The following is a 57,671-nucleotide window of genomic DNA, read 5'->3' as shown; positions in this document are numbered from 1 at the left end:
GTCGCCGATACCCAGGCGCTCGTCGTCACCTATTTCATCAACAACGGCGGCAGCGACTCGACCGACGAGCAGGCCTGTCAGAAGGCGCGCACGGCGGCCGAGTTCGCGATGCAGACCCTGATCCGACAAGCAGGTGGATGACATGATCGACATCGGCTACTACCTCTACGAGAACATCCCGTTGCAGGAGAAGGCGAGCTGGACGACGACCGCTGTCGGCAGCGCGGCGGTGGATCCGACCCGGGCGATGTTGGGGAACATGGGCATCTCCTACGTCGATTCCGACCAGGCCGTGGACACCGTGATGACCGAGATGGGCGTCACATGGGCCGGCGACGCCGCGGTCGCCGCGGGGCAGGTTCTGCACACCGCCGCGAACCGTGGCGGCACGGTCGGGGCGGCCGGGCAGGGTGGGAGTGGGTCCGTCGACGGCTACGGGCGCTCGTTCGACGACATGCGGGGCAAGGTCTTCTGGAAGGACCCGGGGGCCTACGACTGGTTGGACCTGGCCATCGACGTGTACGGGACCAGCCTCAACTCGGTGGGGTTGTTCGAGATCCAGTCCGACTTCATGGCCACCGTCGATGAGAACCGCACGTCGGAGGCAGCTGCGAACCGGGCCCTCTACGACCACGAAGCGCAGAGCCGGGCGGCGGTGGGCGCGTTCCCCACGATCGAGACCGCCTCCGTCGCCCCGAACGGCGGGCCGACCGGTCCCGGCCCCGCGCTGCCCCCGCAGACACCGCTGGGCGCCGGCCCGGTCCCAGCAGCGACCACGTTCACCCCGGTCACCGGTGTGCTGCCGAACGGGCCGCAGCCGGCACCGGTCGGGCTGCCCGCCGGCCCGACGCTCACGGCACTGCCGAACGGCGTGCCGCCGCCGACCGCCAACATCCCTCCGGGCCCCGCGGTCCCGCCGCTCCCGGGCACCCCGCTCGACCGGCTCGGGCCTGCCCTCCCCACGACGGCGTCGAACACGAGCGCCTATCCGCCGCCGTTCCAGGCGTTCGACCAGAACAAACCGACAGCAGGTAGCCGTCCACCCGCTCCCGGTTGGCGCAACCCGGCGAGCAGCGGCATCCCGAACCGCACGACCGGCCACGATTTCGGGACGAAGCTCTCGTCCGGCAACGAGCCGCACGGGCAGCGGCCCGGTTCACCCGGCGGTCCCGGTCCGCAAGGCGCCCGGCCGCTCGGGCACGGCACGCCGTTCATGGGCACGGCCGGCGCAGGCGGCGGGGACCAGCCGACGGAACGCAAGACCCGCTACTGGATCCCGTCGACGGAGGCGTTCGACGTCCCGCTCCCGCCGCACACCGAGGGCGTCATCGAAGGGCGGGACGAATGACCCCCGACTGGGCGCACGCGATCGTGCTGAGCACCACCGAGTTCGAGGTCACGTGGGAGATGCTCGATCTCGGCGAGACCCCGTGGCAGCTCGACCCGCCGCGATCGGGCCGCACCTGGGAGGCCCGCCGCGCGATCGTGCAGGGCGCGTTGCACGCCATGCAGCAGCGCGGGCTCGGCAACGGCAGCCATCCCCGCGGCGACGTCGCCCAGCTGATGGCGACGCTCGCCTACCCCGAGTGGGCGGCCGACATCCGCTACCTCGCCGACACGCTCGTCGCCGGGGTTGCCTCCTGCAGAGCAGGACGGTGCGCGCTCGCCGTCCGCCGCGCGAAGGAGATCGCGCTGCTCTGGGTGCCGCCGGAGGACTTCGGCCGGTCGCTCATCGGGCTGCTGGGGCCGATCGTGCCGGGTCAGGGGCGCGACGTGCGGCTGCCGGCCGGGGTGCTCGACGCCGCCGCATCGGCCGGGACGGTCGAGTCCGACGCGTTCGCGGACGAGCTGGTCCGCCTCGGCACGGACCGTGCCGATGTCCGCGCGCTCGTCGGCTCCTGCCGCGGCGCGGGCCTGCGCGGCCAGCTCGGCGCATCGGCCCGCCTCGGCGACGGCACGCGCGTGCGGCGGGCGTCCGGGGTGGTGGGCTTCCACCGCACCCCGGCCGGCCACTTCCGGCAGCTGCGGCGGCCGACCGACGCAGGCGACGTCGTCACGATCGGTCCGACGAACGAGGCCCGCATGGTCTCCGACCTGGACGAGCTACTTGCTGGCATCCGCTAGCCGGCCGTAGCCCGGCTCACATCGGTGCGGCCGGCCTCGGCTCCACCCGGCCCGCCGCGGCGGGGGGCAGGGGGTCGGCGATGGGTGCGAGCACGCGGTGCGTCTCGGGCGCGGTGACCAGGTTCTCCTCCGCGTCGCGGTACTCGAGCTCGCCGTCGGGGCCCAGGTCGGCGTGGAAGCCCGCGGCGGCGAGCTGTTCCTCGTCGAGGTCGACGAGCAGCTCCCAGCGGCTCGGCACGACGCGGTAGTCGGGCCACGACATGTGCGCGTACGCGTCGTGCAGATCGGCCATGAGCCCGACGAACACCTGCTGCCAGCGCAGCGGCATCGACTGCGCGAGCGAGCGCGGCACGACGAGGTGGTCGGCGGTGGCGCCGGGCGCCTGGCGGTCGAGGTAGTCCTGCACCGGTGTCGTGGAGGCCGGGGTGGGTGCATCGGGGGGCATTGCGAACTCCTGCTCGTACCCGTTCTCAGGCGCGGTTCGGGGTCGTACCAGGCCGGGTGGCCAGCGGCACGAGCTCGTGATAGTCCCACGGAACGGGCTGCACCCTGACCTCCTCGCCGGTGTAGGGGGCCTCGACCATTTGATCATTTCCCAGGTACATGGTCACATGGTGGATCGTGGCGGGATCACTGGGATCGGTCGCGTAGAACAGCAGGTCACCGGGTTGCGCCTGGGCGACGGGCACGTGGCCGCCGGCGTAGAACTGCTGGCGCGACACCCGCGGCAGGTTGATCCCGGCCGACTGGAACGCGCGCATGATCAGGCCGGAGCAGTCGTAGGTGTTCGGCCCGGTCGCGCCCCAGACGTACGGCTTGCCCAGCTCGCCGAGCGCGAACCCGATCGCCGCGCGGGCGACGCCTTCGGCGAGCACTGCAGGCCCGCACGCCGCAGCCGGGTTGGCGACGTCCGCCAGCTGCTGCACCAGCTCCGACGCGAGCGGCTCCCACTTCGCGTAGGCCTCGGGGAACGCCGAGCGCTGCACGGTCTGTGCCGCGACGGTGACCGGCAGCCCCTCCCAGTTCGGCACCTCGAGCAGGCGCTCGATGAAGATCGTCGTGCTGTAGACGGGATCGGTGACCTGCGACGGTGATCCCCAGCCCTGCGAGGGACGCTGTTGGAAGAGCCCGAGCGAGTCGCGGTCGCCGTAGTTGATGTTGCGCAGCGTCGATTCCTGCATGGCGGTGGCGAGTGCCACCAGCCAGGCCCGCGGCGGCGCGCCCAGGTCCCGGGCGACGCCGATGATCGTCGTGGCGTTCTGCCGCTGCTCGTCGCTGAGCGTGCTCGCGGTGACGCCCGCCCGGCCCCCGGCCAGCGCGCCGGAGGAGCGCAGCGCCGCGTCGCAGCTGCCGTAGGTGCCGTACACGCCGCCACCCGTCCCGACGGTGTAGGCGACGAACGCGATGCCGAGGAACACGGCCAGCGCGGCGGCGATCGCCACCACCGGGACCAGCAGCCGCCACAGCTTCACGGCACGCTCAGACCTTGTCGTAGCCGGCGACCCGCCAGCCGGCTCCCGTGTCGACCACCAGCACGAGCAGCGTCAACGCGTCGGTCGGCACCTCGATGCGCACCGAGCTGCCGGCGACGCGGACGGGCTTCGGCGGGCCCGTCACGCGGGTGGCGGGGATATTCGCGGGGTCGACGCCGCTGAGCACGCCGAGGTACTCGTCGGTCGTCAGCGGGCGGAGGCCGTCGAGCCACTGCTGCACGGGGGTGCCGTCGGGCGGCCGCAGCCACGCCGTCGTCCAGCGCGCCGCGACGTCCAGCGCGACGGGCGAGGCCTGGCTGGTCGCCAGGGTCGTCGGCTCCAGGTCCTGCACAGGCGGCAGCACGGTCGGGGTGGGTGACGAGGGTGTGCGCTGGCGCGGCGGCTGCGCCGTGCTCGTCGCGCCCGCGGACGGCAGCGGCGGCAGGCCGCTGCGGTTCGGGCCGCTCAGCGCGGCGACGCCGAACCCGACGCCGGCGGCCACCGCGACGAGCACCACCAGCGTCACGACGAGCCGGGCGGGCGAGCGCAGCGGCCACTGCCACAGCCCGCGGTACGCGGCCGACCGGCCGCGGGGGGATCGGATCGGCATCAGCCCGACCCGCTGCTCGGGCCGTACGCCGACTGCGTCGGGCGCGGCCGGTAGATCCGGTAGACGGGCACGCCGTCGACCAGCTCGGCCTGCACGGGCCGTGCGCTGCCCGGCCGCAGCGGCACGGCGTCGGGCCTGCGGTAGATGGTCCGGTCGTCGACCTCACCGGGATCCGACCAGCTCGGCCGCGCCGACTGGCTGACGCGGCCGCCCTCCGGCCCGCTCGGCAGCGCCTGCCGGCGTGCGGCGGGGATGAGCGTGGGGGTGGGCACGTCGGCCTCCGTGCGCTGCCGCGGCACCCGGGTGGCCCGCACGCTGACGCGGCCGACGGCCTCCGACTCCGGACGTGCGCCGTCGATGCCGCCGGCGCCCTCCGCCGCGCCGCGGCGCTCGTCCCACCAGCGCGACTGGCGATCCTCGGTGGGCCCGCCGCGCACGCGCTGCCACACGCGCGACATCGGGCCGGTGCCGGCGCCCGGCACGATGCCGCCGAACTGCTCGCGGGTGAGCGAGACCATCGACACCAGCCTGCGGAACGGCCGCGCGACGGCCCACAGGACCACCGTCACAACACCCGTGACGAGCAGCGCGAGCCAGAGGTCGATGCCCGACCCCGGCCGGAAGAGCGAGATCACGAGCAGCGCGTGCAACCCGGCGAGCGCCCCGACGACCAGCGTGTTGACGATCGCTGCGCCCGCGACCCGCAGCAGCGCCGGCAGGATGTCCGGTTTGAGGATGGCGACGACGGCGATCGCGGGCGCTGTCATCACGAGCAGCCGCAGCAGCAGCATCGCGACGAGCACGAGCACCTTCGAGAGCAGCTGGAACAGCGCGATGCACATCGCCTGCACCACCGCCAGGATCCCGACGCCGACCCGGTTGCCCGCCTTGCCCTGGAAGTAGGGGTAGCGGTCGCCCATCCGGTCGGCGAGCGCGGCGAAGTCGGCCTTCTTCTGCTCGGCCAGCTCCAGCGTGTCCTTGCGCTCCGCGATCTCCGGCTTCGTGAACGTCTGCGCGCGCAGCAGGTCCCGGCCGAGCTCCTGCGCCTGCGGCACTTCGGGCGCGCCGAACTCGCCGCGCAGCCAGTTCTGGTAGACGACCTGCTCGACCAGCACGGTCGGCAACGTGTCGCGGTCGCCGAGCCCGATCTGGCCGAGGAAACCCTCCTGCATCTGCGTGATGCCGTCGAGCAGCAGCCCGTCGGCCGCCTTCGACCAGTCCACCGGCGCGAGGTAGGCGGCCGAGCCGACGACGAGCGCGGCGACGGCGAACGCGGCGCGCTGGGCCTGCCGCGCGAGATCGCCGCGCAGCGCGAGGAAGAGCAGGATCACCGCGAGGATCGCCAGCACCGGGCCGATCCACGTGGTGAACACCGCGTCGTACATCGCGCGGGTGCCGTCGCTCACCAGCTTGTCGAGCGGTTCGAGCAGCTCACCGCCGTCGGCGATCAGGTAGTGCGCCCAGTTGACGCCGCCGACGGTGAACTTGGCCGCGTTCAAGCCCTGGTTGCCCAGCCAGGTGTCGGTGGTGCTCGCCGGGTTGAACACCGCGGACCCGGCGCAGCCGAGGTCGTAGTTGTGCCAGACGAGCCCGGCGTAGCCGACCTCGTTGTAGACGCTGCCCGGCTCACCGGCGCTCAGCGTCGGCGGGTCCAGGGACCCGACGAGCCCGGTCCCGGGCCGGTCGGGTTCCGGCGACTGCTTGCAGTCGAACGGCTGCGCGATCGCGGGCGACCCGAGCAGCACCGATCCGCCGACGAGCGCGACGACCACCAGCAGCGCCGCATGGCGGGGGGATCGGGGTCCGGGAGGCTCGGTCCGGCGGCTCCTGCGCCGGGCGACAAGGATCGCGGCCAGCAGGACGAGGGCTGCCGGCAACCAGCCGGGGATCACCTCACGGCCTCCCCGGACGACCGGTCGCGCCCGTCGCCGGGCGCGCCCTCGACGATCTCGATGCCGTCGTCCACGTCGACGTCGCCGAGCAGGTCGAGCGCCTCGTCGTCGAGCAGTGCGGCGCCGCCGGGGAGGACCGTCGAGCTGCTCCGGTGCCCGTTGCCGTCGCGCAGCAGCCCGTCGGGGTCGTCGAGCTCGGCGAACTCGTCGTCGTCGAGGTCGTCGGCGAGGACCATGCGCTGGTCGATGCGCTGGTCGACGATGCGGTGGGCGCGTCGGTCGTCGATCGTGGGGCCGCCGAGCACGGGCCCGCTGATCGGTTCCGGCCCGCGCGGCGGCGGTTCGTCGGGAGCCCTGACCGCCGGGTAGGCCGTCGCGGCCGGGACGCCCCTGGCGGCCACCCGGCTGGCGTCCGGGTTGGTGTCGAGCGCCTCGCGGACGTGTTCGAGGTGCGGGGCCTCGAGGTCGATGCGGATCTTCTCGACCCCGCCGTGCCCGTCGGCGAAGATGAACTGCCGCGGGGTGTCGTCCGGCCGGTCGTCGTGCCGCGGGCGGGGGGAGAGCGTGCCGAGCATCTGCTCGTAGCCGACCCCGGTGGGCACACGCAGCAGCCGCAGCGCCTCGCCCTGCGCCTCGTCGTCGTCGGTCCGGCCCACGAACACGGCGTTGACCAGCGACGCGAAGCCCGACACCCGCAGGAGGTCGCCGGCGAGCTGCGACGCGAAGAGCGCCCGCACGTTGAACTTTCGGGAGTCACGGGCCAGCCGGTCGATGAGCACCTTGCCGGTCGGCACCTGCGAGAGGAAGTGCGTCTCGTCGAGCGCGACCCCCTTGCGCAGGTTGCGGTCGGCGTCGTAGATCGTCCGCTGGGTGAGCCACGACGCCAGGTTCAGCAGCTCGACGGCGAGCGCCTCGTTGTCGGTCCACTCCTCGCGCGGGCTGCCGGGACGCGGCAGCGTCATTCCTTGCATCGTGAGCACGGTCAGCCGGTAGTCCCGGTCGGCCTGCCACGGGTCGTCGCGCGAGGCGTCCGGGAAGAGCAGCGCGGCCTGCGGCAGCTCGCGGCGCTCCTCGAGGAAGTCGGCGACCACCCCCGCGTGCTCCTCGCCCTCCCGCGCGTGGCGCCGCAGCGCGTCGATCACCTGGCCGGGGTGGCGGTCGGCTGCACCGCCGACCTCGCGGACGGCCCGCAGCAGCACGATCCGGCTGTGCGGCAGCTTCGCGACCTCGAACGGCAGCAACCCGGTGAGGACGTCGAGCACGAGCCTGCGGCGGGTGGCCGCGGCGAGCGAGCGCTCGCGCCGCCACGCTCGTTCCGGGTCCTCCTCGTCGAGGAAGTGGTCGCGGCGCGGCTCGGCGACCACCCGGTACGGGTTGAGGATGCCGGGGTCGGCGCGCAGCAGGTTGATGTGGCGGGAGAACGGCGCCAGCTCCGGGAGCCGGGTCAGCTCGGCGAGCGGCCCCGACGGGTCGAGCACGGTCCAGTGCGCGCCGGAGCGCAGCGTCTTGTAGACGATCACGCCGGTCAGGAACGACTTCCCGGATCCGAGGCCGCCGACGACCGCGGTGAGGCCGGACGCCCTGCGCACCTCCTGCGCGAGCCACGGGTCCCACGCCACCGGCCTGCGGGTCGCGGTGCAGGTCTCGCCGATCATGATGCCGCGCCGGTCGCCGACAGAGGCGGTGGCCGCCGGCACCGCGGCCGCCGCCCACGTGACGGACCCGCGCCTGCGGTAGGCCGTCGACGCGAGCGGTTCACCCGGGATGAACTCGCGCGCGTAGCGGTACTGCGCCTCGGGGTGCTCGATCTGCACCTTGGGCCGGTAGATGTCGAGGACCTGCTGCGCCCGGCCGATCGCCTCCGACTCGTCCTTGCCCGCGACGGCGATCCGCCACCACCCGTAGAGGCGGGTGTTGAGCTGGGTGAGCCCGCTGGTCAGCTCGTCCTCGACCTCCAGCACCCGGTCGGCCTGGCGGGCGAGCGACATCGGCGGGTCGAGGTCGTGGTCGTGGGTGTAGTGCCTGATCTGGCTGCGCACCTTGCCCATCTGGCGCTGCAGCTCGCCGGCCACCTCCTCCGGCCTGCGGACGTAGATCCGCGCGGACCACTCCACGGGGAACGGGAGCCGGTCGGAGTGCTGCATCCACGGGTCGTCGACCTCGGGGATCCGCAGCCCTTCCATCAGCCCGACGCTCAGCACGGCGACGTTGCGCGACATGGTCTGCGACCGGATCCGGCCGACCACACGAACGGTGGGCGCGTACGGCTCCTGGTGCATGTCGACGCCGTCGGTGAACGCGGCGAGGTCCTCGGTCTCCCAGCGGGTGACGGTGCCGGGGATCATCGACATCGTCCGCGGCGCCGGCAGCCCGAGCGCGCAGGAGCGGTGCATGAGCCACGCGATGTCGTCGCTGGTGGCCGGCATGGCGTCGAGCCCGCTGCCGGCGACGAGCGAGTCGAGGTGGCGCACCTCGGACTCGAGGGCCGCGATCTCGGCGCGCACCGCCGCGGGGGCGACCTTGCCGAGCACCGGAGCCGCCTTCTCCACCCAGCGGTCGAGCATGCTGCGCCCGGAGACCTCGATGCCGAGGAAGACCTCCTTGTCCGACATCGACAAGCCCATGAGGTGGCGCTGCTCGCCCTCGAGGAAACCGTCCCAGCCGAGCGCGCCGGCGACGTCGGGCATGCGGCCGAGCGCGTTGTTGTCGAACGACTCCGCCCACATGTGGACGGGATAGGGCCGGGTCGTCACCCGCAGGTGCAGCCAGCGCCCCTGCAGCTCGCCGAGCTGCGCGGCGATCTGCCGGATCAGCACCTCGCGCTGGGAGTCGCTGCGGAAGCTCCACGCCTGCGCCGCGAGCCGGTACCAGGCCATCACCTGGGTGCCGGTCCGCGTCAGGTGGCCTTCTATCGAGCGGAGCGCGATCTCGGGGACGTACTTGGGCAGCCCGGCCTCGCCCGCGAGCGCACGGCCGCGGCGACCGCTCTGCGGTTCGGCGGCGGCGTTCTTCCTGGACCTCCCGGAGTCGCGCGCGGCGTCACGACGTCGCACGCGAACGCCCCTTCCCGTGCTTGCGCGCCTTGCGGGGACGCACGGCCGGCCCGACGCGCACGTGGCCGGAACGGACCGGACCGCCCCCGGCCGCGGTGCGCACCCGCGGCCCGGTGATCTCGTGCCGGAACAGCTCCAGCACCTGCCCGAGCGGGCGCTCGTAGTCGATCCGCTGCCCGATGAAGCGGGTGATGGCCACCGTCAGCAGCAGCGCCCACGCGACGGAGAAGAAGTCCAGACCGATGCCCACCCGCCGTTGGATGAACATGATCAAGATCATGGTGAGTAGTCCTACCCCATAGCTCACGTACCGGGCACGCCAGGGGAAGGTTGCTCTCGGTGGACCGAGCCATACGGAGTCGACGCGGTAGACCTCGTCGTCGGTGCGGACGAGCACTCGATCACCCAGTGAGGAGGCCGGCCAGGAAATTGCCGATCTCCGGGCCGTTCCCGGACACGGCGATGCCGAGCGCCACGAGTCCGATGACGAGCCCGACGCTGCGCCGTGCCACACCGGCGTTGTCACCACGGCCGCCGATCCACAGCAGGATGATCGCGATGCCGAGCAGGACGAGCGGTACGACGTTGTCCTGGATCCAGCCCTGAAGACCAGTGGTGGTCAGGCCCTGCGCAGCAAGCGCAAGGGCCTCGGGTCCGGTCATGACGGCTCCTCCTCGTGGTGCCGACCACGCCCGAGGCTGCCGATACCGACCCCCTCGGGCAGGTGGCACCCGACCTGGTCTGCTTCCGGATCGGCGCGCCGATCCGCATCGAGTAGACCATGCTGACCAGCGCGAGCATAGAGGTTCGCTCGCACGGCGGCACCGCGGCCGCACGGACAGCAACATGCCTGCTCAGACGGCCCACTGCGCCATTCCAACGAATTGCTGAACCGATCGAGTGACGGCAGCCGGTCAGCGGCTGCGACCAAGCGGGTACGCAGAGTTGGGGCAACGTCACATGGAAGCCATGGGTTACCCATGAGTAGGTTGTCTCTGATCTGCCGGAACGCCTCCGGCATCTGACGGGAGCAGCGGATTAGTCTGCTGCGCAACGGCGGCGGTCCACCACCCGCTCGCCTGTGCGGTCCTGGGAGGAACCCGTGGTTGTGAGACTGGTCATCGGCATTCTGATGACGGTGGTCGCCCTGGCGATCTCCGGCCGTCGGGCGTTCTGGATCTACAAGCTGATCAAATCGGGGCAACCCGCGAACGACCGCACCGACGGGCTGGGCCAGCGGGTCCGCGCGCAGTTCGTCGAGGTGTTCGGGCAGCGCAAGCTGCTGAAGTGGTCGGTGCCGGGGCTCGCGCACTTCTTCACCTTCTGGGCGTTCGTGATCCTGGCGTCGGTCTACCTCGAGGCCTACGGCGCGCTGTTCGACCACGACTTCCACATCCCGCTGATCGGCCGCTGGCCGGTGCTCGGGTTCCTCCAGGACACGATCGCTGTGCTCGCGCTGATCTCGCTCGGTGTGTTCTCGGTGATCCGGCTGCGCAACAACCCGGAGCGCGAGGCCCGCAAGTCGCGCTTCTACGGCTCGCACACCGGCGGTGCGTGGCTGATCCTCTTCATGATCTTCAACGTGCTGTGGACGATGTTCCTGTTCCGCGGCGCGTCCGCGGCCGTGGGTGTGTTCCCGTACGAGTCGGGTGCATGGGCGTCGATCGCTGTCGGCCAGCTCTTCCGCGGCGTGCCGGAGAGCACCTTGTACGTGCTGGAGAGCGTCGGGCTGCTGCTGCACATCGGCGTGATGCTGGCGTTCACGATCATCATCGCCTACAGCAAGCACCTGCACATCTTCACGGCGCCGATCAACGTCTCGGCCAAGCGCTTCCCGAAGGCGCTGGGCCCGCTCCCGGTCATGGAGTCGGGCGGCGAGCCGATCGACTTCGAGGATCCGGGCGAGGACGACGTCTTCGGGCGCGGCAAGATCGAGGACTTCACCTGGAAGGGGATGCTGGACTTCGCGACCTGCACCGAGTGCGGGCGCTGCCAGAGCCAGTGCCCCGCCTGGAACACGGGCAAGCCGCTTTCACCCAAATTGGTGATCATGGACTTGCGCGACCACCTGCTCGCGAAGGCGCCCTACATCATCGGCGGCAAGGACGCGCCCGAGGAAGGCGCGATCGACTTCTCCGCCGGGCTCAAGGACCACGAGAACGTGCACGGGGTGCCCGAGTCGGGCTTCGAGCGCGTCCGCGGCTCCGGCCCCGAGCAGGCCGCCCGCCCGCTCGTCGGCACCCTCGAGCAGGGCGGGGTGATCGACCCCGACGTGCTGTGGTCGTGCACCACCTGCGGCGCGTGCGTCGAGCAGTGCCCCGTCGACATCGAGCACGTCGACCACATCGTCGACATGCGCCGCCACCAGGTGCTGATCGAGTCGGAGTTCCCCTCGGAGCTCGGGGTGCTCTTCAAGAACCTGGAGAACAAGGGCAACCCGTGGGGCCAGAACCAGCGTGAGCGCCTCGACTGGACCAAGAAGCTCGGATTCACCGTCAACGTCTTCGACGGCGAGCTGGCGCCGGAGGTCGAGTACCTGTTCTGGATCGGCTGCGCGGGCGCGTTCGACGACGGCGCGAAGCGGACCGTGCAGGCCACGGCGGAGCTGCTGCACCGCGCCGGCGTGAACTACACCGTGCTCGGGCCGGAGGAGACCTGCACCGGCGACCCGGCCCGGCGGTCGGGCAACGAGTTCCTCTTCCAGATGCTCGCCCAGCAGAACGTCGAGGTGCTCAACGCGGTGTTCGAGGGCCGCGAGCCGGGCACCCGCAAGATCGTCACGACCTGCCCGCACTGCCTCAACACCCTCGGCCGCGAGTACCCGCAGCTCGACGGGCACTACGAGGTCGTGCACCACACGCAGCTGCTGAACAAGCTGGTCCGCGAGGGCAAGCTGGTGCCGGTCGCGGCACCCGACGCCGACGAGAAGGCGCCGGTCACCTATCACGACCCGTGTTACCTCGGGCGCCACAACGAGGTCTACGAGGAGCCGCGCGAGCTCGTCGGGGCCGTTGCGACGCTCACCGAGATGCCCCGCCACGCCGACCGCTCGATGTGCTGCGGCGCGGGCGGCGCGCGGATGTGGATGGAGGAGCGGATCGGGCAGCGGGTGAACGTCAACCGCACCGAGGAGGCGCTCACCACCCTCGAAGGCGCCGGCGCAGGAGGCACGATCGCGGTCGGCTGCCCGTTCTGCAAGACGATGATGACCGACGGGCTCACCGAGAAGCAGTCGGCCGGCGCGGGCGAGAACGTGCAGGTCCAGGACGTCGCGCAGATGCTGCTCACCGCGGTCAAGCGCGGCGACGCCTCCACGAACGGGACAGCCCAGGCGGACGCGACCGCCGAGCAGCAGGACCAGGAGCAGGAGCAGGAGTCCAGCAGCTGACGGGCGTCAGCACGCCGCGAAAGCGGCGATGAAGTAGGTCTCGCCCGGCGGTGCCGACTTGCGCACTTCGAGACGGCCCAGCGCCGGCCCGCCGAGCGGGGCCTGCGCCCATGCCGTGCGGCAGCCGTCGGCTAGCCAAGCACCTCCGACCGGGACGACCGTCGCGTCGAGCCGCTCGGATCGCGGAGGAGCGCCGGCGGCCTGCCTGAACGCAAGCACCGCGTCGGCGCACGAGGCCGTCTTGGCGGCCTGGACGAACGCCGCCCGCGCCTGCTCGTCCATCAGGCCGCAGACGCCGACCACGTCGCCCTGACCGATGCCCTCCAGCAAGGCGCCGAGCACCCGCTCGGGCTTCCGCTCGCCCATGACGGCGAAGGTCCGCTCGCTGGTCGCGGCATGTTCTCGGGCCGCCTGCTCGCGCGTCTGCCAGTTCGCGAACCCGAACCCGGCACCGGTGATCAAGCACAGCACCGCCCCGACCGCGGCGAGCCGCCACCACGGCAGCTGCGCGAGCCCGGCGAGCAGCACCCCGATGCTCGCGGCGAACGCCCACGCCCACGGCCCGGTACTCAGCATGAGGCCGACGACGACGATCACCGCGGCGAGCGGGAGGTCCCAGCCGCGCAGCGGGCCCTCCAGCCGCAGGATCCGCAGGACGAGCAGCGCACCGAGACCCGCGAGCCACGGGATCCACGACAGGCCGGAGAACGGCCAAAGCAGGAGCGCGGCCGCGAGTGCGGCGAGCCCGACGGCGCCGCGCGGCGAGCGGACGAGCGCCCGCCACGAGAAGCGGGGACCGCGACGACGCTCCGCCGGGGGCGGCTCGCCGGGCGTGCGCGCGACCGGGAGCCGGGCGGGGGTGTCGCGGCGCTCGTCCATCGCTGCCCGAGGCTACCGGCCGGCCGGGGTCGTGGACGGGCGTCCGGCCGTCCGCCACTCCAACGGAGTGATGCCGTGTGCGGAGCGGAACCGGCGGATGAAGTAGCCGGTGTCGCGGTAGCCGACCCTGCGCGCCACGGTCGCCACCGTCAGGTCCGTGCCGGCCAGCAGCTTGCGGGCCTCGACCAGCCGCCGCTCGGTGATCCACTGCTGCACGGTGCGGCCGGTCTTGCGCCCGACGAGCGTCGTCAGGTGGCCGGCGGTGAGCCCGACGTCGGCGGCGACATCGCTCAGCGAGATCGGTTCGGTGAACCGCGACTCGATGGTGTCGAAGACGGCGGCGAGCACGGGCTCGTCGCGCAGCACCATCCCGTCGGCGACGTCGCCCGCCAGCCGCGAGACGTCGACCAGCAGCAACGTCAGGTGCGCGAGCGTGGCCTCGTGGTAGCCGTCGCGCCGCTCCCGCAGCTCCGTGTGCAGCGCGGCGAACCGGTCGGTGATGCGGGTGCGGTCCCCGTCCGGGACGGGGACGCGTTGCGCGCCGCCCGCCAGCCCGCGCACGAACGGGAAGAGCAGTGGGTGCGACCGCCACGAGAGGAACGCGTCCGACTCGACGACGTCGGGCGGGAACAGGACGATCCACACGTCCACGTCGGTGTACGCGTAGGCGGGGCCGGGGTCGATGACCTCGCCGGGTGAGATGAGGAAGAGGTCGCCGGGCGTGAGCTGCCACTCGCGACCCTCCTTGCGGAAGCTCCCCATGCCCCGCACCACGTACAGCAGCACCATGAAGTCGTGCGTGTGCGGACGGGCCAGCAGCTCCGTCGTGGGCAGCTCACCGGCGGTGCCGACCCGGAACACGGTGACCGGCGGCACCCCGGGGATGCGGTCGTAGACCGCGACCGGAACCGAAGAACGTTCCATGGCTGCCGCAGATCCTCCATGGCGCGCTGGTGAGGACGCAAGAACACTCGGTGGGGACCGTAAAGAACTGCGATCGGAGACCGGCTTGTCTACCACGAACGACTACATCCCCGCCATGGGCCGCAACTGGCTGCTGCCGCTTTACGACCCGTTCACCCAGCTCGTCGGGGCCCGCTCGCTGCACCGCCACCTGGTCGCGCAGGCCGCCATCGGTCCGGACCACGACGTGCTCGACGTCGGGACCGGCACCGGGAACGTGGCACTCACGGTCGCGCGCCGCCATCCCGCCGCCACAGTGAACGGGCTCGACCCCGACCCGCTCGCGCTGGCGCGGGCCGAGCTCAAGGCCGACCGGGCGGGCCTGCCGGTGCGCTGGGTGCGTGGCTTCGGCGGCGACCTGCCGTTCGAGGGAGCGAGCTTCGATCGCGTGCTGACCGCGCTCGCGCTGCACCACCTCGACGGCCCGGCGCAGGTCACGGCGCTCGCGGAGATCCGGCGCGTGCTGCGGCCCGGCGGCAGCCTGCACATCGTCGACTTCGGGGGCGAGCACGAGCACAACCCGCTGCGGCGCAACCGGCGCCTCGCCGCCAACTCCGGCGACGCCATCCCGCAGCGCCTGCGCGAAGCGGGCTTCACCGACGTCGCGGAGACCGGTCACCGCTCGGTGCTCGGCTCGCGCTGCACGTTCTTCAAGGCGGCCGGCTGAAAGCTAGAGCCAGCCGTTGTCGCGGGCGAGTTGCGCGGCTTCCGCCCGTGTCGACGCGCCCAGCTTCTGCATGGCGGAGGAGAGGTAGTTGCGCACCGTCCCCGGCGAGAGGTGCACGCGCCCGGCGATGTCGGCGGCCGTTCCGGACGCCTCGACATTGCGCAGCACCTCCAGCTCGCGGTCGGTGAGCGGGCACTCCTCGGCCATGAGGGCGGTCATCGCGAGGTCGGGGTCGACGTAGCGGCCGCCGCGGTGGACCCGCCGGATGACCTCGGCCAGCACGCTCGCGGGGGCGCTCTTCGTGACGAACCCCGCGGCGCCGGCGGCGAGCGCGCGCCGCAGCACACCGGGCCGGGCGTGGCGGGTGAGGATGATGCAGCGGACCGCCGGCTCGTTGGCCGCCACCCACTTCGCCACCTCGGCGCCGTCGCGACCGGGCATCTCGACGTCGAGCACCGCGACGTCGGGGCGGTGCTCACGGATGCTGGCGACCGCCTCGTCGCCGGTCGCGGCCTCGCCGACGACCACGAGGTCCGGTTCGAGCCCGAGCAGCGTGCCGACGGCGCCGCGGGTGAGCGACTCGTCGTCGGCGAGCACCAGCCTGATCATCGGGCGACCGGCAGCCGGGCGTCGAGGTGGAACGTGCCGTCGGCGGAGAGCCCGGACTCGAGGCTGCCCGAGTGCTCGTCGAGGTAGCGGCCGAGCGCGACGAGCCCGGTGCCCGTGTCGACGTCGTGCGTCGGCAGCACCCCGTCGTTGACGACCCGCAGCCGCGCCGTCCCCTCCTGCACGTCGATCTCGATCGTGCAGTTGCTGGGCTGGGCGTGCCGCAGGACGTTGGTCATGGCCTCGCGCAGCACCCTGCCGAAGACGTTGCGGGCGGTGGCGCCGAGCGATCCCGGCTCGCCGTGCACCACCAGCCGGATGCCGGCCGAGTCGAGCACCGCCCGCGCGCCGGCCAGCTCCGTCACCAGGTCGATCGAGCGGGTGTCGCGCACGAGCGAGCGCACCTCGGTGAGCGACTCGCGCGCGACGCGCTGCACTTCTTCCATCTCGGCGGCCGCGCGGGCCGGGTCGGCGTCGAGCAGGCGTGCTGCGAGCTCGCTCTTGAACGCGACCACCTCCAGCGCGTGCCCGAGGATGTCGTGCAGGTCGTCGGCGAGACGCAGCCGTTCGCGGGCCGTGGCGAGGTCGGCGGCGACCCGGCGGGAGTCGTCGAGGTCGGTGACGGCCTTGAGCCACCAGAGCCGCTCGAAGTCGACCGTCCACATCGATGCGATGTAGATGCTTGCGATCGCCACGCTGAACCACGGCGTCGCCTCGAACGGCAACGTCTCGTACAGCGCCGCGCTGACGAGGTAGCCGCCGCCCAGGACGACGACGGTGGAGGCGGCGACCCACACGACGACCCAGCGGGCCCGCAGCCCACCCACGATGTCGCCCAGCAGCACCCCGGCCACCAGCGACCACATGAAGCCGGTGTAGCTGGTGGCCAGCCCGACCAGGGCGAGCGCCACCCCGACCATCGCCGCGCTCGCCATGAACCACGGCTGTGCCGGCTTCCCGAGCGACGTGACCAGCTCGCGGATGCGCCAGACGTGCAACCCGACGGCGACGAGGTAGAGGACGAAGATCGGCGCCATCGCCCACGGCGGCGTGATCGGTGCCCCGAAGGTCAGCGCCGACACCGGTGCGATGAGCAGCCAGAAGATCGTGATCGCCAGCCCGATGCGCCCGAAGCGGCGCGCCGCGCGCACGGTGCGCTCGTCGGCCCCTGCCAGCGGCGTTCCGGTCACGACAACGAACCTAACCGACGCCGGGCGGTCGGCCCGGCGCCGCCGCCCCGGTGATGACACCTGTCATCCCGACGCCGACGTGGTGTCAGCCGCGGCGGTGACCGCTGCTACTACCGGTCACCTGCGTGCACGGACGAACCTCGTTCCCATGACACAGACGACCGAACTCGGCGAACGGGCCGCCGCCCCGTCCGGGCCGGGTCTCGCGGTCACGGTCCGCGGTTTGCAGGTGCGGTACGGCGAGTTCGAGGCCGTGCGGGGCATCGACCTCGACGTCCACCGCGGCGAGATCTTCGCGTTGCTGGGCACCAACGGCGCCGGGAAGACCACCACGTTGGAGGTGCTGGAGGGGTTCGGGACGCGGACCGGGGGATCGGTGTCCGTGCTCGGGCTCGACCCGGCCGTCGACAGGGCGCGGCTGCGCCACCGCATCGGCGTCCAGCTGCAGGAGGGCGGCTTCATCGAGGAGCTGACCGTCCGCGAGACGTTGGAGCTGTGGCAGCGGCTCGTCGAGCGGCCCGACCGCCCGGAGCGGCTGCTGGAGCGGTTCGAGCTGCGCCCGCGGCAGGACGTCGCCGTGGGGAAGCTCTCCGGTGGGGAGAAGCGGCGACTCGACCTGGCGCTGGCGGTGTGGGGGTCGCCGGAGCTGGTGGTGCTCGACGAGCCGACGACGGGCCTCGACCCCGAGTCGCGCCGCCGGACCTGGGACGCGATCCAGGAACTGCAGGAGGCCGGCCGCACGGTGCTGCTGACCACGCACTACCTGGAGGAGGCCGAGGCGCTCGCGGACCGGGTCGCGATCATGCACGAGGGTCGGATCGCGGTGTCCGGCACGCTCACGGAGATCGTCGCGGCGCAGCCGGCGAGCTTCAGCGCGACGGTACCGGCAGGCTCGGGGGAGCTGCCGGCACTGGCGGGCAGGGCCGACGTCGAGGGCTTCCGCCTGCGCGTGCGCACCGCGGACCTGCAGGCCGACCTCACCACGTTCCTCAACTGGGCAGCTGAACGAGGGGTGCAGCTGCCCGACCTGCGAGCCGCGCCTGCGTCGCTCGCCGAGGTCTACCACGCGGTTCGCAACGAGCAGGAGGGTTCCCGATGACCACCGCAACGCCGGCAACGGCGGTACCGGGCAATCCGGTGATCGCGCTCGCGGCCGCGGAGACGAAGCTGATCCTGCGCAACAAGACGGTGGCGGTCAGCTCGATGATCCTGCCGGTAGCGCTCGGCATCTTCTGGGCGATCACGTTCGACAGCGGGGGCGATCCGGCCCGGCAGGCCGTTGTCGTCGCGCTCCAACTGGCCGTGGTGCTCGGCATGGGGATCTACGTGACGGGGACGCAGACGCTGGTCGCGCGCCGGCACTCGCGGGTGCTCAAGCGGATGCGCACGACAGGGCTCACCGACCGGGGGTTGCTCACCGCGACGATCGCGCCGAGCGTCGTGCTGGGCGTGGCCCAGTTGGTGATCTTCGCGGTGATCAACGCGGTGACGGGGGCGCCGCTACCGCTGGACCCGCTCGCGCTGATCGTCGCGGTCGTGGGCGGCGTCGCGCTAGCCGTCACCGCGGCGCTCGCGACGTCGATCGTCACTCCGACCCCGGAGCGCAGCCAGATCACGACGCTGCCGCTGACGTTCGTGCTGCTCGGCGCTGCCATCGCGATGGCGGTCATCCCGCTCGACGGCTGGTGGCACGCGCTCGTCGTCGTGCCGGGCGCGGCGATGGGGACGCTGGTGCAGATCGCGATGAACGGCGACATGTGGGTCGCCGGACCGGGCGGGCTCCCGGCCGGGCTGCCCTCGCTGGTGGCGACGGTCGCGTGGCCGATCGTGTTCGCGGTGCTGGCGTCCCGCAACTTCAAGTGGGACCCGCGGCACTGAGGGGTGTTACTGGCGGCGGGTCTCCACCCGGTGGAAGTTCTGGTGCGCCCGCGACGGCGTCGGACCGCGCTGCCCCTGGTAGCGGGAGCCGACGCCGTCGCTGCCGTAGGGGCGCTCGGCGGGGCTGGAGAGCCGGAAGAGGCAGAGTTGCCCGATCTTCATGCCCGGCCACAGCGTGATCGGCAGGTTCGCGACGTTCGAGAGCTCGAGCGTGATGTGCCCCGTGAAGCCGGGGTCGATGAACCCGGCCGTCGAGTGCGTCAGCAGGCCGAGGCGACCGAGCGAGCTCTTGCCTTCGAGCCGGCCGGCGAGGTCGTCGGGCAGCGAGACCGACTCGAACGTCGAGCCCAGCACGAACTCGCCGGGGTGCAGCACGAACGGGTCGTCGCCCTCCGGCTCGACCGGTGAGGTCAGCTCGTCCTGCTGCTCCGCCGGGTCGATGTGGGTGTAGCGCGAGTTCTGGAACACCCTGAAGTAGCGGTCGAGTCGCACGTCGACGCTCGACGGCTGGAGCATCGCGGGCTCCCACGGGTCGAGCACGAGACGCCCGGACTCCAGCTCCTTGCGCAGATCACCGTCCGAGAGCAGCACGGGCCAACCCTAACGGCCCAGTCGCGGGCCTCAGACGTCGGTGTTCGTGGGGAAGGGCGAGGTGAACACCGGGGATGGGCACAGCCCGAACATCCACGCGACCGCTTGCTCGACGCGCGCGGCTTCGAGCCCGTCCGACGGCTCGATCGTGGTGGTGGACCGCGTGGCCAGCAGCTGCCGAATCGTGATCATGACGGCCGGGCTGTGGATGCTGCGGATCGAGTCGCCCGGCTGCGGGACGTGCGGGCCGTCGACCAGCACGGCGGGTGTGCCGAGGCCCGGCGCGTCGGCCACCAGCTCGGGGTTGTCCGACACCAGCACGGTGCTGGCGGCGATCAGCCCCACCAGCTCGGCGAGCGGAAGGCTGCGCACGACAGTCGCGCGGTTGTGCAGCGCGAGCGGGTGCGCCACGCCGTGCGCCGCGAGCTCGCCGAACAGGACGACGTGGATGTCCGGCTCGCGCTCCAGCAGGTCGGGCAGGCCGGCGAGCACCCCGAGGGAGTCGGCGCGGTCGAGCCCGACCAGCACCACCCGCGGACCGCCCGCGCGCACGCTGCGGACGAGTCGGGCGAACCGGAGGTCGGCAGGCTGCGGGTTCGCCGCCATCGTGTCGCCGACCGCAATCGTGTTGGGCCCGGTCGTGTTGCCGAGCGCCGAGCCGTCGGTGGTGAGGAAGAGCGACGCGAGCTGCCCGATCACCCGGCGGTTGGCCTCCTGCGGGAACGGGCAGAGCAGGTCGTCCGACGCGACCCCGGCCTGCAGGTGCACGATCGGGATCTGCCGCCAGAAGGCGACCTGTGCGGCGACCACCGCCGTCATCCCACCGCCGTTGACCATCACGGCGGACGGGTCGAGGTCGACCAGCAGGCCGTCGAGCCGCGACATGAGCGCCGCCGCGGTCGCGGCCGGGTACGGGTCGGGCGGCTCGCGCAGCAGCATCGTGATGTCGGCCGGCACCCCGAGCGCTTCGAACGCCTCGTGCACGGCCATCGGATCGGGCCCGGTGGCGACGGTGAGCGCGCGGATGCGGTCCACGTTGCCGAACGCGGTGGCGACCGGCGCCAGCCGCGCGACCTCCGGACGGCTGCCCGCGATCAGGAGCACGTCGTGGTCGTGATCCTGATCCGGGAGCGGTCCCAGACGGGGGTCGAACTCGGTCATGCTCAGGGTCCTTAGCGGCCGGGGGAGCTGGCCTTGCGGGTCCGGACAGTGTGAACCGGACTGCGACACGACGTCGACCCCAGACCGCCGAAGAGAATTCCGTTCGAGTGAGAACCACTCAGATGGGTGTACGAAACCAGCGAGGTTGATCACCCAGCGTGAGGTGCTACGCTTCGGGAGCACGATGCGGATGTAGTTCAATGGTAGAACATCAGCTTCCCAAGCTGAATACGCGGGTTCGATTCCCGTCATCCGCTCCACTGCAAAAGCCCAGCTCAGACGGTGTCCACACCGGAGCTGGGCCCTTGTCGTTCTCATGGTCGACAGCGTTCGCAGCAACTGAGCCACTTCATCGCCCTCGCCGTCGGGGCGAGTCTGCCGGCCCCGGCGCTCGTCCACTGGCGTCAATGTGGGGATGAGCCGTAACCGCACGTCGCGGCCGAATCCGCTCTACAGGATCAAGGCGCCGGGCTCGCCGGCCCCACGACTGGCAGGCGACACCTCATCAGCCAAGTTTCAGCAACACCTTCGGCGGCCACGGCGCCCGTTTCCGGATCCCGTGCCACCCACTGGTGCGCGTGCGGACCGACGACCTCGTACCCCAGTCGCTCGTACAGTCGGCGCGCTCTTGCGTTCGTCGAGTCGACGTCCAGGCTCACCGCCAGTGCACCACGAGCCGAACACGCTCGATGGGCCTCGCGCCACAGAAGCGAGCCGACGCCCTGACCACGCCAGGCCTCTTCGACCTCGCCCCCGTAGATCCACGGGTTCGGCGGATCGCACTCACCGTTCCAGCGGATCGAGACCGCGCCGACGATCCGAGAACCCTCCTCGGCAACCAAGAGCTGTTCCGTCCCGGACTCCGCGTTCCGGATCCTCCACGCCCGACGGCCAGGGTCCGGGATCACGGAAGCTAGACCGTCTTCATCGGCAGCACATCCGATTCTGACGACCGGGAGAGCGGCCACGACGTCAGGGTGGAGCATCGCGGCCCAACGCGGCAACAGAGCAATGCAGACCGCTGACCTCGCAGGCGCCCCGGTCGCGCTGCGCGCCGCCCGCAGACATTCGGGCTGACGGGAAACAGCCTCGTGAACCGTGCGGCTGCTGAAACGGGCCCGTCAACGACCACGAGGTTCCATGAGGCGCCACGCGTCCACGCCGTGGCGGGCGAGCACCGCCACCGCCTCCGGTGTCGTGAGCGCAGGGTCATCCGCGCCGTTCACCGGCGGCACGGCCACCAGGGCGATGCGGCGTTCGACGAGGTCCTTGCCGATCCGTGATCCACGCCTGTCCGCCAGCACCATGAAGCGGGTGCCCGGTGGCAGCATGACCTCACGCTCGTCCCGCGGTGCGCCGACGCCGAGCGGGCGGATGACCTCCGTACCGGCCGGGACGAGGATCGTCATGTCGACCTGCCTGTCCAAGGGGCTCCGCCAGATCGACGTCGACACGACACCGGCGTCGGTGAACGTGCTGCCGATCGGGTACCTCGGCAGCAGGAACAGGCGACCGTCCGTCCGGTTCACGCGTATCGCCACTGGCAGCCGATACCGCGCGAAGAGCCCGACGATCGTCCGCAGCGCCGTCGCGAGCGGCGCCGGATCGCCCCCGGGGAAGGAGCCCCCGCGCAGCCACGCGTTGAGCGGCGCGTAGAGGGCGGCGGCGTCCCTGATGTATCCGCGCAGGACCTCGGACTCGGCCTCCGTCGGTCGCACCGACATGCGGTAGTGCCATGTGACGAGCCGGCCGAACCCGTGGAGCAGCGCCAGCCGAACCCGCAGCTCCCGGAGGGCACGCACCTCCGGTGTGCGCCCGCCGAACCACAGCGGCACACCGCGCACCACGGCGTGCCCGGCCAGCCCGACTACAGCTCCGGAGCCGAGCGCCGAGGCAACCGATCCACCGGCCACGACGGCGACGCCGATCGCCGCCACGCCTGCCACCAGCACCGACCCGACACGCCGGATCCACGCCCGGCGCCGGTGCCCCAGCACGTCCGTGACCGCCGCCGCGACCCACGTCGAGGCGGCACCGATGATCCCCATGACGGCGAACCCGGTCGTGACGGCAAGGGCGCCGAGCACGGCCGCCGCGCCAACAACTACAGCGCCAACAACCACAGCGCCCACGACCAGCCGGCCAGGGCCGGGATCGGTTGCGGTCCCTTCACGAGACCGAGCAGCCGCCGCTCCTCGTCGAGGCGCTGCCGCTCGGTGTATGGGTGGTCCGGATCGAGGCGGAAGCGCCGCTCGTACGCGAGCACGGCCTGAACGGTCTCGTTCCCGCGCAGTTCGGTATGCCGCTCGGCGGACATGACAACCACGCCGTTCGGCTCGTCGCGGAACCCGAATGCGTAGAGCCGGTCGACGATCCGGGTCGCGGCCGCGTGGTCGAGGTTGTCCTCGACGAGGATGTCGATCTGCTGCTGGCGGCCGACGAGCACGAGCACGTCCCCGTCCTACAGCCCGGGTGTGCCCGGCTGTCCGTGGTTGCGGATCACCCGCCCGGTGCGCCGGCCCGCCGACACGTCGGCCCACGCCGTGCGCGCCATCCGCTCCGCGGCCGCGACCTCCGTCGTGTCGAGGCCGTCGGCCAGCGGACCCGGCTCTGCGCGCTTCAGACCGGCGCCGCACCGGCCGCAGAAGTTGTCGATCGGTATGACGACCATCGCCCCGCACGAAGGGCAGGTGCCGACGGTGAGCTCGTCGGCCGCGTTGCGGGGCCTGCCCAGCAGCACGATCAATCCCTGCCGAGGGTCGGGCTGGATCAGCGTCAGCCGCGGCGACGCGCCCACGACCCGCAGCACCTCGTCCCAGCCGACCCGCGAGTGATCGGCTACCACAGCCACCGGCAACACCGGCGGGCGAAGACCCATCAAGAGATCGACGACGGTATGGGCGGTGAACTGTGGCTCCGGCGGCATCAACGCCGCTTCGTCAGCGGGGAACGCGTCCCGGCGGACCGTCGAGCCGTGCACCCGGAACAGGAACTCCAGCAGCGCGAGTGCCCGCCAGTTCTGCTCGACGGTGAAGCCGCCGTGGTAGTGACCGCTCCACGGCACGGTCGCGACGACCGTCGTGTCGATCCAGGATCCCTTCTTCAGGACGAGCGTGTAGGCGCCTTGCGCAGCACGGCCACCGAGCACCACCGCATGGCTGAACTTGTACTGGGCCGTACCGTCCTCGAACAGCGCCGCCGGCATGATCCACATCGCGCCGTCGAGCCCGATGACGGCCTTGAACTGGTTGCTGGACCGCCCTCCCCACACGTCCACCAGCGCCTGCACCTCCGGTGTTCCCCACATCGCCCGGAACACGCGCTGCGCGTGAGCAACCTCCAGCTCCCCCACCAACGTGTCTTCCTTCAGGTTGCGGACCTCCGGTAGCAACCGGCTCAGCTCGGCGTGGACGTCGACGAGGTGCGGTGGCACCACACCGCTAAGGGCTCGGGCGTCCGTGAGCAGCGCCAGCCGGGCGACGTGCCGCTCCAGCCGGACGAGCCTGCGGAACACCAGCTCGCGCCACGCGATGTGGTCGGACAGGTCGTCGTCGAGCTCGGCGCGGATCCGCGCGATCCCGTCCAGCAGGACCACCAGCCCGGTCGGGTTGCCGTCGGCCAGCCGCGCGAGGTCGTCGACGACGGTGCGCGACAGGAAGTGCACGCCGTCCCTCGACCCGCTCGCCGGTCGCCTTCCGGGCAGGATCCCCTCGGTGATCAGCGCGATCTGGTGCGCGGACCTGCCGCTCAGGCCCTCCTCCGGAGCGAACCGGTGTTGCACCCCGAGGCGGGCGAGATCGCCGGCATCTCGGGCGTAGACGTGCCAGCGCCCGTCGCGCCACACCTGGTCCGGACCGTCGAGCCGGCCCAGCACCGGGTCGACCACCACGCCGCTGATCACCCGCACGTCGACCGCCGGGTCTTCCACCAGGCGGGCCGCCTGCCCGAGGCGCTCCCGCAGCATCTCGATGGCCGCCGTCTCCGACCACTCGCGCCATGGGCGGTCGCCGAAGTGCATGCCGTCCCACGCGATCACGTCCGCGGCCATGGCCGCGCGCGCCTCCCACGCCCCGTCCAGCCACGCCGCCCATTCGCGCCGCGGCGACGGTGTCGGGCCACCGGTCCCGTGCACGGCCGCCGCCCACCGCGTGCGCGCCTCGACGAGGTCCTCGACCAGGCCCAGCCGCCCCTCTCCCCACGGCCCGAGTCCCAGCAGCCGCTCCCGCCATCCCGCGTCGAGGCGGCCGTGCTCCTCGTGCAGCGCCGCCTCGCGCAGCACCGCGTCGGTCACGAACGACCGGCTCCCGGCGCTGCCCAGCACCAGTCGCCGCACGATCGCCGGGTCGAAGCCTTCTGCAGCGACCCGCCACTCCAGCTCGGCAGCCGGAACCACGACGACCCGCCCGACGCCCGCCGCGCGGATGGCCGAACTCTCCGGCAGTACCTTCGCCAGCACCTGCCGCTCGGGCTCGGTCAGGTCGGCCACCAGGAGCCAGTCCGGCTCGGGTGCGGCCGCACGCACCTCCGACGGCGCGGGCGGGCCCCGCTGCCGTCTCAGGTGCCTGACCAGCGCGAATGCCCCGAGCACGATCGTCGCGGCGGCCGCGGCGACGAGCACCGGCCCCGCCAAGCCGCTGAACAGGTCCCCACCGTCGACCGCACCGCCGGTCGCGGCGAGCGCCGGCTCGCCGGCGAGCAGCAACGCCGCCGTCGCACCGCCGACGACCGGCACGCGAGCCGACCGGGCCGGCGCGTCCTCGACGGCAACCGCGGGGCGGCCGATCCCGGCAGCCCCGGTACCCGGCCCCACCGCGGGCCGCCCACCGGAGGGACCCGGCCCGGCATCCAGACGCAGCTCGTAGAGATCGCTGCCCAGCTTGATGACGTCGCCGTCGAACACGGGGACGGTGGTGGTGACGGTCCGGCCGCGGACCGTCGTCGGAGTCGCGGTCAGCAGCGGAACGAGGAACCAGCCGGTGCGCCGGTGCACGAGCACCGCGTGGACCCTCGACAGCGTGGGCTCCGCCGAGAGCACCAGATCGGATCCGCTCCTCCGGCCGACCACGGCCGTCGGACCCGTGATCGGGAACCGCCTCCCGTCGCCGAGGCGGACGAGCGCGGCCTGCCGGCCGGGTTGCACCGGCGTGTGGTCGAGCGCGTCGACACCGTCCGGCGCGAGCACGACCATCGGTGACCGGCCGCCCGACGGCCGGGTGACGAACAGCCGGCCCGATCGCCGCGCCTCCTCGACCAGCAGGCGCTCATCCACCCGCAGCGACATCGCGAGCTTCCAGGCGTCGGCGGCCTTCGCCCTCGGCAGGGCGGTGAGCGCGTCGACGACCCGCCGAGACATGGTCGGGCTCGGCGATGCGGCGAGCGGAACACCGCTCGCCAGCAGGAACGCCCGCAGCGCGGCGTCGCCGACGACGTCGATCGCGGATTCGTCGGCCGCCCGGCCGGCGAGCAATCCCTCTGCGACGGTGCTGACGAGACCGTGGACAACCGCCTCCCCCCTGAGGCCGTCCGCGCTGATGCCGACGACGGGTCCGCCGGAGTGCCCTTCCCGCACGACGTGGTTCCCGACGACGATCGTCTCGAGCCCGGTACGGTCCTCGATGCCACGTGCGAGCGGATCGTCGTGCACGATCCCGGCGCTGGCGAGGCGCTCCGAGCCGGTCGTCGTGCGGGCAGCGGCACCGTCCGCGGTGCGGACGCGGACGTGGGCGTCCCCCGGGAACCCGATCATCGCAACGAGCCCGTGCCGTGCGACGGGTGTGATCGGGACGGGCGGCAGCTGGAGGCCGAGGAGCCGCTTGTCGTCCAGGACGATCACGGCGACGTCGAGGTCCGCCGCCGCCGCGAAACGCTCCCTCGAAGGGCGCGGCAGTACGGCACCGGTCAGGACGATGTTCCCCGTCGGCGTCCGGACCTCGACCTCGATCCTGATCTTCTCGACGGCCTCGACGCCCTCGGGTGTCGCGACGTGGTTGTTGGTCACCAGAACGCCGCGCCGTCCATCGATCCTGAACAGGAATCCCGAACCGGAGTACGTGCGGTCCCGCGCACCGTCGATGACACGCACGCGGACCACGCGGTCCAGCAACGGGTGCGGCGCCGTCGGGAGCTGCGGCGCCTGCCACGTGACGACGCCGTCGCCGACGTCGATCGACCGGTAGGCCGCCGGGGGCCCGGCCGGCACCTCCAGGGACGCGGCCAGCGGCGCCAGCTCGGGCAGCCGGCCGTAGCGCAGCCGACCCGCGTTCGCCTGATCGCGCCGGTCGGCGATCCGGTCGAGGTGGTACCGGAAGAGGCTGCGGCGCGCCGCCGCGTCCAGCACACCGGCCTGCAGCGCGGCGTGCACGCGCTCGTCGAGGTAGATCCAGCCGTCGGGCCCCGACCACGCGACCAGCGGCGTACCGCCGAGAGCACTGACGTCGTCGTTGAACCCGCGCACGACGCAGACGCCGGGGCACCGCACGGGTTCGAAGGCGAGGTGGTCGAGTCCGCCGGTGAGGCCGATCAGCTCGTCCGAGGTGGCCGGGATGCGCCGACCGGTGGAGGAGCGGGTGGCGACGGTCTGCGCGACGACCCGTTCGGCATCGGTGGCGGAACGCCCGCCGAGCAGGGATCCCTCGCCGTGCACCAGTGGTCCGAGTGCCTCCCGCGCCTGCACGATGCGCCGGACCAGCGCATCGGACTCCGACCGGCCGTCCCGGTCCGCCGGTGCGGTGCTCCACGCCCTCCGGTGGAACTCGACGACGGCGGCCAGCAGACCGAGCGCGTCCAGCTCCGCGAGCCGGTCCTCGGTGAGGAGGATGGTCTTCTGCTGGTTCGCCTCGTCGACACGACCGACCGAGACGAGGCCCGCGACGAGGCGCCATGAGTCGGCTCGATCGGACGAGTGCCTCAGCGGGTGCGTCAGCTGGCCCGCCCGAACGGTCACGATCGATTCGTCGTCCTGCAGCGGCACACCCGCGGAGCTGCCCCGCCACCGGTACCCGCCGCCCCGACCCTCCCAGAGCGGAGCCCACGCGACTGCCGCGAGCATCGTCATCGTGAGCCTGTCCGACCGGGCGAGCCCTTCGGTGAGCACAACCTGGGCCGGGGTTGGGCCAGCGGTGGCGGCTGGATCAACGGGGGCAACAGGGCCGACGGGCCCGGGGCGCTCGGTGTCCGGTTCGCCGGGGAGCGGAGGGGGCGCAGCTGCCGGGATCGCGACCACCTCCAGCCTGCGGACGCCGTCGACGAGGTCGTCCCGTTCGACGACGAGCCGGGTTCCGCGCGCCATCACGACCGGCCCGCCCCTGGCGTCGGTGGGCCCGTGTCCGGACCTGACGAGGGTGATCGGGAGCCCGCGCGGAGCGGTGATCCGCACGCGGATCTGCTTCGCGTCGTCGCGGACCCGCGCCCGCGGGCCTTCGGTGAGCCAGTCGCGCTCGGCCTCCACGCGGTGCCCGAAGGCGGCGTCGGGGAAGCCGAGGCGGGTCAGCACGGTCCCGGCGGCGAGCGGCCCCGGCGGCACGCGCTCGACGTCTGCGTCCTCCTGGACGAGCCGCGCCGCAACCGGGAGGCGGTAGCCGGTCGTCAGGTCGTCCATCGTCGTGACGTAGTGCTGCACCTGGGCCGGGGAGAGCTCGGCGGGCAGCGCCCCTCCGCGCAGCCACAGGTTGATCTGCCGGCGGAACCGGTGGAACTGCGTGGACAGGACCGGGTCTGCGACCGCCCCGTTGGCCGTGTGGTGCTCGACGACCGCGGCCTTGGTCTCGTCGGCGTACCGCGCGACGTACACCGGCGGGGAGGTGTTCCTCCCCCGTTCCAGTGCGCCGTCGGGGTTCACCCGAAGCCAGGAGCGGCCGATCGGCTCCTCGCCGACGGACATCGGCTCGACCGCGTCGTCCAGCAGGTAGACCGGCACTCCGGTCTCGCGTGCGACGACCGCCGCCGCCGCCCGCCGCGGGTGGTCGGACGACGGCAGCGGGGTGCCCGGCGCGACGGCACCGACCGCGGGCAGCTTGCCGGCAGCGGTGAACCCGGCGCCCAGCCCACCGGCCTCGACGGTGTTCGCCCACTCCCGCCAGCCGGGACGGCGCTGCCACCGGCTCCCGAACAGGGCACCCGCCGTGGGCAGCAGCGGTGTCGGTGTACGGGTCTCGACGACGGCGCCCAGCGCATCGATGACGCTGTCGACGTCGGCGAACGTCGAGGTCCGCCGGCCGCGCGGCGCCGCCCGTCCGGAAGCCTCCAGCCGCCTGCCGATCAGCTCCGCGGCGAGGTGCAGCACCGCGAGCCGGATCAGCTCGGCCGGCTCGTCGGCGAGCCCGTTGCGGGCCGCGGCCTTCTGCAACGCCGGCAGGTGGCCGGCGCGACCGATCGTGGTGACGAGGTCCGCGTCGCGACGGGCCTGCCCCGCCAGTGTGATCCGAACGTTCGTAGAGGGATTCGGCCGGTCGGTGTACAACCGCTCGACGGGCTCGGCGCGCAACCGGCCGACGAGTGAAGCGGCGAGCTTGCGGTCGTCGCTGCTCAGCGCCGTGCTCCTGCGCAGGTGCTCGGCGAGGTCGCTGCGGAGGCGTTCCACCTCGTGCTGCACGAGGTCGATCCCCACCTCCGGCACCACCAGCCGGGCGACCGCGGCATCGTGGAACAGCTCGGCGTAGGCCAGCAGGAGGTCCCGCCACTTCGGCAGCTCGGCGAACTCGTCCCTGATGTGGCTCCGCACGCGTCCGAGGTCCCCGACGTGGCGCCACAGCACGTGGTGCGCGTGCGCCGCCAGGTGATCGAGTTCAGCCTTCGCGCGCTGCGTGAGCTCCACCTCGCCGCCTGCCATCGGATGGATCAGCGCGTCGGCGAGCACCGCCACCATGTGGACCTTCTCCGCGGGGAATCCCGCGTAGTGCGCGAGGAACGCCTCCGTCAGAGCCCGCTGCACCGCAGCCGCTTGCTCGTCGATCGTGCCGGCGCTGTCGACGAGCACGTCCCATCCGGCGTCCTCGGGTCGGAAACCGCCGAGCACCCGAAGGCCTCCCGCCGCCCCGTCGATCGGCGCCCCGTCGAGGTGCAGGAACCGGAGCGGCGGCAGGGGGAGCCCACCGTCGAGCGGGACGCCGCGCAGCGCCTGCGCGCTAAGCCGGCCGAACGTCCGCACCACGAGCAGCGGCGGAACGATGGACAGGTCGACGTCGCGCAGTGCGACGAACTCCGATCGCCATGCCGGACCCGACCGCTCGACCGCGCGGTCGAGCGCGTCCGCCAACGCCGAGCGCTCCGCCGGTCCGATCGGGGTACCGGTCAGCGTCTCGACGAACTCGGGGGCGAGCTCGGACCCGTGCGGCTTGAGGACGTCGAACCGACGTGGCAACCCACCGGCGGCTGCGGCGGCCAGCAGCCCGGTCACGTGCGGTGCCCCGTGCACGACGGCCCACACCACGAGAACGGCGATCCCCACGCCGATCACCCACCGCGCAGATGTTGCGGCTGCCCGCGGCGGCCCGCGCACACCCTGCCCGCCGCGGTCCGGACGCAGCAGCCGCCACAGCGCACGCCCGGCGAGCAGCGTGGTTGCCGCCACCGTCGCGAGTACGAGCGGCCCCGCGACGACCGGCGGTGCGACCAGAACGGCGGATGCGACGAGCCCGAGACCCACCACGGCCGCGTTCAACCCGGCCCCTGCGGAGCCGCCGCCGAACGTGACGGCGCTCGACCCGACCGATGTGCTCCTCGGACCAGGGCCCCACCGCTGCACCGGGTAGCTCGGGGCGGCGGGTCGCCAGCGCACACCGTTCGGCGTCCGGTGCGGTGTGAGCCTGCCGAGCCCGGAGAACGTGGCGCCGCGGGCGAGGTCGGCGGTGAACATCGTGACGTACGCGATGCCCGTCTCCTCGAACGTGAACTCGCGTCCGCGCGGCTCGAACACATCACCGACCCAGCCGCCCGCCTGGACGGTCACGACGTAGCGGACGGTGGCGTGCCTGGTGGAGACCTCACCCTTCTCGTTCATCGTGTTCTCGACGCGCAGGCCGCCGCGGGTGGTCCTGCGGCGGCCGCGGTGCTCGTCGCCCGACACGGTGCCGCCGATGCCGACCAGCGGCTTCGGCACGGTGAAGCTCCAGCGGCGCCCGACACCGCTCGACCGTCCCGTCGACGTCGTCCGCTGGTCGCGGTGCACCGTGCGGATCTCGATGCCGGAGCGCTTTGCGACGACGAACTCGTCGGCGGTCAGCTCCGCCCGGATCCGCAGCCGGTAGCCCTCGGAGACCCTGCCGACCCGTCGCGGGCTGCGTCCCGGCCGGCCCGGTTCGTTGATCTCCAGCTCGATGCCGTCGGCGGTGGCCATCTGCGGCAGGAAGCTGCTCGCCATCATCGGCTCGAACAGGCGCTCCAGCCCGAGTCGGTGGACCTGCCTGGCCCGCCTGCTGAGCGCCCGCCGGTCGGCGAGCACCGCGGCCGCCATCCGGGTGCCCTTGGCGTCGACGTCGACCTCGGGAGTCATCGCCAGCGGGCTGGGGCGGGCCGGGTGCTGCGTCGGGCGGACCTGGCGCGCCGCGTCGGCGACCGGCCGGGTCAGCCCGTCGGGAACGACCCTGGTCACCCGTCCGGCCAGGTCCGTCCGCACCGGACGGACGTCGCGGCCGTCGCGGCCGACGCCCGCCACCGTGAGCCGCACCTGCAGGTCCTGGACGACCAGGTCGGCGCCGTCGAACGCGCCGATCCCGCGCAGTGTGGTCGTCTGCTCGCCGTTCTCCCCGCTGAGTTCGAGGCTGCGCTCGGTTGCGACGCCGAGCGCCGTCGCCGCCGGCCCGTTGCCGGATGCTCCTTCGAGTTTCCCGCCGCGGCTGCGCAGCCAGCTGCGCGACCGCTGCACGAACGCGTAGGTCTGGCGGATCGCCAGCACCGTGTCGCTGCGCCCGGTTCTCAGCAGCGGGCCGGCGCCCAGCTCGGCCGCCACCCTGATCCGGATCGTCGTCACCCGGTCCGCGCCAGGGGCGTTGCCGTTGCGGACGGGCACCTCGATCACGAATCCGCGCGGTGTGAGCATGGCCGGCAGCGGCCCTCGCCAGCGCTGCCCCGCCAGCGCCGACGTGATCACGGCCTGCAGCTCCACGTCGCGGTCGAGGACGCCGGGGAAGCGTCGATCGACCAGTGCCGTGGTCTCCCGCCAGATCGTCGTCGGGTCGGCACCGACGACGAAGCTGCCGTCCTGGATCGCGGCGTCGCTCATCCCGGTGAGCACGTTCTGCGGCACCTCGACGACGTCGGGGCCCTCGTTGCGCAGCCCGGCGGCGTCGAGCAGCGCGTCGAACGTGCTTCCCCGGCCGCCGTACGCCGGGTACAGGGCGCGGAGCCCGTCGCGCAGCGCCTCCGGCGTGTGCGCGAGCAGCAACGGCGTCGACGCGCCACCGGCCTCGATCCACGCTGCCCGGTCGTCGCGGTAGCGGGCGAGCAGGGCGTGCGTGTCGCGGTCGGACAGCTTCAGATCGCCCTGCAGGAGCCGCTGCACCGCCTGTGCGATCTGCTCGATCGGAACCGTCGGCTCCCCCAGCAGGTAGTGGGCGAGCACGTCCCGCTCCGGGATGGCGTAGCTGATCGCGAGCGGCACCTCCTCCGTGGTGGTGGCGCCGTCCGGGGTGGTCACCGCGACCTCGGCCGCGACGGCCATGTGGTTCAGGTGTGCTTCCCCGACGTCCAGCACGAGCATCTCCAGCCCCGCGGTGAGCTGCCACGTGTCGGACTCGCGGACGGCGCCGGATCGGGTCCACGCGCCGTCCGTCGTGCCGGCGCCGCCCGGTTGCTGCTGGTCGATCCCGCCCGTGGCCGAGCCTGCGCCGCTCCTGCTGCGCGTCCGGCCCCGGCCGCCGCCGACGCTGACCGTGGTCATGGTGATGTCGCCGAGGACGGGCGCGGCCCGCCCGACCCATCGGGAGTCACGTGCGGCGGCGCGCAGCACGAGTGTGACCCGCTCGGTGCGCCCGTCGGGCGCGCGGACCTGCAGCCGGGCCACCCGTTGCGCGGTGAACAGGTCCTGCAGGCCTGCCCGGAAGGCGTCCGGCCCGAGGAACTCGCCGAGCCGACGCACGGCCTCCGGCTCCAGCTCCCAACCCGGCGGGAGCTGCCGGCGCACCGCGGCGACGGCGCCGCGCACGTCGGCCGCGAGCACCGTCGCCCTGTCGAGCTCCCACGACGTCGTCGGGCGCGGCTCGGCCGGCCCTGCCGACCGGGCGGGGGGAAGGTGGTCGGACGGCACCTGGAGGCGACCGCCGAAGCCGCCCTCCGCCGTGCCGAGCGGCGAACCGTCGGGGCCGCTCAGCGTGGCCCGCACGGTTCCGGACGCGCTGAACGTCGCTGTTGCGGCCCGTTGCCCCTCGACGAGCGTCACGACGTTGCTGGCGATCCCCGTGCTCGACTCCGCGGGGCGTTCGCCACCTCGCGCGCCCGCAGCCGCGCCGCCGAACACCGACCGGCTCTGCACGCCGGCGGCGCCGGGATCGAGGTCGAAGCCCGGCAGGGCGACACCGCCGACCTTGCCGGAGCCTTCGAGCCCGCGCGTCCACGACCACGACCGGACGGCCGAGCTCGCCAGTATGTCCAGCCCGACCATCAGCCACTCCCGGTCGTGGCCGAGGTAGGTGGATCGCGACCAGTCCGGCGCGACGGCGACGGTCATGCGGAACTGCTCGGTTCCGCGATCGAGCAGGACCTCGTGCCCCACTTGGACGCCGTGGTCGAAGCCGGTTTCGAGGTTGTGCGCCGAGAGGGCCGCGGCCACGCGGTGCAGGTTCTGCAGCTGGACCGCAAGCGTGTCCGGTGCGACCTCGTGCCACCGCCTGCGATCGGCCGGCGGGAACAGTCCGTGCTCGCGGCCCACGACCAGCATGTCCTCCAGGAGGCCCTGATCGACGTCCAGCCGCATCAGCGCGTGCCCGACCGCGGCGACCCGGCCGGCGCCCTCGCCCATGTGGACGGGCAGCTGCGCCCGGCGCCCTGGCGGCGCCTCGGCGACGAGTCGGGCGCGCAGACGGCCCCGCCGGTCGACCGCGTTCGCGTCCACCGGCAGCCCCGCGTGGTGGGCCGCCTTCTCCGGCACGCGCAGGAACGCAGAGCCGGCACCGGTCACCGCTTCGCCCTGGCGGGCCGGGTCGTCCACCCAGTCGATCTCGACGACGTACCGGACCGGACCGCGCACACCGACCGTCGGGCCGCGGTAGCGGTGCACACCCGGCCGGATCGCGGTGCCGGACGTCGCCACCCCGTGGCTGCCCGCTCCGGCCCGCCGCCCGCCGAGCGCCGCCGTGCCCCCGACGTGGCCGCCGAACTGGTCGCCGACGGCGGGCAACGGGTTCACCGAGCCCGCCCCGCCCAGCTGCCGACCGCCGGACCGGTTGGCACCGGTCGACGAGAACAGCACGTGCAGGTACTCCAGCAGCTCGTTCGCCACCCGGACGCCGACGGTTGCCCACCGCGGCCACACCGGCAGCGCGCGCACCGTGAGCCGGGCGAGCGTCCGCCCCTCCGCGTCGACCACCGGAGGCGGCGCAAATCCCTGCGGCGAGGCCGCGGCCCCGAACCGACCGGGCAGCTCGTGCACCACGAGCGTCCTGACCTGCCCGTAGATGTGCTGCCGCGGGTCGGCGTGATAGCGGCTCAGCACCGCGTACAGGTCGTCGGCGAGCGCACCCAGCCCGTCGACCGCGACCGGGCCCGCCACCGTGAACAGCCCGGCCCGTCCGGCTGCGACGTCGACCCGCTCCGGATCGGCCACCACCGTGCGCGGCGGCCCGCGCGCCGAGTAGGCGTAGGACATCCACATGAGCATCGCCCGGCTGTCGACCGGGTCGGCAGGCCGACCGACCCGGTGCACGGGGCCCCACTCGCCGGTGCCGACCGCCCGCACCGACACCTCGTACTCCACGAGCACACCGAGCAGCCACGACTCGTCGCGGTAGTCGCTGACACCACCGGGGAGCCCGTAGCCCTCCGCCGCTTCCCCAACGGTCTCGTTGCGGCCCGCGTCGACCGCAACGGAGACGTGGCTGAGCACCGCCTTCCACGGCCCGTCCGGAAGCCACTCGGCCGGGCCGGAGCCGACACCGCCACCGAAGGAGCGCGACGTCGATCCGGCGTCGGAGCCACCACCGCCGATGATGTAGCCGCGCGAGGTCTGCGAGGCGACCCGGCCCCGTTCGGTCACCGGATCGGGGATCTCCCGCTTGCCGAGCACGCGGTAGCCGACCCGCACCTCGTGGTCGCCGGCGTCGAGCACCATCCCGTCGCGGGTGCCGGTCCACTGCGGGTGCTGCAGCGCCTGGTGCAGCCGGTCGCGCGACACAAGGTTCGAGCTGCCGCCGGCTGTCGCGAGCTGCCGGTCGATCAGCTCGGCCAGCTCCGGGAGGTTCGGAAGGGGGCCCGTCGGTTGGCCGGCAGCCACCGTCGCGTCGGCAGGCATCAGCTCCTCCCATGCCGCATGCGCCGCTTCGACGGCGTACCGCGCCGTCCTCGCCCGCGCGAGGACCTGCGCGTCGGGGCCGTCGGGCGCTCTTAGCTCGGCGAGCAGGACGTCGTAGGTACGGGCGGCCTTGCTCGTCCGGCCCCGCACGGCGCGGTAGGCCGCGGCCGACCTGTGTGCGACGGCAGCCCGATCCTCGGATTCGCGCACCTCCTCACGCAGTTGCGCGGCCCGTTCCAGTGCGGTGTCGTCCGATCCGCCCGCGGCCTTCTCCGCGGCGGCACGGGCCGCGGCCGCAGCGTCCCGGTACCGGGTTGCCCTGGTGTCCTTGGCCGTCACGAGCGCGTCGAGTGAGTCCAGCTGGTGGCGCAGGGTGCGGCGCAGGTGCTCGATCGTCGCGGACGGGTCCGGCCCGCCGCGCTGGAGCGCGGTGACGACGTCCGCCGCGTCGGACCGCAGGTCCAGGTAGGGCGCGATGCGGCGGGCGGCCCGCTCCGCGACGGTCGCCGCCGCGGCGTCGGCGAGCCGGGCCGCTCCCGCGGACAGCGGCGCGAACGCATCCCGCCCGCCGACGGCGCCCAGCAGATCCACCGCGACCGCAGCGACCGCGCCGGCCAGCTCCGGCCGCTTGTCCACGAGGGTGGCGAGCGCCTCGATCCCGCCGGTCGCGACGGCCGGGTCCGTCACCGACGGGACGCGCGCAACCTCCAGCAGCATGCCCAGCCACACCGCGTTCTCCGCGAGGAGGACGCCGGGATCGATCTTCTCGATCACCCGCGCACCCACGCGGTCGGCCACCTCGGCCTGGATCGCGTGCAGCCAACCGAGCGGGACGGTCACCGGCTCCCTTCCCTCGAACCGCACCCGGACCGCCTCCGCGTCGTGCCAGCGGACGTCGAGCCCGAGCGCCCTCGCGGCCGGCAGCAGCGCCGTCAGCCCTCGCCAGCTGCCCTGCACCAGCGAGTCCAGTGCGAACAGCAGCCGCTCCAGCTCGGAGGTTGACGGCGTTCCGTCCGCCTCGGCGAGCTGCCGCCGCAGGTGATCTTCGATGCGGTGGCGCATCGCCGCGTCGATCGGGCCGGCTGCCGGGTGCTCCTCGTGCCGGGCCAGCACGTGCCCTGCAATCGCCATCAGCCGGACGAGCTCGACCGACCAGCCGGTCCGCGCCGCGACGTCCCGCTCCGGCAGTCCCTCGCGCACGAGGTCGGCAACGACCCGCGACGTTCCGCGGCTCGCGGCCGGGTCACCGTCCAGCGCGGCCAACCGGTCCTGCAGCGTGCGCTGCTGCCCCCACCTGCGCAGTAGTGCGACGGGTCGGCGCGTGATCAACCAGCCGAGCACGGCGCCACCGGTGGCGAGGTACAGGAAGCGCAGCACACCGGTCGGCCACTCCGGCCCGACCGGTCCGGGATCGGGGGCGGGCGGGTTCACCGGCTGGGTCACTGGCGGCGGCGGCTCGACGGTCGCCGGCGCCGGCGCCGGCACCCGCACCGGCGGAGTGGGCACGACACGCAGGCGCTCGCCGGGGTGGATGAGGTCCGGATCGGAACCGGGCCCGAACCGGGCCGGATTGAGATCGGTGATCGTGCCGTGGCCGGGACGGGCGAACAGGCGCGCGAAGTAGTCGAGGTTGTCGCCAGGCCGCACGACCACGATCCCGTCGAAGCCGGGGACCGCCACCTCGATCGGTGTGCGGCGCGGCAGCGCGCGTGCCGGTCCCCCGCTTCCCAGCCCCGGGTTGCGGGCGAGGAACGATGCCTCGTCCATCCCGAACAGGCGGGCCAGCTCGACGGGGCTGTCGTCGAACTGCGGGACGAGCGGCACCCGGACGTCCGCGGTGCCGGGTGCCGCGGTGACACGGGCCGCCGGCCTGACGACGTCCACCTGTGCCGCGCGCGAGTGCGGACCGCTGCTCCCCGACCCGATCGGCAGCGCAGCGGCCAGCACACCCAGCCCGATACCGACGGCGGCCGTTGTCCTCCCGAGCCACGTCCACACTCGTGCGCGGGCAGCCGGTCTCCTGATCCGGACCACGGCTGCAGCCGCCGCGGCGACGGTTGCCATCGCAACGACCGCGGCCGGAGCGCCCGCGGACACGACCGTCCCTGCTTGCTCTGCCGCGCCGCCCAGGATCTCGGCCGCCGCCCTGCCGCCCCGGCCGACCGTCGATGGCAGCAACAACCCGGCGCCCGTCGCCAACCCGATCGTGACCAGCGCGGAGCCTCCACGTCCGGCAGCCGGCGCCGGATCCGCGGTGGCAGTCGGTGGCAGCGCGACCACGTGCAGGTGGCGCACCCGCCCGACGTTGCGGTCCGACTCGACCACGAACCGCGTACCCCTGGGGAGGGTCACCTCCTTCTCCATGACGCCGGATCCCACGCCGAACTTCTCGTCGACGATCCGCAGGTACTCGCTCCCGTCCACCGAGAGCAGGTTCGTCCCCGGCGACACGGTGATCGTCATGCGCGTGGAATGCATCGGGAACACGAGGCCGTGCGTCGCCGAGACGAAGCCGTTGTCGACCATCACGGTGCCGGCGGCGAGGCGTTGCTCCGGCAGTCCGCGGGTGTTGCGGGCGCGAGTGACGATCATGGTTGCGGGCAGCTGGTACCGCCCGATCAGCGCGTCCATCGCCGCACGGTCGGACCGGAGCCGCTCCTCCGGCACGCCACCGGGCTCACCGCTGCGCAGCCACCGGTTGAGCTGGAGGTGGTCCGCTCCGATGTACCTGATCAGCACGTCCATCTCGGCGTCCGTCGCGGTGACGGTGCGCCGGTAGTGAGCGGCGACGGTGAGCCCGTCGGTGACCTCGCCCGGCACCGGGTCCGGAAGCGCTGCCGCCGCCGCGACCACGTCCTCGTCGAGGATCGGCGGGCCGTCGGCCTCCGTGAAGCGGAACGGCGACCCGTCGGAGGCCGGCGCGACGTCACGTGCCAGCTCGTGGGCGTCGGGGCTCCGCGCGGTCCGGCCGTTCGGCCGGACCCGCACCCACGGCTCACCGCGCGGGGCGATCCCGACCGACATCGGCCGCGACTCGTCGAGCGAGAGGTAGACGTCCGAGCCGCTCTTCGCAGCCACCACCCGTGCCGCTGGCAGCCGCACGTGCCTCGCGAGCTCGCCCAGCCGGTGCTTCGGCAGCCCGAACAAGGACGCCGATGCAGCGACCGCGGGCAGCCCGCCGGGCGACGCGAGGCCGTGCCGCACCGCCAGCGCCCCTGCGAGCGACGTGAGGACGACCAGCAGGACGGTCCGGGCCTTCACCCGGAGCTTCCGGCCGGTCTCGGCGAGCATCGGGGGCGCGTTGGCGCGCTTCAGGTACCGGAACATCCCCGTGACGCCGACGGCCGCCGTCGCGACCGCAGCCGCTCCGACGCCGATCGGGCCGAGCACCGAGGCCTCGCCGAGTGTCGTCAGCACGTGCCCTGCCGCGCCGGCACCGGCGACCCACACGATGCCGTCGCGCAGCCGTGGGCCCTTCGCGGGCGGCCGGGGCAGGTTCTTCAGCACGGAGTCGGCGGCGCGCAGGCCTACCAGGTTCTCCGAGAGGAGCCGCTCCAGCTTCTCGCGGTCCCGCTCGGAGGGCAGGTCGCCCTCGGCCTCCAGCGCGGCGCGCTGCCGGGCGATCTCGTCCACGATCCGCTTGCGCATGCGAGTGACGTTCTTCGACCGGTACCGGGCGGCCCGCGCCGCCAGTCCCGCCGCGGTGCGCTGCAGTGCGCGGCTCACCGGGCCGGGCAGCGTGCGTACCAGCAGGGCGAACGTCCGCCGCACGAGTCGTACGAGCACCCGGTGCGGCCCGAGGAACAGGTCGAACGAGCGGACCTTCCCCGCGAACGCGAACGTCACCTTCTTCCCGAGCTTCCGGCGCTCGAAGAGGTTCACGGGCGCGACCGAGAACGGCGGCCCGATCCCGAAGACCTTCATCCAGAACGGGATCAGCATCGGCGTCTTCGTTGTCAGCGCCAGGTCGTAGTACAGCGCCATGTTGACCAGTCGGCGCAGCGGGTGCAGGCCGTGGACCCGCGGCCGGGACACGCCGACGACGGGCGTCGTCCCGAGCGCGAGCAGCGTGAAGTTCTGGACGCCCCGCTCCATCCTGACCAGGTGGAAGAACGTGACGTGCACCGACGCCCGCACGAACGGCAGCACCGAGATGGGCCGGCGGCTGTTCTCGATCGCGGGGAGACCCTGGTGCAGGTGGTCCTCGATGTTCCCCACCAGCACCACGCCGCCCGCGGTGAGCTGCACCCGCAGCCACCACGCGAGCGACGGCGGCAGCTCGACGTCGACCGCAGGCATCTCCGGGAGGTGGTAGGTGACGCCGAAGGCGCCGCCACGCTCCCAAACCGTGTTCGCGAGCTGCAGCCTGGCCTGCTCGATCTTCTGCCGCACCGACATCCGCGGCGCGCCGTCCCTGCGCACGACGGCGACGGCGCCCTTGAGCACCTTGCCGGCCCAGGGCCCGCGCGACTTCCAGTGCGGGAACACCTGCACCAGCGCACCCGTGACACCGATCGCGGCGAGCACTCCGGCCACCGCCGACAGCCCCGGTGCGAGCCCCGCGTTCGAGGACAGCGACGCCGCCGCCGCACCCGCGGAGGTGACGAGCCCCGCCCACGCGGTCTGCAGCACCGGGAAGTAGATCCGGTGCTCCGTCTCGAACGTCACGAACGGTGTCGCGGGCTCGCCGGGCTGCGCCGCCCACGCGGGCTGCTCGTCCAGCGTCGCGGCGGTCCGTAGGCCCGTCAGGCCGTCCGCGAACCAGACGCGCACCGCAGCGGTGACCCGACCCGCGACCCGACCGAGCGCCTTCGTCCACGGAGGCCCGCGGTTGCGCAGCACCGTGACCAGCGTGACCGCGCCGGCCGCCGCTGCGGCTCCCATCAGTACGGAGACACCGGCCGGCAGCCCCGACATCCACTCCAGCACGGCGGTGGGCCCGCTCCCGCCGCCTGCCGCGAAGTTGTCCGCCTCGGCCGAGCGGCTCCCGGTCGCCGGCAAGGTCGCGACGTCCGACGGGACAGCAACTCCCGCCAGCATCGGCCAGCCCGCCCTCGACCCTGCCTCCGGCGAGGAGGCCGGGGCCAGCGCCACGACGTGGACGTGCCGGACACCACCGACGGATCGGTCCGACTCGACGACGAACCGCGTGCCTCGCGGGAGCAGGATCTCCATCTCCGACGGGAAGGGATCATCACCGTCGATGTTCTCCGCGCCCGCCCCGTCGATCGAGATGACGTTCAGCCCGGCCGGCGCAGTGATCGTCAGCTGAACGGGCTTGCTCCGGAATCGATCCTGGAAGGTCGACGCGTAGCCGTACGATGTGGACACGTATGCCGGCTCGATGAGCACGGATCCCGGTGCCAGCCGCTCCGCGGGCAACGCCGCGGCGTTGATCCCGCGGGCGAGAACCATCGCCGCGGGGAGTCGGTACCGAGCCATGAGGGCATCGAGCGCCGCGATCTGCTGGTCAACGTCGGCCTGGTCCTTTTCATCGATCCCCCGACCGGTCCGCAACCATGGGTTGAGATCCTTGTAGTCCTCAACCGTGTACTTGATCAGGTAGTCGAACTCGACGCCGGTCGGCGTCACCGCCCCCCGGTAGTGCGCCGCGATCTGTACTCCATCGGCGAATCCGCTGCTCGCCAGATCGGGCAGCGTCCGCGCCACATCCTCGATCACGTGCTCGAAGACGTCGCGGACGAAGCTCGGCCCATGCACGAACGGTGATCCGTCCTCGGCGACCGACGTCCTCGTCAGCGCGGTCCGGGGATCACCACCACGATCGACCGTGCCGTCCGGGTCGACACGCAGCCAGGACGCGTCCACCGGCTCGATCCCGACCCACATCGGCCGGGACTCGTCCAGCAGGAGGTACACGGGCGCACCGCTCTCGGCCGCGACAACTCGTGCCGCCGGCAGCCGCACGTGCGACCCACCACCTGCTCGTACCGGTGGGGCCCGCCTGCCGATCGGCCGCAGCGTTCCGGCCGGCCCGAGCCGGACGGAGCCCGGCACAGGCCCCCGCGCGGTCAACGCGCGAGGCGCCGCCACGGGGACGGCAGGCCCGGAACCGTCCGCCAGCAGCCACCGGCCACCCGCTTCGAGCTCGACCCACGCCTTGCCGGCCTTGCGCGGAGCGTGCACCAGCGCGGCCACGTTCGGCGCCACCACGGGCGCGTTCAGCACTTCCTGCAATCGGTGCAGCTCGACGCTGCACGCCAGCCCGCACGCGGGGATCACCACGCGCGGCCGGTGTCCGACCTCCTTCGTCTTCACAGCGGCGCGCTCGCGCCACTGCTGGAACTGCGGCAGCGCACCCAGCAGCGCGGCCACCTGCCCGGCACGGAGCCGGATGTCGACGTCACCGGTCGGCACGTGGATCCCACGCCGGTCCACGTGCAGGACCACCGTGAAGTCGTTCGGGTCGACCGTCAGGTACGGGCCGTAGGTCCGCAGCCGGTCGCCGACCGCCGCGACGATCACGCCCGCGTCGTTCACCACCAGCTGCCCCGCGAGCCACCGCACGTCCTGCGCGGTTGCCCACCGCTGCGCGGTCACCGCGTGCCCGGTGCCCGCGGGCGCGTCGAACACGGGGCTCGACATCCACGCGACGTCCCGGACCGACCGGGCGAGCGCCGAGCGCACCGCACCGGCCACCGAGGTGACGGCGATGGGCTCTCCGGCCGTGACCATCCAGCGCGGCGGCCCGCGGGAGCGCACCATCTCGACGGCCTGCACCGCTGCTGCGGCCGCTACCACACCCGCCAGACCACCCGCCGACAGCACGGCGTCGGCCGCGGCACCCGCGAGGTCGCCGAGCAAGGGCAGTCCGGCGAGCGCGGCACCCGCGTTCACACCGGCCGCCAGTACGAGCAACGGGCGGCCGAGCACACCGGGCGGGATCGCGGAGCGCCGACCGTCCGGTGTCCTCGACGGTGGCACCGAGCGGGTCTCCGCCTGCTGCAGCTCCGCTCTGCGCCCTGCCTCCCTCTGCGCTGCCTCCCTCTGCGCTGCCTCCCTCTGCGCCGCCTCCCTCTGCGCCGCCTCCACCCGCAACAGGTGCAGGTCCGACGTGTGGGCGTGGTCGGCAGCCAGCGCGGTCAGGCGCAGCCACTCCCGCGCCATCGCCCAGTCCACTTCCACCTGCCGTCGCGCAGCGGCAGCACGCAGATCCGCGACCTCCGCCAGTATCCGGCCGGCTTCCTTCTGCCAGCTCACCTGCTGGCGCCGGCCGGGCTCGCGCCTCTCGGGCGGCAGGTTCGCCTGGTGCGGCAGGGTTCGGACGAGTGCGTCCGCGGCCGCGTTCAGCTCGTCCACCATCCGCTGCCGCCACGGCTGGAACCACTGGTCCACGGTTCTCGCCTGCGCGAGCAGCCCGTCGTACCGGGCTCGCACCTGCGCCCGCCACGTCGCCAGCGCGGCCGGCTGCGCGCCGGGCAGCCCGCTGCCGACATCGTGCACGGCGTCGACGAGCGCCCGGCGCTGTTCGAGGGTCCACGGCAGCCCGTTGCGCTCGCCGAACCCGGCCACCGCTCCCTCGGCGACCAGCGGCGCGCTCGAACGGACGTCCGCGACGAGGTCGGCCGCGGCCGCGGCGGGCAGCCCCGCGTCGACCGCCGCCCGCAACGCCGCGCCTGCCGCGCCCGTGCCGGCGAGCACGTCGAGCACAGCGGCCGATTCGATCGCGCCGCGGCGCGCCGCGGTCGGGCCGACGTCGGACCACCACGGCGCGTACTGCTGCGCAGGTCCGTAACGAGGCAGCACCAGCTGGTCGCTGACCGCCGGCCCCGCGTAGCCGCCCCGGAAGAGTTCGCCGCCGTACAGCGCGACCGCGTTCCCGTGCGACAGCATCGCCGAGGCGTCGATGGCCAACGACAGGTCCCGTGTCGCCGCCCCATGCAGGTCGTTCCACATCTTCGCCCTGACCAGCGCCCGCACCTCGGTGGGGAGTGTCGTCCCGCTGCGGGTGGGCACCATCCGCAGCCCACCGAGCGTGCCGTCCCGCAGCGCCCGCTCCAGCTCGGGTGTCAGCGCGACCTGCGACCCGAACGCCAGGCCGTGCAGCCGGGCGTCCGATCCGGTGGTCGCTGCGTCGATACCACCGATCGTCGAGGCGCCCGTCACCGCTGCCGTCCCCGGCAGGCGCAGCGCGCCCGGCGCCGCGGCCCCGCCGCCGGGCTGCTCGCCGGCCGCCCACGCCTTGGACAGCTGCTGCGCCTGTGGCGTGCGGGGCTGGACGGGCAGCTTCAGGCCCGCGACGGCGCCCTTGCCCGGAACAGCGGGCGCATGTGCGGCGGCGTTCACCAAGCCCGGCGGAGCACCGTGAGCGACCGGCACGACAAGCGACCCGAGCGCGGCGAGCACGCCGCCGACCTGGCGGGCCTCCGGTCTGAAGTCGGCGATCCGCGTGCTGCGGGACACCGGCGTGCTGCGCTCGATCGGCGCATCTGCCAGCGCGATCCTGGGCGAGTACGTCGAGGGCGCGCGCCGACCCGTGGCCGGCACCCATGCGCCGTCCGGCGCGATGGAGAAGGTCGGACGGCCGCCGCCCCAGTTCACCGGGGCTCCATCCGGCAGGCGCAGCGCACCGACCGGCTTGTACGCCGTGCTCAGGGGCTGCCCGCCGGCCGGTGCTCGCCCACCGCCCAGCGCGACGGAGAACGTCGGCCGCCCGTCCGCGCCGCGAATCGGCCCCTCGGCCGGCAAGCGGACCGTCCCGGCCCACTTCGTCGATGCCGGGACAGGTCCGCCGATTCCGTCCATGCCCGCGGGCCGTCCGAACCCGCCCCTGACGATCCCCAATCCGTCGAGCACCGGCGCCCGCGCGGTGGCGCCGCCGCCCTGCGGCGGGCGGCCGGTGAAGCTGTAGGTCAGGCCGGCGCGGCCGCCCTTCGTCGCAGCGGGCGCGCCGAGCATCGCGGCGCCCTGCACGATCCCGGACACGGCGTCGAACCGCCCGTTCGGCCCGAGCCGGCCCCATCCGTCGACCGTTGAGGAGACGTTCGAGGCGAGCATCGAGGCGCCGCCCGCGATGGCCGTGCGGTCGGCCGCCCGCACGACGCCGGGCGCGACCCTCGCGATTCTCGGGACGGCCGCGGCACCCCGTCCGACCAGCGGCAACGCGCTCAGGCCTGCGCTGACGTACTCGGCGCGGGCGTTCGGGTCGCTCCAGCTGACGGACTGGTTGTGGCTGGCCCTGTCGGCCAGGTTGGCGGCCGACGCCCCGATGCCGGTTGCGATCGCCGCACTGCCGGCGACCACCGCAGTGCCGCCGGTGGCGGTGGCGGCGAGGATGGTGAGAGCGACGATGGCGCCGGTCGTGGCGTAGTCGCCGACCTGCTGGCCGGTCGTGCGGTACCGCGCTGCCCCGCCGGTCAGCGACACCGGCCCGGTGTCGTTGCCCGCGATGGTGTCCGACCACGAGAGGCGCCCGTCGAGGGAGAAGCCCTCCGTGCCTGTGTTTCGGTACTCGTCGATGCTCGCGTAGGTGCCGCCGAACCGGTCGACGAAGACGCCGTCGCCCCTCTTGAACAGCATCGGCTCCGAGGTCACTCCGCTGGCCGTGTCGCTGTACATCATCGGGATCGCGACGACGTCGGGGCCGCCCGCGCGCAGCACGGCCAGCACCTCTTCGGCCTTCTGACCGGTGACGCCCTGCTCGGCCAGTTTCTGCCGGCGCGCGTTCTCGTCGACGCTCCTCGTCCGCATGTGCTCGTCGAGGTACTGCTGCCCGGTCTGGAAGGCGGCGATGTTGGCCAGTGCGTCCGTCTGGTACCTGGCCTCGAACTGGCCGCGCGCCTCGTCGTCGGCGAGGTGGCGCATCACCTCCATGTTCACCGCGGCGGTGCGTGCGAAATAGGTGTCGTTACGTCCCGTGGACGGCAGCGGGACGAACCGGCCGAGCCGCTCGTTCGGGTCGATCGGGTTGTGCCGCAGCGACGCGTAGGTCAGCTCGGCGAACGTTCCGTAGCGGTGGATGCTCGGCGCGCGGTCCAGCTGCGCCTTGTCCTTCGAGGCGTCCATGGCGCGGGCCAGCCCGGTGAAGCGCGCGATGTCGCCGTTGGTCCGGATCATCTGGCCGGCCCACGCCTTGTCGGGGGAGCCGCTGACCATCGCGAGGTCGACGGTCCGCAACATCGCGCCCGACTGCGCCATCCGGTCCATCACGGGCCCGATCGCGTCGTTCGAGCGGCCGATGTCGTCGAGCAGCTTGTTGCGCGTGCTGTTGAGTGCGTTCGCCCACTGCTGGGTCTGGTTCGGCGAGCTGTCGAACGCCGCCCGGTCCTTCTCGAACGCGGCGATCCGGCCCTTCAACTTGCCCTGCTCGATGGCCAGCCCCATCGCCGCGGTCTGCGCGAGTCCGTACTCGCCGCGGATCCGGTCGAGGTGGATCTGCGAGACCTCGAAGGGAGTCAACGACGGGTTGTCCTTGCGGATGTCCTTCGTCAGCTGCGGGTCGATCGCGTTGATCCTGCGGAGCACGTTCGGATCGGACTGCAGCGCGGCGTCGGCGTTCTTCAGGTCCAGCCGCAGGTTGGCCAGCATGATGCTGTCGATCGTGCCGCGGTCGGCGAGCCACTGCGCGAGCGGACCGGTCGTCCCGTCGCCGATGGCGGCGTCGATGTCCCTGATGGTGGGATCGATCGCCTGCAGCGCGGCGAGGTCGCGGTTGCCGCGGTAGGCCTCGATGCCGTTGTAGACGTCACGCATCTTGCCGAGCAGGGCCGGCGACTTCTCCCGCATCGCGTCATCGCGGATCCTGGCCTCGTAGAAGGCGCCGAGCGCGATGTCGGAGTTGGCGCCCGACATCGTGACGAGCTTGTCGTACTGCTCGCGCTCCTGCGGCGTCAGCGAGTTGTAGAGGCCTGCGGAGTACAGCGGGAGCTGCGCGTTCGGGTCGTTCGGGTCCAGCCCCATCGACAGCGCGATCTGCTTGTCGAGCGGCGTGTTCATGGTCGGCCTGGTCTCGCCGGGGCGCACGGTGTGCGGCAGCCAGCCGCGGTTGGGCGACGCGACCCAGTCGTACATCGTCGACGTCCCCGTCGGGAGCTTGGCCGGGTAGCGGTACTCGCCCTCCTTGACCACGCCGTTGAGGTTGAAGTTCTGGCAGATGTCGGCGCACACGTAACGGCGGCCGCTCCCGTCGGCGTTGCCGAAGAAGAGACCGATCGTGTTGGTCTTCCCGGCAGGGTCCTTCTCGTCGAAGGTTGCGCCCGGGACGAGGACCCTGCTCGGGTCGCCGTCCATGCCGGCCTTCCAGGGCTCCAGCACCTCACCGGTGCGGGAACTGCCGATCACGCAGCCGGTGCCGGTGCAGACCGTGTACCCGCCGTTGCCCTGCCCATCCGGTGAGACGTTCGTGAACCGGCACGCCTCCTTGCACGTCTGGCCCTCGCCGGTGGCGTTGACGTGGAAGATCGGGCTCTTGGCGTGATTGGTCATCGAGAAGTAGCCGTTCGGCGCGCCCGGCGTCGGCCGGAACTCGCGCTCCATGAAGCAGTTCTCGCACGCCGTGGACCCGAGGACGCGGTCTTCCTCCGGGATGTTGCGCAACGCGTACTCACAACCCGTCGTGCATGTGACCTGCTTCGCGATGCGATCGGGCATCGTCTCGACGCACGGACCGTTGCAGGCCGCGCGCCCGCCCGTGCCGTCCGCGTTGCCGAACACGCCTTCGAGGCGGTCGAACTCGCCAGGGTTCTTGTTGACGTTCTCGTACTTGAAGCCGTTGCTGAGGAAGAAGCTGCCGCTCTGCCCGGTCATGACAAACGATCCAGGCTGCATGGTGCCGTTCGCGTCCAGCCCGGGGCCGAGTACGCGGGTGAACCCGCCGTTCAGGTTCGCGGGGCCGTTGCCGTCCGCGAAGAGCGTCGGCTTCCCGTACGGGGTGAGCCTGCCGATGCCGTTCCACGAGATGTCGGACTGGTGGCCCGCCTGGTCGATCGCGTTGATCTTGGCGTTGGTGCCCGCGATGACGAAGTGCTCCATCTTCTCGCGGAATCCGACGTTGCCGGAACAACCGTTGGGGCACTCGGTGCGGAACGTGCCGCCGGTCGGGTCGGCGAACGTCATGCGGTGGACGTTGCTCGGCGTCCGGCGGTCGTAGGTGACCGTCGATCCGCTGTAGCTGTCATAGGTGGTCGAGTTGAGCCCGCGCACCCAGCCGCCCGCCCGTCCCTTCCGGTCGGCGACGGCGGACGCGCCGCCCTCGGTGCCGACGTTCACGTCGACACCGAGCGCGGGCTGGTTCGCCACCCGCGGGTTCCTCACCGTGGCCTTGCCGGTGGCGTCGACGTCGACGGTCTGGCCACTCCTACCCGCCATCGCGCACGGGATCGGGCACTTCGTCGACGGCGTGTCCTTCGCCGCCCGGTCCTCCTCGAACATCGTGACGTCGCACATCCCCGCAGCGAGGTTGCAGTCGACGGTGGCGCCGTGGACGTTGCCGTCGAGGCCGTCCGGCCCTGCGCCGGGTGTCGGCGGCGGCACCGCCGGGATGAAGGCGGCGCCGGAGTCCTTGTTGCACCAGCCGTCGCCGGAGCAGCCGGACCGCGCCAGCCCGGCGAGCGCGTTCACCTCGGCGGTGACGCCGCAGCCGCCACCGCTGGAGCCGCCACCGCCGCACGTCGCCCACGCGAAGGCGGTGTAGAGCCCTTCGGGGCGCTGGACGGCCTCGTTGAGCTCGGTGTGGGCGTAGAAGCTCGTGGTGCAGTTCGCCGCGCCGGAACAGCTCGCCGACGCGTTCGCGTACCCGGGGCCCGCCGACGCCTGCGCCGAGACCGCAACACCGCCGCCGCCCATGCCGCCACCGCCGGAACCGCTGGCAGAGGCGCGTGCCTCGCTGCGGCCGCCCGGCCCGCTCCAGCTGGCCGACGCGCTCGCCGAAGCCGAGTACGAGTGCGAGCACGTCGTACCGGGTGAGCCCTGGCAGGAGGCTGCGGCCTGCGCGCTGCCCGGTCCGGCCGACGCCTGCGCGGAGACCATGACCTGGCCCTGCCCGAACGTCCCACCGCCGTGGCCCGCCGCGTTCGCCGACGCCTTCGAACCCGGCCCGGACGCCGCGGCCGACGCCGAGGCGGAGTAGGAGTAGGAGCAGTTCGTCCCGGCCGATCCCTGGCAGGACGCCGCTGCCATCGCGCTGCCCGGCTGGGCCGACGCCTGCGCGGAGACCATGACCTCGCCCTGCCCGAACGTCCCACCGCCGTGGCCCAGCGCCTTCGCCGAGGCCCTGGCTCCCCGCCCGGAGTCCGACGCCGACGAGGCGGCCCGGTAGCTGTAGGTGCAGCCGGCGTTCGTGCTGCCCACGCACCCGGCCGCCGCCATCGCAGAACCCGGCTCGGCCACGGCGATCGCGTTGGTCGCGCACCAGCCGGAACCGGCGCCGCCGCTGGTCCCGCACGCGGCGTTCGCGGTGGCCGTGCTGCCGCCGGCGCCGCCCTGCGCCGCCGAGCGGGCCGAGAACGCGTACGTGCACGCCGCGCCGGCATCACCCGAGCAGGACGACGACACCTGGGTCCCGGCGGCGGACGCCCCGACCTGCCCGCCTGCGGCGCAGTTGCCGTCGGTGCCCGCCGTGCAGGTCGACGACGTGGAGGCCGTGTTCGTGCCCTCCGGCGCGGAGAACTGGGCGTTGCCCTCGATCCGGGTGGTGCACCCGGTGCCGACGCAGCCCGCCGACACCTCGGCGGTGGAGTCCGCAGCGAACCCGCTCGTGCCGCCCTCGCACGCGGCCGCCGCGGCGCAGCTCGTCGTGGCGAGCGCCTGGGCCGTCTGCGGCCTGCCGGGCGCCGTGGCCGTCCGGAGGGTGTCGGTGATCGTGGCCGGGTCGTCGGTGACAACCGTGGTGCTGCTCGCCGTGACGGGGCACGTCCCGCTTCCCGTCGAGCAGCTGCCCTGGACGGTGGAGCTGGTGGTGCCGACGCGGGTGGCGGCGGAGGCCCCTGCTGTCGCGCTCGTGCCGACGCCGGCGTCGCACGGCCCGTCGCCGGTGCAGGCGGCTCTCGCGGCGGCGACCGAGACGCTGGTCGGGTCGGTCGCGTCGCTGTTCCCGCCACCGGCAGCGCGGGCCTCGGGCCGGGCAGCGGCGATCGCCGCCTGCGCGCCGCCGTCCGGGGAAGCGGCCGAGGTGGACTCGCTGGTCACCGAGCCGGCGCACCCCTTGTCGGGGCACTGCAGCGACGCGCTCGCCTGCGTCGTGCCGGAGCGGCCGGCCAGCATCGGGGCGCCTTGGGTGGTGCTCTCCGGCAGCCCACTGTTCGTCGTGGTGGTGGCGGCCGACGCCGCGCTCACGCCACAACCCTTCGCAGCCGCGGTGCACGTCGACTCGGCACGCGAACGGCTCGCGGTCGCCGGGTCGCGCTCCCCTGCCAGCGCCGCGCCGGTGATCGCGTCGGCCACCGCGGTGGCCGTGCAGTCCTTCGCGAGGCACTGCGCAGCCGCCGAGGACTCCGACATCGTCGCCGGGGCGCCGGTCACCGGCTTCTTCGCCAGCTCGGCTGCCTCGGTCGCGGCCTCCGTCGCCTTCTTCGCGGCGGCGGCGGACTCCGTGGCCTTCTGCTTCTGCTCCGCGGTCGCGCCCTCGCGGGCGGCGGCCTGCTGAGCCTTCTTCGCGTCCTGTTCCGCCTGCTCGGCCTTCTCGGCGAGGGTCTCGGCGGTGGTGTTCTGCTGCTCCGCGATCACGTCGGCCACGACCTGGCCCGCGCCCGCGGTCGAACTCGTCCGAACCTGGCAACCACCCGAACCGGCGCAGCTACCGCTGGAGGTCGATCCACCCTCCGGTGGGCCGCGGGCCCCGTTCGCCCCGGTCACGGTCGACGGGCCGTCGGAACCGGCCGCTGAGCTGGACGCCGTACCCGTGCAGCTGGTGCCCTGAGCGCAGTCGAGGGTCGCGCTGGCCATCGACCAGCTCGACGCCCCTGCCACCGTCGGCCCGCCCGAGTTCGCCGACGAACCCGGCGCCGTCGGCGCCGGCGGGCTCGCGGGCTGCTCGTCCTTGCGGTTCTGCGACGGCTGCTCCTCGCCGGTCCCTTCCTGCGTCACCGTCGCGTTTGCCGTCGACTTCGCCTGCACCACCGGGGCGATCACGTTCGCGTCCGGCCCCGACGAGGCACCCGAGTTCGTGACGGCCTGGCACACACCGCCGGAGACACCGGCGCAGCTGCCCTCGCCGTGGGAGCCACGCGGATCGGCCGACACGGCCGGATCCGTCGCACTCGCGGACGAGGTGACCTTGCCGTCGCAGAGCTTCGCGCCGTCGCACACCAGCACCGCACCGGCCACCGATGCCGCCGACGGACCCGCTGGCAGTCGGGCGACGTTGACCTTCGTGTCCTCGGCCGCGAACGCGAGCGCAGCACCCGGCCCGCTCGAAGCGCTCGACTCCGACCTGACCTCGCAGCCGCCCGTGCCTCCCGTGCAGGCCGCGGTGCCCTCGGACGTCCGCGGCGCCGCGGTGCCCTCGAACGCGGTGGTGGTGGTGGTCCGGATCGTGCCCGAGCAGTTGTCCCCCGCATCGCAGCTGATCGTCGCGTTCGACGACGCCGTCGACGACGGACCGGTCGACGGCTGCCCGGCGACCGGCTTGCCGGTTGCCGGGTCGAGCACCTGAAAGTCGGGCGCGGACGAGGCCTTCGAACTCGCCGCACCCGTGCAACCGCCGTTGGTGACGGCGCACTCCGCCGTCGAGCCGGTGCCACGCGCCCCTGCGAGCACGGCGGTGTCCCGCGCGCTGGTCGCCGCTGCCGCCGACCCGCCGCACGAGGTCGCCGACCCGTCGCAGGTGATGGTCGCGTTCGCGGTGGAGACGCTCACCGGGCCCGTCACGCCGGGCCTGTCGGCGGCCGGATCGGTCCTGCTCGCTGCCCGGTCGGCCACCTCGGTGCCCGAGGTGGCGGCACACCCGCCACCGTTCGCGGTGCAGCTCGCCGAACCCTTCGAGTCGCGGATGCCGGTGATGTCACCGGAGGCGCCGCCGGTGGTTTCCGCCGCCCCGGTGCCCTTGCAGGTCGCCGAACCGCAGTCGACCCGGCTCGTCGCACTGCTGTCCGCCGTCAACACCCGCGCGGCCGGCGCGGTGACCAGGCGCAGCGCCGACCGCTCCGGCCGCGCGACGTCCTCGCCCCCGACAGTCGAGGACGACTCGGAGTCGCAGTCGCCACCGTCAGCGGTGCAGGTCGCGGCGCCGGTGGTCTCCCGGACCGCCGGACCGGCGGTGATCGTGCCGCTGGTCGTGGCGGCGCCGGTGCCCGTGCAGGTCGCGGTGTCGCAGTCGATGCGGACCGCGCTCTCGCCGGTGCCCGCGGTGCCCTCGGCAGCGCGAGCACCGCTGGAGGCCTCGCACCCACCGTCGGTGACGGTGCAGTTCGCCGCACCACCGGCGGTGGTCTCACGGGCCTCCGCCGCCGTGGCGGTGTCGCCCGCCATGCTGCTCGCCTTGCTGCCCGCCTTCGTGTCCGCCGAAGCAGCACCCGCGCAACCCGTCGCACCGTCCCCGCACGCCACATCGGCGTTCGCGCGGGCGTCGTCGCCGTTGTCCAGGTCGATCTCGATCGTGGTGGCGCACCCGCCCGCAGTCGCGGAGCAGTTCGCCGACGCCACGCCAGAGCGGGTGTCCGTGCCATCGACCGACACCAGCTGCGTGCTGTCGGCGCGGTCGGTCCGTCCCGTCGTCGAACCCGTGCCGTTCGACTCGCACGAACCCGCAGCCGATCGGCACCCGACCTCGGCGCCGGAGCGGTCCGCGACCGCGTCCACATCACAGCCGCCCGTGCACGTCACCGAGCCCTCGGCGCGGGAGTCGGTCGGGGGATCTTCCGTCGGTGCACTGCTGGAGCCGCGACACGATCCCGTGTCCGTCTCGCACGACATGCCCGCACCGTCCCGGCCGGCACGCGACAACTGCCCGCAGTCCCCGTCGCCGATCGAGCACCACGCGTCCGCCTTGCTGCCGCCCGCGGACGCACTGCTGCCACAACCCTGGTCGGCACCGCTCAGGTCACACGAAGCGGAGCCCTCGTTGCCGTCGGAGCCGGTAAACGCACCACACCCGCTCGACACGCCGGCCAGCCCGACACACCTGTCCCGTTCCTCGCCGTCACCGCTGTCGGTGACCGACCCGCATTCGACGAACACACCGCTCGACCCGCAGCCCGCCGCCGACCCGTCCTCGGGAGCATCGCCCGGCACTCCCGACGGGCGGTCGCGGTTCGTCGCCTCGCGCAGCTCGTCGGTCGACGTGTACAGGTCCTGCTTGTCCTGCTCCAGCTGCGCGGCGCTGCGCTCGTACTCGTCGGCGGCCATCGAGGCCTTGCCCGACTCCAACGCGGTCTCGCGGGCGGAGACGTCGCGGTGCCCGTCGACGACCTCGTCGATCAGCTCGGCGTGGTCCTCCGAGAGCGCTGCCTTGTCGGCGTCCGCCTGCGTCGCCAGCTCGGTGTGCGCGGCTTCCCGCGTCGTCAGCTCGTCAGCGGTGATCTCACCCGAGGCCGCCTGCTTGCGGCTCTCCTCCAACTCCTGCGCGGAGTTGTCCTTGTCGATCCGGCTTTCGAGCGCCTTCTCCACCTGCTCGGCGTCGTCGTCCCACCAACGCCCGTCCTCGTCCCCGTGGTTGTTGCGGTCCTCGTCGCCGTCGCCGATGTCACCGCGACGGTCGCCGTCGGACTCCGGTGGGCCGCGGGCGCTCACCGACGATGCCAGCCCCGAGCGCAACGAGTCGAGATCACCGCAACCCGACATCGACTCGCACAGCCTGCGCACGGACTCCCCGTCCGGCAGGTCCGCCGGGTCGTGGTCGGCCCGCTGCCGCTCGCCGGTGGCGTGCTCGGGTTCGGCGTCGTCGCGCTCGCCGGCAGCGGCGCTGTCGCGCTCACTGCTGTCGATCTCACTGCTGTCGATACCGCTCTTGTCACCCAGCCGCTCGGCCCATTCGGAGATGCGTTCGACCACATCGCCGTACCCAGCGCCGTTCTCATCATCGTTCTCAGCGCCACTGTACTCATCGCCGTCCGCTCCCGACCGCTCGACCATCTCGTCGACCCACTCGGAAACCTGGCGGTTCACGTCTTCGCCGCTGCCGTTCTCGGCCGGTTCGGCAACACGATCCGCAACCCCGCGGGAGGCCGATCGGTCGTGGTTGCCGTCCTCGGCATCGTCCGAGTCGTGATACCGGTGTCGGCTCTGCTCGCCGTCCCCGTCGCTTTCGTCGGACCTGTCATCGCGTTCGCCGTCGGCGTTCTCCCGGGCCTCGTCGACGAACCGGTCGGCGAGGTCGTCCGCCCATTCGGTGATCCGGCTCTCCAGCTCACCGCTGTCCCAGGAGTCGTTGCCGTCCTCGCGGTCGGATTCCGACCTTTCGTCGGAACGGTCGGCCCGGAGGTCATCGGACCGGTCACCCTCGCCGGCCCGTTCTTCTTCCTGCCCGCCGGACTCCTCTTCGGTTTCCGACGGCGTTTCCTGGGACGTATCCGAATCGGTGTCGTCCGACTTCTCGGAGTACTCGTCCTGCCGATCGGAGTTCGACTCCTCGAACGATCCCGATCCTTCCGACGAATCGCTACCGGAATCATCGGAGCCGCTTTCGGCGTCGTCTCCGCTTTCGACGTCACCGTCGTCACCCGCGGCGAGAAGCGTTCCCGCCGGTCGCTCCTTGCCCTTGACGAAGCCGAGCGACGCCGTCTGGATCGGCACCGCGACGGCCGCCGAAGCGGGCGTGGCGAGCAGCGCCGCTCCCATCCAGAGGACGATCGCGCCGCCTGCCGAGCCGAGCGTCCAGCGCAGCACGAGTGCCAACCGCGCGAGCGGCGTGAGGCGCAACCGGACCGGGCGCACGCCGTCACGCATGGCAGGGCCGAGGCCCTCACCATCGCGAACAAGGCGTGCAGACATGATCGATCGCTCCCGGAACGGTGTCGAATGACGTGTGGAAACCACGAACGAGGCACGTCGCGCCACAGGCAGCGACCCACCGGCCGGACGGACGCACACACGCCCGGCATCACGCGCTGCCGCCGACCGGGATCTTCACGGGTAGTCAGTGACGAACCCGATCGACGACCCGCACAGGGTGACCACCGGTGGTCCGGGGAGCCAACACTTTTCGACGAACTCGAAAACCAAGGCAGTTCCGCCATGCCCGGGCGGGCGCCTCGTGGAACCGTGTGGTCGTTGATGTGCCGGGCGCGGGTCGTCATCAACTGCCAACGTCTGTCACGTCAGGTGGTGGTGCGATGCCGCTAAGCCGTGTTTAGGAAGTCAGGATCGATGCTCTTCGTGATCCAGATCGTTCCTGGCAAGGCGCCGCCCCGATCCGTCGTACCCAGACAATCGACACCGCGTACCCGGTCGGGGCGGCTGTGCCGAGTTCGAGCCGCCAGGGACGATCTGGGCACGGAGAGCGCGATCAGGACTTTCTCAACACGGCTCAGGCTGCCTAGGCGAACAGCACAGAAATCAACGACGTCCTCGGCGATCCGATAGCGCAGAAGCTGCTGCGGGCGCCGATCCACGCCCGTCTCGCCGACACGGCGAAGGACGGTTCGCCGCGGGTGATCCCCATCGGCTACACGTGGAATGGCAACGACTTCGCGATGGGATCCGCTCACAACGCCCCGAAGGTGAAGTCGCTCGCCGCGAATCCACGGGTGGCCCTCACGATCGACTCCGAGGATTTCCCGCCGAACATCCTGCTCGTGCGCGACGTGGCCGCGCTCGAACTCGTAGCCGGTGTTCCGGATGATTTTGTCGAGGCCAACTGCAGGTTCATCGGCGAGCCGCCCCAAGGGAAGGGGCTCAACGGTAGGTGGCGTTCTACGGCGGCGCTCCACCGAAGACCGCCAGGATCCGGGACTTCATTGCGTCGGCAGCTGAGCAACGACCGCCGGTACGTGGAGCCTGGCTGATCATCAAGTCTCAGACTTTCTCCTGGTCCCGGACGTGCTGGCCGGCCTGCGTGCCGGCATCGAGACCTTCGTCCGCGCCCACCCGCTGGACCCCGGAGAGCCGTACACCTCCGAACTGAACACCGCCCTCGCCGCCATCCGGTCCCACTTGCGGCCCCGCGCTGCAACAGTGACGCTCATGGCCTTCCTGCAGCTGACCGCGATCCTCGTCGAGGACTACGACGACGCCATCGAGTTCTTCACCCGGGCGCTGGGGTTCGAGCTGGTCGAGGACTCACCGGCGAGCACCAACGACGGCCGGCCCAAGCGTTGGGTGGTCGTCCGGCCGCCGGGTGCGGAGACGGGCATCCTCCTCGCCCGTGCCGACGGCGAGCACCAGGTCGCCGGGATCGGCCAGCAGCACGCCGGGCGGGTCGGCTTCTTCCTCCACGTCGACGACTTCGACACCCGCTACCAGCGCATGCGAGCGGCCGGCGTCGAGTTCCTCGGCGAGCCCAGGACCGAGCAGTACGGACAGGTGGTCGTCTTCCTCGACGTCGCCGGCAACCGATGGGACCTGCTCGGGCCCGCCCCTTCGTGAACGCGCTCAGGTGGACGTTGCGCACCGTCGACACACCGTGCACATGGCCGACCATGTGCAAAGCACACCCCCCGGTGTGCAAAGTGCGACCCCGCTCCCAACCCCCGGGAGCCCGCCCCTGCCGCACGGCGCGGCCCACTGGCCCCGGGTTGATCAACTCGCAGTCGTTCACGTCCAGACGTGAGCGAGCGCCCGCTGACCCTGCCCCCATCCACGACATGGAACCTTGTGGCGGCCGTGCAACGTTGCAAGCCCGCCACAGGGGTTCCATGTGGCGCCGGGTGAGCCGTTCCGTACAGCCCACCCCGGCCGCACGGCGCGACCTACCCGCGAGGGGATGCGTGCGCAACGCACACGTTGCCAGGAAAGTGGCTTTCCTGGCACCCCCGACCACCCACCCCGGCGGGCGACCTGTGTGACGCAAGATTCTTCTTCGTTCGCGATGACTCGGCGCCGCGGAGGGAGTCCTACCCGCCATGACAAACACGATCACCACCGACGTGCTCGACGTCCCCGGCGCGCACCTCTACTACGAGGTCCGCGGCAGCGGCCCGCTCGTCGTGCTCGTCGCCGCCCCGATGGACGCGCGTTCGTTCGGGCCTCTCGCCGACCTGCTCGCCACCGACCACACCGTGCTCACGACGGATCCGCGCGGCATCAACCGCAGCTCCGTCGACGACCGCGGGGCCGACTCGACACCCGAGCTGCGCGCCGACGACCTCGCGCGCCTCATCACGCACCTCGACGCGGGCAAGGCCGACGTGCTCGGCTCCAGCGGCGGCGCCGTGAGCGTGCTCGCGCTGGCACAGGACCACCCGGAGCTGGTCGGAACGGTGGTCGCGCACGAGCCGCCGCTGCAGGGCGTGGTCGACGACCACGCGGAGCTCGCCGCGCGGACCGAGGACATGATCACCACCTACCTCTCGGGTGACATCAGGGGCGCGTGGCGCATGTTCTTCGACATGGCCGACATGCACGTGCCGGAGCCGGTGTTCGAGCAGATGGTCGGCGCCGACCGCGACGCGCAAGCCGTCGCCGACGACGACTACCAGTACACCCGCATGCTCCGCCCCACCACCCGGTGGATGCCCGACGTCGAGCGGCTGCGCACGGTCGACGCCCGCGTCCTGATCGGCATCGGCGAGGACTCAGCGGGGAACTTCTGCGACCGCTCGGCACGGGCGCTCACCGCGCTGCTCGGCACGGAGCCGACCATGTTCGGCGGCGGTCACATCGCCTTCGTCGACGACCCGGCGACGTTCGCCACCCGGCTGCGCGCCGTCCTCTCCGAAACCTGATCGCGCCCCGCGCGAGAATGACGTGGTGCGGATCTACCTCGAAACCGACCGGCTCGTCCTGCGCAGGATGACCGAGGCCGACGTCGACGACCTCCTCGCGTTGAGCACCGACCCGGACGTCATGCGCTACCTCACCCCGACGATCGAGCTGACGGCCGAGGAGATCCGCACGGAACACATCCCGAACTACCGGCGCTGGTACGACACCACGCCGGGGTTCGGGTACTGGGCCGCGATCGAACGCGCGACGGGCACCTTCCTCGGCTGGTTCTTCCTCAGGCCGCCCGCGCACGACCCCGCACCGGGTGAGGTCGAGCTGGGCTACCGGCTCAACAAGGCCGCATGGGGCCGCGGGTTCGGGGCGGAAGGTGCCCGCGCCGTCGTCGAGAAGGGCTTCGCCGAGTTCGGTGTCGAGCGGGTCGTCGCGTGGACGATGACGATCAACACCGGGTCGCGGCGCGTGATGGAGAAGGCTGGGCTGCGCTTCGTGAAGACGTTCGACGACCCCGACTCGGTGGGCATCGAGGGCGCGGAGCACGGCGACGTGGAGTACGCCCTGACCCGCGCGGAATGGGCGGTGGCTCAGGCGGCTCAGGTGTCGTAGGCGGCGCGCACCCTGGCCGGCGCGCGGTGCCGCCACGCGTCCTCCACCAGCTCGCCGAGCTGCGCGCGCCCCACCTTCTCCAGGTCGACGAGTATGGAGCCGTAGCCGTCGTAGTGCGGGGTCGTGTAGAAGGCCGGGTCGCCGGATGCGAGCAGGGCCTCCTTCTCCGACATCTCGCACATCAGCACGAGCCCGCCCTCGGCCTCGGTGCGCAGCCGGGCGAAGCCCTTGCCCTTCACCTTCAGCGCGGGTGTGCCGTACGAGGTCGACACCTCGACCTCCGGCAGTGCCATGGCCATCTCCACGACGTCGTCCCAAGTCGGCATGGGGACATGGTGGCCCCCGCGACCGCCGGGCGTCATGGACGAAACGGAACT

At 72.7% G+C, this 57,671-nt stretch carries 30 protein-coding genes and 1 tRNA gene (2 of these 31 running past the window's edge); 12 read left to right on the top strand and 19 right to left on the bottom strand.

Translation table 11 applies throughout. From position 1 onward, the window contains the following. The 3 genes in view from LL648_RS45705 to LL648_RS05930 are tightly spaced (at most 1 nt apart) and all read left to right on the top strand, a layout consistent with a single transcriptional unit that may run on beyond the window. Positions 1 to 141 carry the 3' portion of a DUF3558 domain-containing protein gene (locus LL648_RS45705; protein WP_374112006.1) on the top strand. 414 nt of this gene lie to the left of the window's left edge, so 141 of the gene's 555 nt are visible here — the last part of the coding sequence; its start codon lies beyond the left edge, outside the window; it ends in the stop codon at positions 139 to 141. Position 142: 1 nt separating this feature from the next. Then, the gene (locus tag LL648_RS05935; protein ID WP_232661381.1) at positions 143 to 1,348 is read left to right on the top strand and encodes a hypothetical protein; all 1,206 of its coding nucleotides are present in this window, start codon (positions 143 to 145) and stop codon (positions 1,346 to 1,348) included. Further along, a complete protein-coding gene (locus LL648_RS05930) occupies positions 1,345 to 2,124 on the top strand; it encodes an ESX secretion-associated protein EspG (RefSeq protein WP_232661380.1) in 780 nt (259 codons plus the stop codon). Before LL648_RS05935 ends, LL648_RS05930 begins: the two co-directional genes overlap by 4 nt. A 16-nt stretch (positions 2,125 to 2,140) precedes the next feature. On the opposite strand, the gene LL648_RS05925 is transcribed toward LL648_RS05930, so the two are convergent. From LL648_RS05925 to LL648_RS05895, 7 genes are all read right to left on the bottom strand, one after another. Beyond that, entirely contained in the window at positions 2,141 to 2,569 is a 429-nt protein-coding gene (locus tag LL648_RS05925) for a hypothetical protein (RefSeq protein ID WP_232661379.1), read from the bottom strand. Between the two features lie 25 nt (positions 2,570 to 2,594). Then, a complete protein-coding gene (locus tag LL648_RS05920) occupies positions 2,595 to 3,596 on the bottom strand; it encodes a C40 family peptidase (RefSeq protein ID WP_232661378.1) in 1,002 nt (333 codons plus the stop codon). Between the two features lie 7 nt (positions 3,597 to 3,603). Further along, on the bottom strand, positions 3,604 to 4,206 hold the full coding sequence (locus tag LL648_RS05915) for a hypothetical protein (protein ID WP_232661377.1): 603 nt from the start codon (positions 4,204 to 4,206) through the stop codon (positions 3,604 to 3,606). Further along, on the bottom strand, positions 4,206 to 6,098 hold the full coding sequence (locus LL648_RS05910) for a hypothetical protein (RefSeq protein ID WP_232661376.1): 1,893 nt from the start codon (positions 6,096 to 6,098) through the stop codon (positions 4,206 to 4,208). Before LL648_RS05910 ends, LL648_RS05915 begins: the two co-directional genes overlap by 1 nt. Beyond that, positions 6,095 to 8,974 carry an ATP-binding protein gene (locus LL648_RS05905; RefSeq protein ID WP_232661849.1) on the bottom strand — a complete coding sequence of 960 codons (2,880 nt, stop codon included), beginning with the start codon at positions 8,972 to 8,974 and terminating at the stop codon, positions 6,095 to 6,097. Before LL648_RS05905 ends, LL648_RS05910 begins: the two co-directional genes overlap by 4 nt. Before the next feature lie 163 nt (positions 8,975 to 9,137). Beyond that, positions 9,138 to 9,419 (bottom strand): hypothetical protein, encoded by a 282-nt coding sequence (locus LL648_RS05900; protein WP_232661375.1) that lies wholly within the window; start codon positions 9,417 to 9,419, stop codon positions 9,138 to 9,140. A gap of 133 nt (positions 9,420 to 9,552) precedes the next feature. Beyond that, positions 9,553 to 9,813: a hypothetical protein gene (locus LL648_RS05895; protein ID WP_232661374.1), complete on the bottom strand. Its 261-nt coding sequence runs from the start codon at positions 9,811 to 9,813 to the stop codon at positions 9,553 to 9,555. Positions 9,814 to 10,253: 440 nt separating this feature from the next. Here LL648_RS05895 and LL648_RS05890 point away from each other — a divergent pair, with 440 nt between their 5' ends. Beyond that, positions 10,254 to 12,539 carry a (Fe-S)-binding protein gene (locus LL648_RS05890; protein WP_232661373.1) on the top strand — a complete coding sequence of 762 codons (2,286 nt, stop codon included), beginning with the start codon at positions 10,254 to 10,256 and terminating at the stop codon, positions 12,537 to 12,539. A 6-nt stretch (positions 12,540 to 12,545) separates the two neighbouring features. Here LL648_RS05890 and LL648_RS05885 read toward each other — a convergent pair whose 3' ends face one another. Together LL648_RS05885 and LL648_RS05880 are read right to left on the bottom strand one after the other, a co-directional pair. Then, positions 12,546 to 13,418, bottom strand: coding sequence for a hypothetical protein (locus tag LL648_RS05885; protein WP_232661372.1), 873 nt, complete (start codon positions 13,416 to 13,418; stop codon positions 12,546 to 12,548). A 12-nt stretch (positions 13,419 to 13,430) separates the two neighbouring features. Continuing rightward, a complete protein-coding gene (locus tag LL648_RS05880; RefSeq protein ID WP_232661371.1) occupies positions 13,431 to 14,342 on the bottom strand; it encodes an AraC family transcriptional regulator in 912 nt (303 codons plus the stop codon). An 85-nt stretch (positions 14,343 to 14,427) separates the two neighbouring features. Here LL648_RS05880 and LL648_RS05875 point away from each other — a divergent pair, with 85 nt between their 5' ends. Then, complete coding sequence (locus tag LL648_RS05875) at positions 14,428 to 15,048, top strand: class I SAM-dependent methyltransferase (protein ID WP_232661370.1); 621 nt, start codon at positions 14,428 to 14,430, stop codon at positions 15,046 to 15,048. 3 nt (positions 15,049 to 15,051) lie between these two features. On the opposite strand, the gene LL648_RS05870 is transcribed toward LL648_RS05875, so the two are convergent. Continuing rightward, positions 15,052 to 15,657 (bottom strand): response regulator transcription factor, encoded by a 606-nt coding sequence (locus tag LL648_RS05870; protein ID WP_232661369.1) that lies wholly within the window; start codon positions 15,655 to 15,657, stop codon positions 15,052 to 15,054. Continuing rightward, positions 15,654 to 16,844: a sensor histidine kinase gene (locus tag LL648_RS45035; protein WP_232661368.1), complete on the bottom strand. Its 1,191-nt coding sequence runs from the start codon at positions 16,842 to 16,844 to the stop codon at positions 15,654 to 15,656. The genes LL648_RS05870 and LL648_RS45035 overlap by 4 nt, the downstream gene beginning before the upstream one ends. A 148-nt stretch (positions 16,845 to 16,992) precedes the next feature. Between LL648_RS45035 and LL648_RS05860 the strand changes: the two genes are divergently transcribed. Further along, on the top strand, positions 16,993 to 17,943 hold the full coding sequence (locus LL648_RS05860; RefSeq protein ID WP_232661367.1) for an ABC transporter ATP-binding protein: 951 nt from the start codon (positions 16,993 to 16,995) through the stop codon (positions 17,941 to 17,943). Further along, positions 17,940 to 18,722 carry an ABC transporter permease gene (locus tag LL648_RS05855; protein WP_232661366.1) on the top strand — a complete coding sequence of 261 codons (783 nt, stop codon included), beginning with the start codon at positions 17,940 to 17,942 and terminating at the stop codon, positions 18,720 to 18,722. The genes LL648_RS05860 and LL648_RS05855 overlap by 4 nt, the downstream gene beginning before the upstream one ends. A gap of 6 nt (positions 18,723 to 18,728) precedes the next feature. On the opposite strand, the gene dcd is transcribed toward LL648_RS05855, so the two are convergent. Next, positions 18,729 to 19,313 (bottom strand): dCTP deaminase, encoded by a 585-nt coding sequence (dcd, locus tag LL648_RS05850; protein ID WP_232661365.1) that lies wholly within the window; start codon positions 19,311 to 19,313, stop codon positions 18,729 to 18,731. 30 nt (positions 19,314 to 19,343) lie between these two features. Continuing rightward, positions 19,344 to 20,474, bottom strand: a complete 1,131-nt coding sequence (locus LL648_RS05845; protein ID WP_232661364.1) for a UDP-N-acetylglucosamine 2-epimerase — start codon at positions 20,472 to 20,474, stop codon at positions 19,344 to 19,346. Between the two features lie 186 nt (positions 20,475 to 20,660). Between LL648_RS05845 and LL648_RS05840 the strand changes: the two genes are divergently transcribed. Next, positions 20,661 to 20,734 (top strand) — tRNA-Gly (locus LL648_RS05840). 198 nt (positions 20,735 to 20,932) lie between these two features. Here the strand turns inward: LL648_RS05840 and LL648_RS45700 are convergent. The 4 genes from LL648_RS45700 to LL648_RS05825 form a co-directional block, all read right to left on the bottom strand. Continuing rightward, positions 20,933 to 21,460, bottom strand: coding sequence for a GNAT family N-acetyltransferase (locus tag LL648_RS45700; RefSeq protein WP_374111987.1), 528 nt, complete (start codon positions 21,458 to 21,460; stop codon positions 20,933 to 20,935). A 135-nt stretch (positions 21,461 to 21,595) separates the two neighbouring features. Continuing rightward, positions 21,596 to 22,597 (bottom strand): ADP-ribosyltransferase, encoded by a 1,002-nt coding sequence (locus tag LL648_RS05835; RefSeq protein WP_232661363.1) that lies wholly within the window; start codon positions 22,595 to 22,597, stop codon positions 21,596 to 21,598. Next, a complete protein-coding gene (locus LL648_RS05830) occupies positions 22,579 to 22,926 on the bottom strand; it encodes a hypothetical protein (RefSeq protein WP_232661362.1) in 348 nt (115 codons plus the stop codon). Before LL648_RS05830 ends, LL648_RS05835 begins: the two co-directional genes overlap by 19 nt. Positions 22,927 to 22,935: 9 nt before the next feature. After that, positions 22,936 to 53,799, bottom strand: a complete 30,864-nt coding sequence (locus tag LL648_RS05825; RefSeq protein WP_232661361.1) for an ADP-ribosyltransferase — start codon at positions 53,797 to 53,799, stop codon at positions 22,936 to 22,938. A gap of 563 nt (positions 53,800 to 54,362) precedes the next feature. Between LL648_RS05825 and LL648_RS05820 the strand changes: the two genes are divergently transcribed. From LL648_RS05820 to LL648_RS05805, 4 genes are all read left to right on the top strand, one after another. Continuing rightward, complete coding sequence (locus LL648_RS05820) at positions 54,363 to 54,812, top strand: pyridoxamine 5'-phosphate oxidase family protein (RefSeq protein WP_308190264.1); 450 nt, start codon at positions 54,363 to 54,365, stop codon at positions 54,810 to 54,812. 34 nt (positions 54,813 to 54,846) lie between these two features. Then, positions 54,847 to 55,392 carry a VOC family protein gene (locus LL648_RS05815; protein ID WP_441344300.1) on the top strand — a complete coding sequence of 182 codons (546 nt, stop codon included), beginning with the start codon at positions 54,847 to 54,849 and terminating at the stop codon, positions 55,390 to 55,392. Between the two features lie 476 nt (positions 55,393 to 55,868). Continuing rightward, positions 55,869 to 56,690 carry an alpha/beta fold hydrolase gene (locus LL648_RS05810; RefSeq protein ID WP_232661360.1) on the top strand — a complete coding sequence of 274 codons (822 nt, stop codon included), beginning with the start codon at positions 55,869 to 55,871 and terminating at the stop codon, positions 56,688 to 56,690. A gap of 25 nt (positions 56,691 to 56,715) precedes the next feature. Next, positions 56,716 to 57,294, top strand: a complete 579-nt coding sequence (locus LL648_RS05805) for a GNAT family N-acetyltransferase (RefSeq protein WP_232661359.1) — start codon at positions 56,716 to 56,718, stop codon at positions 57,292 to 57,294. Here LL648_RS05805 and LL648_RS05800 read toward each other — a convergent pair. Both LL648_RS05800 and LL648_RS05795 read right to left on the bottom strand, forming a co-directional pair. Beyond that, positions 57,282 to 57,620 carry an MmcQ/YjbR family DNA-binding protein gene (locus tag LL648_RS05800; RefSeq protein ID WP_232661358.1) on the bottom strand — a complete coding sequence of 113 codons (339 nt, stop codon included), beginning with the start codon at positions 57,618 to 57,620 and terminating at the stop codon, positions 57,282 to 57,284. The two genes, LL648_RS05805 and LL648_RS05800, sit on opposite strands and share 13 nt — an antisense overlap. A gap of 49 nt (positions 57,621 to 57,669) precedes the next feature. Continuing rightward, positions 57,670 to 57,671: a 2-nt sliver of a hypothetical protein gene (locus LL648_RS05795; RefSeq protein WP_232661357.1), read on the bottom strand. It continues 820 nt past the right edge of the window; only 2 of the gene's 822 nt are visible here; its start codon lies off the right edge, out of view; the stop codon is cut by the window's right edge — 2 of its three bases fall inside, at positions 57,670 to 57,671.

Source organism: Pseudonocardia sp. TRM90224 (genome assembly GCF_021245725.1).
In the GTDB taxonomy this organism is placed as follows: Bacteria; Actinomycetota; Actinomycetes; order Mycobacteriales; family Pseudonocardiaceae; genus Pseudonocardia.
Note: the sequence above shows the minus strand (reverse complement) of the source record. Positions and strands in the feature narration are given on the sequence as shown.

Coding starts and splice junctions, on each gene's coding strand:
- LL648_RS05915 (WP_232661377.1), bottom strand. CDS start 4,206: ATGCCGATCCGATCCCCCCGCGGCCGGTCGGCCGCGTACCGCGGGCTG.
- LL648_RS05885 (WP_232661372.1), bottom strand. CDS start 13,418: ATGGACGAGCGCCGCGACACCCCCGCCCGGCTCCCGGTCGCGCGCACG.
- LL648_RS05900 (WP_232661375.1), bottom strand. CDS start 9,419: ATGTTCATCCAACGGCGGGTGGGCATCGGTCTGGACTTCTTCTCCGTC.
- LL648_RS05935 (WP_232661381.1), top strand. CDS start 143: ATGATCGACATCGGCTACTACCTCTACGAGAACATCCCGTTGCAGGAG.
- LL648_RS05845 (WP_232661364.1), bottom strand. CDS start 20,474: ATGACCGAGTTCGACCCCCGTCTGGGACCGCTCCCGGATCAGGATCAC.
- LL648_RS05855 (WP_232661366.1), top strand. CDS start 17,940: ATGACCACCGCAACGCCGGCAACGGCGGTACCGGGCAATCCGGTGATC.
- LL648_RS45700 (WP_374111987.1), bottom strand. CDS start 21,460: ATGCTCCACCCTGACGTCGTGGCCGCTCTCCCGGTCGTCAGAATCGGA.
- LL648_RS05800 (WP_232661358.1), bottom strand. CDS start 57,620: ATGCCGACTTGGGACGACGTCGTGGAGATGGCCATGGCACTGCCGGAG.
- LL648_RS05825 (WP_232661361.1), bottom strand. CDS start 53,799: ATGTCTGCACGCCTTGTTCGCGATGGTGAGGGCCTCGGCCCTGCCATG.
- LL648_RS05930 (WP_232661380.1), top strand. CDS start 1,345: ATGACCCCCGACTGGGCGCACGCGATCGTGCTGAGCACCACCGAGTTC.
- LL648_RS05905 (WP_232661849.1), bottom strand. CDS start 8,974: ATGGCCTGGTACCGGCTCGCGGCGCAGGCGTGGAGCTTCCGCAGCGAC.
- LL648_RS05895 (WP_232661374.1), bottom strand. CDS start 9,813: ATGACCGGACCCGAGGCCCTTGCGCTTGCTGCGCAGGGCCTGACCACC.
- LL648_RS05870 (WP_232661369.1), bottom strand. CDS start 15,657: ATGATCAGGCTGGTGCTCGCCGACGACGAGTCGCTCACCCGCGGCGCC.
- LL648_RS05860 (WP_232661367.1), top strand. CDS start 16,993: ATGACACAGACGACCGAACTCGGCGAACGGGCCGCCGCCCCGTCCGGG.
- LL648_RS05810 (WP_232661360.1), top strand. CDS start 55,869: ATGACAAACACGATCACCACCGACGTGCTCGACGTCCCCGGCGCGCAC.
- LL648_RS05880 (WP_232661371.1), bottom strand. CDS start 14,342: ATGGAACGTTCTTCGGTTCCGGTCGCGGTCTACGACCGCATCCCCGGG.
- LL648_RS05925 (WP_232661379.1), bottom strand. CDS start 2,569: ATGCCCCCCGATGCACCCACCCCGGCCTCCACGACACCGGTGCAGGAC.